The 55,587-nt window shown below is 60.5% G+C and carries 57 protein-coding genes (2 of these 57 only partly in view); 28 read left to right on the top strand and 29 right to left on the bottom strand.

The window, feature by feature from the left end:
• Positions 1–601 carry the 3' portion of an SDR family NAD(P)-dependent oxidoreductase gene (locus BMY54_RS27340; RefSeq protein ID WP_093441093.1) on the top strand. The gene continues 197 nt to the left of window position 1, outside the view, so only the last 601 of its 798 coding nucleotides appear in the window; its start codon lies off the left edge, out of view; its stop codon occupies positions 599–601.
• A 21-nt stretch (positions 602–622) separates the two neighbouring features.
• Positions 623–1,033 carry an SRPBCC family protein gene (locus BMY54_RS27335; RefSeq protein WP_093441088.1) on the top strand — a complete coding sequence of 137 codons (411 nt, stop codon included), beginning with the start codon at positions 623–625 and terminating at the stop codon, positions 1,031–1,033.
• Positions 1,034–1,162: 129 nt separating this feature from the next.
• Here the strand turns inward: BMY54_RS27335 and BMY54_RS27330 are convergent, their stop codons facing one another.
• Both BMY54_RS27330 and BMY54_RS27325 read right to left on the bottom strand, forming a co-directional pair.
• A complete protein-coding gene (locus BMY54_RS27330; protein WP_093441084.1) occupies positions 1,163–2,557 on the bottom strand; it encodes a sensor histidine kinase in 1,395 nt (464 codons plus the stop codon).
• The gene (locus BMY54_RS27325; RefSeq protein WP_007914996.1) at positions 2,535–3,218 is read right to left on the bottom strand and encodes a response regulator transcription factor; all 684 of its coding nucleotides are present in this window, start codon (positions 3,216–3,218) and stop codon (positions 2,535–2,537) included. Before BMY54_RS27325 ends, BMY54_RS27330 begins: the two co-directional genes overlap by 23 nt.
• A gap of 307 nt (positions 3,219–3,525) precedes the next feature.
• Between BMY54_RS27325 and BMY54_RS27320 the strand changes: the two genes are divergently transcribed.
• On the top strand, positions 3,526–4,455 hold the full coding sequence (locus tag BMY54_RS27320) for a hypothetical protein (protein ID WP_093441079.1): 930 nt from the start codon (positions 3,526–3,528) through the stop codon (positions 4,453–4,455).
• A gap of 24 nt (positions 4,456–4,479) precedes the next feature.
• Here BMY54_RS27320 and BMY54_RS30455 read toward each other — a convergent pair whose 3' ends face one another.
• Positions 4,480–4,689, bottom strand: coding sequence for a hypothetical protein (locus BMY54_RS30455; protein ID WP_139213447.1), 210 nt, complete (start codon positions 4,687–4,689; stop codon positions 4,480–4,482).
• Here BMY54_RS30455 and BMY54_RS27315 point away from each other — a divergent pair.
• The 4 genes from BMY54_RS27315 (at position 4,682) to hcnC (ending at position 8,437) form a co-directional block, all read left to right on the top strand.
• The gene (locus tag BMY54_RS27315) at positions 4,682–5,221 is read left to right on the top strand and encodes a hypothetical protein (protein WP_093441074.1); all 540 of its coding nucleotides are present in this window, start codon (positions 4,682–4,684) and stop codon (positions 5,219–5,221) included. The genes BMY54_RS30455 and BMY54_RS27315 overlap by 8 nt on opposite strands.
• 240 nt (positions 5,222–5,461) lie before the next feature.
• The gene (gene hcnA, locus BMY54_RS27310) at positions 5,462–5,779 is read left to right on the top strand and encodes a cyanide-forming glycine dehydrogenase subunit HcnA (RefSeq protein WP_093441069.1); all 318 of its coding nucleotides are present in this window, start codon (positions 5,462–5,464) and stop codon (positions 5,777–5,779) included.
• Positions 5,776–7,185: a cyanide-forming glycine dehydrogenase subunit HcnB gene (gene hcnB / locus BMY54_RS27305; RefSeq protein ID WP_093441066.1), complete on the top strand. Its 1,410-nt coding sequence runs from the start codon at positions 5,776–5,778 to the stop codon at positions 7,183–7,185. Before hcnA ends, hcnB begins: the two co-directional genes overlap by 4 nt.
• A complete protein-coding gene (gene hcnC, locus BMY54_RS27300; RefSeq protein WP_093441061.1) occupies positions 7,178–8,437 on the top strand; it encodes a cyanide-forming glycine dehydrogenase subunit HcnC in 1,260 nt (419 codons plus the stop codon). The genes hcnB and hcnC overlap by 8 nt, the downstream gene beginning before the upstream one ends.
• A 135-nt stretch (positions 8,438–8,572) precedes the next feature.
• Here the strand turns inward: hcnC and BMY54_RS27295 are convergent, their stop codons facing one another.
• Entirely contained in the window at positions 8,573–10,381 is a 1,809-nt protein-coding gene (locus BMY54_RS27295) for a monovalent cation:proton antiporter-2 (CPA2) family protein (RefSeq protein WP_093441057.1), read from the bottom strand.
• 251 nt (positions 10,382–10,632) lie between these two features.
• Here BMY54_RS27295 and BMY54_RS27290 point away from each other — a divergent pair, with 251 nt between their 5' ends.
• Positions 10,633–11,547 carry a LysR family transcriptional regulator gene (locus BMY54_RS27290; RefSeq protein WP_093441051.1) on the top strand — a complete coding sequence of 305 codons (915 nt, stop codon included), beginning with the start codon at positions 10,633–10,635 and terminating at the stop codon, positions 11,545–11,547.
• On the opposite strand, the gene BMY54_RS27285 is transcribed toward BMY54_RS27290, so the two are convergent.
• Positions 11,537–12,307 (bottom strand): substrate-binding domain-containing protein, encoded by a 771-nt coding sequence (locus tag BMY54_RS27285; protein WP_093441047.1) that lies wholly within the window; start codon positions 12,305–12,307, stop codon positions 11,537–11,539. The two genes, BMY54_RS27290 and BMY54_RS27285, sit on opposite strands and share 11 nt — an antisense overlap.
• A 12-nt stretch (positions 12,308–12,319) precedes the next feature.
• Complete coding sequence (locus BMY54_RS27280; RefSeq protein ID WP_093441043.1) at positions 12,320–13,612, bottom strand: MFS transporter; 1,293 nt, start codon at positions 13,610–13,612, stop codon at positions 12,320–12,322.
• Between the two features lie 428 nt (positions 13,613–14,040).
• Here BMY54_RS27280 and BMY54_RS27275 point away from each other — a divergent pair, with 428 nt between their 5' ends.
• Complete coding sequence (locus BMY54_RS27275) at positions 14,041–14,346, top strand: RcnB family protein (RefSeq protein ID WP_093441038.1); 306 nt, start codon at positions 14,041–14,043, stop codon at positions 14,344–14,346.
• 101 nt (positions 14,347–14,447) lie between these two features.
• Positions 14,448–14,912, top strand: coding sequence for a hypothetical protein (locus BMY54_RS27270; RefSeq protein WP_093441034.1), 465 nt, complete (start codon positions 14,448–14,450; stop codon positions 14,910–14,912).
• 5 nt (positions 14,913–14,917) lie between these two features.
• Here the strand turns inward: BMY54_RS27270 and BMY54_RS27265 are convergent, their stop codons facing one another.
• A complete protein-coding gene (locus BMY54_RS27265) occupies positions 14,918–15,994 on the bottom strand; it encodes a sensor domain-containing diguanylate cyclase (protein ID WP_093441029.1) in 1,077 nt (358 codons plus the stop codon).
• Positions 15,995–16,157: 163 nt separating this feature from the next.
• Here BMY54_RS27265 and BMY54_RS27260 point away from each other — a divergent pair, with 163 nt between their 5' ends.
• Complete coding sequence (locus tag BMY54_RS27260) at positions 16,158–16,496, top strand: FKBP-type peptidyl-prolyl cis-trans isomerase (protein WP_093441024.1); 339 nt, start codon at positions 16,158–16,160, stop codon at positions 16,494–16,496.
• Entirely contained in the window at positions 16,493–16,945 is a 453-nt protein-coding gene (locus tag BMY54_RS27255) for a hypothetical protein (RefSeq protein ID WP_256573982.1), read from the top strand. Before BMY54_RS27260 ends, BMY54_RS27255 begins: the two co-directional genes overlap by 4 nt.
• Before the next feature lie 139 nt (positions 16,946–17,084).
• On the opposite strand, the gene BMY54_RS27250 is transcribed toward BMY54_RS27255, so the two are convergent.
• From BMY54_RS27250 to ftrA, 3 genes are all read right to left on the bottom strand, one after another.
• Positions 17,085–17,354 (bottom strand): hypothetical protein, encoded by a 270-nt coding sequence (locus BMY54_RS27250; RefSeq protein ID WP_016984248.1) that lies wholly within the window; start codon positions 17,352–17,354, stop codon positions 17,085–17,087.
• A 2-nt stretch (positions 17,355–17,356) separates the two neighbouring features.
• On the bottom strand, positions 17,357–17,737 hold the full coding sequence (locus BMY54_RS27245; protein ID WP_093441014.1) for a DUF6124 family protein: 381 nt from the start codon (positions 17,735–17,737) through the stop codon (positions 17,357–17,359).
• Positions 17,738–18,172: 435 nt separating this feature from the next.
• The gene (gene ftrA / locus BMY54_RS27240) at positions 18,173–19,147 is read right to left on the bottom strand and encodes a transcriptional regulator FtrA (protein ID WP_093441009.1); all 975 of its coding nucleotides are present in this window, start codon (positions 19,145–19,147) and stop codon (positions 18,173–18,175) included.
• 101 nt (positions 19,148–19,248) lie between these two features.
• Here ftrA and BMY54_RS27235 point away from each other — a divergent pair, with 101 nt between their 5' ends.
• The 4 genes from BMY54_RS27235 (at position 19,249) to BMY54_RS27220 (ending at position 22,924) form a co-directional block, all read left to right on the top strand.
• Positions 19,249–19,677 (top strand): rhodanese-like domain-containing protein, encoded by a 429-nt coding sequence (locus tag BMY54_RS27235; protein WP_093441005.1) that lies wholly within the window; start codon positions 19,249–19,251, stop codon positions 19,675–19,677.
• Between the two features lie 247 nt (positions 19,678–19,924).
• Positions 19,925–20,704, top strand: coding sequence for an ABC transporter substrate-binding protein (locus tag BMY54_RS27230; RefSeq protein ID WP_016984244.1), 780 nt, complete (start codon positions 19,925–19,927; stop codon positions 20,702–20,704).
• A gap of 210 nt (positions 20,705–20,914) precedes the next feature.
• Positions 20,915–22,027 (top strand): M14 family metallopeptidase, encoded by a 1,113-nt coding sequence (locus BMY54_RS27225; protein ID WP_093441000.1) that lies wholly within the window; start codon positions 20,915–20,917, stop codon positions 22,025–22,027.
• A 180-nt stretch (positions 22,028–22,207) separates the two neighbouring features.
• Positions 22,208–22,924 carry an alpha/beta hydrolase gene (locus BMY54_RS27220; protein WP_093440996.1) on the top strand — a complete coding sequence of 239 codons (717 nt, stop codon included), beginning with the start codon at positions 22,208–22,210 and terminating at the stop codon, positions 22,922–22,924.
• Here BMY54_RS27220 and BMY54_RS27215 read toward each other — a convergent pair.
• Positions 22,914–23,471 (bottom strand): DcrB/PsbP domain-containing protein, encoded by a 558-nt coding sequence (locus BMY54_RS27215; RefSeq protein ID WP_093440992.1) that lies wholly within the window; start codon positions 23,469–23,471, stop codon positions 22,914–22,916. The genes BMY54_RS27220 and BMY54_RS27215 overlap by 11 nt on opposite strands.
• A gap of 84 nt (positions 23,472–23,555) precedes the next feature.
• Entirely contained in the window at positions 23,556–24,329 is a 774-nt protein-coding gene (locus BMY54_RS27210) for a hypothetical protein (protein ID WP_093440988.1), read from the bottom strand.
• A gap of 147 nt (positions 24,330–24,476) precedes the next feature.
• Between BMY54_RS27210 and BMY54_RS27205 the strand changes: the two genes are divergently transcribed.
• Positions 24,477–25,013 carry a chalcone isomerase family protein gene (locus tag BMY54_RS27205; protein ID WP_093440984.1) on the top strand — a complete coding sequence of 179 codons (537 nt, stop codon included), beginning with the start codon at positions 24,477–24,479 and terminating at the stop codon, positions 25,011–25,013.
• A gap of 72 nt (positions 25,014–25,085) precedes the next feature.
• The gene (locus tag BMY54_RS27200) at positions 25,086–26,405 is read left to right on the top strand and encodes an Nramp family divalent metal transporter (RefSeq protein WP_093441251.1); all 1,320 of its coding nucleotides are present in this window, start codon (positions 25,086–25,088) and stop codon (positions 26,403–26,405) included.
• Between the two features lie 130 nt (positions 26,406–26,535).
• Here BMY54_RS27200 and BMY54_RS27195 read toward each other — a convergent pair whose 3' ends face one another.
• On the bottom strand, positions 26,536–27,639 hold the full coding sequence (locus BMY54_RS27195; RefSeq protein ID WP_093440981.1) for a cytochrome P450: 1,104 nt from the start codon (positions 27,637–27,639) through the stop codon (positions 26,536–26,538).
• A gap of 79 nt (positions 27,640–27,718) precedes the next feature.
• Between BMY54_RS27195 and BMY54_RS27190 the strand changes: the two genes are divergently transcribed.
• From BMY54_RS27190 to BMY54_RS27180, 3 genes are all read left to right on the top strand, one after another.
• Positions 27,719–28,477, top strand: a complete 759-nt coding sequence (locus BMY54_RS27190; RefSeq protein WP_093440977.1) for an ArsR/SmtB family transcription factor — start codon at positions 27,719–27,721, stop codon at positions 28,475–28,477.
• 145 nt (positions 28,478–28,622) lie between these two features.
• Positions 28,623–29,843: a putative DNA modification/repair radical SAM protein gene (locus BMY54_RS27185; RefSeq protein ID WP_093440974.1), complete on the top strand. Its 1,221-nt coding sequence runs from the start codon at positions 28,623–28,625 to the stop codon at positions 29,841–29,843.
• Complete coding sequence (locus BMY54_RS27180; RefSeq protein ID WP_093440970.1) at positions 29,840–30,673, top strand: TIGR03915 family putative DNA repair protein; 834 nt, start codon at positions 29,840–29,842, stop codon at positions 30,671–30,673. The genes BMY54_RS27185 and BMY54_RS27180 overlap by 4 nt, the downstream gene beginning before the upstream one ends.
• Positions 30,674–30,923: 250 nt before the next feature.
• Here BMY54_RS27180 and BMY54_RS27175 read toward each other — a convergent pair whose 3' ends face one another.
• The 5 genes from BMY54_RS27175 to BMY54_RS27155 all read right to left on the bottom strand — a co-directional run bounded on the left by BMY54_RS27175 (position 30,924) and on the right by BMY54_RS27155 (position 37,103).
• Entirely contained in the window at positions 30,924–31,943 is a 1,020-nt protein-coding gene (locus BMY54_RS27175; RefSeq protein WP_007915073.1) for a branched-chain amino acid aminotransferase, read from the bottom strand.
• A 214-nt stretch (positions 31,944–32,157) separates the two neighbouring features.
• A complete protein-coding gene (lpdA, locus tag BMY54_RS27170; RefSeq protein WP_093440965.1) occupies positions 32,158–33,531 on the bottom strand; it encodes a dihydrolipoyl dehydrogenase in 1,374 nt (457 codons plus the stop codon).
• A gap of 7 nt (positions 33,532–33,538) precedes the next feature.
• Positions 33,539–34,807 carry a dihydrolipoamide acetyltransferase family protein gene (locus BMY54_RS27165; RefSeq protein ID WP_093440961.1) on the bottom strand — a complete coding sequence of 423 codons (1,269 nt, stop codon included), beginning with the start codon at positions 34,805–34,807 and terminating at the stop codon, positions 33,539–33,541.
• Positions 34,808–35,866 (bottom strand): alpha-ketoacid dehydrogenase subunit beta, encoded by a 1,059-nt coding sequence (locus BMY54_RS27160; RefSeq protein ID WP_003224000.1) that lies wholly within the window; start codon positions 35,864–35,866, stop codon positions 34,808–34,810.
• A gap of 1 nt (position 35,867) precedes the next feature.
• Entirely contained in the window at positions 35,868–37,103 is a 1,236-nt protein-coding gene (locus BMY54_RS27155; RefSeq protein ID WP_093440956.1) for a 3-methyl-2-oxobutanoate dehydrogenase (2-methylpropanoyl-transferring) subunit alpha, read from the bottom strand.
• A gap of 185 nt (positions 37,104–37,288) precedes the next feature.
• Between BMY54_RS27155 and bkdR the strand changes: the two genes are divergently transcribed.
• Entirely contained in the window at positions 37,289–37,777 is a 489-nt protein-coding gene (gene bkdR / locus BMY54_RS27150) for a Bkd operon transcriptional regulator BkdR (protein ID WP_025111414.1), read from the top strand.
• A 96-nt stretch (positions 37,778–37,873) separates the two neighbouring features.
• Here bkdR and BMY54_RS27145 read toward each other — a convergent pair whose 3' ends face one another.
• Positions 37,874–38,737 carry an MBL fold metallo-hydrolase gene (locus tag BMY54_RS27145; RefSeq protein ID WP_093440952.1) on the bottom strand — a complete coding sequence of 288 codons (864 nt, stop codon included), beginning with the start codon at positions 38,735–38,737 and terminating at the stop codon, positions 37,874–37,876.
• Between the two features lie 91 nt (positions 38,738–38,828).
• Between BMY54_RS27145 and BMY54_RS27140 the strand changes: the two genes are divergently transcribed.
• From BMY54_RS27140 to BMY54_RS27130, 3 genes are all read left to right on the top strand, one after another.
• Positions 38,829–39,170, top strand: a complete 342-nt coding sequence (locus tag BMY54_RS27140; protein ID WP_007915092.1) for an ArsR/SmtB family transcription factor — start codon at positions 38,829–38,831, stop codon at positions 39,168–39,170.
• Between the two features lie 167 nt (positions 39,171–39,337).
• Positions 39,338–40,582, top strand: coding sequence for an NAD(P)/FAD-dependent oxidoreductase (locus BMY54_RS27135; RefSeq protein ID WP_093440947.1), 1,245 nt, complete (start codon positions 39,338–39,340; stop codon positions 40,580–40,582).
• A 9-nt stretch (positions 40,583–40,591) separates the two neighbouring features.
• Complete coding sequence (locus BMY54_RS27130) at positions 40,592–41,392, top strand: sulfite exporter TauE/SafE family protein (protein WP_093440943.1); 801 nt, start codon at positions 40,592–40,594, stop codon at positions 41,390–41,392.
• A gap of 43 nt (positions 41,393–41,435) precedes the next feature.
• Here the strand turns inward: BMY54_RS27130 and BMY54_RS27125 are convergent, their stop codons facing one another.
• From BMY54_RS27125 to BMY54_RS27100, 6 genes are all read right to left on the bottom strand, one after another.
• Positions 41,436–42,716, bottom strand: a complete 1,281-nt coding sequence (locus tag BMY54_RS27125) for a TRAP transporter large permease (protein ID WP_016986826.1) — start codon at positions 42,714–42,716, stop codon at positions 41,436–41,438.
• Positions 42,716–43,243: a TRAP transporter small permease gene (locus tag BMY54_RS27120; protein WP_093440938.1), complete on the bottom strand. Its 528-nt coding sequence runs from the start codon at positions 43,241–43,243 to the stop codon at positions 42,716–42,718. The genes BMY54_RS27125 and BMY54_RS27120 overlap by 1 nt, the downstream gene beginning before the upstream one ends.
• A gap of 76 nt (positions 43,244–43,319) precedes the next feature.
• On the bottom strand, positions 43,320–44,291 hold the full coding sequence (locus BMY54_RS27115; protein ID WP_093440933.1) for a TRAP transporter substrate-binding protein: 972 nt from the start codon (positions 44,289–44,291) through the stop codon (positions 43,320–43,322).
• Positions 44,292–44,352: 61 nt separating this feature from the next.
• Positions 44,353–45,246 (bottom strand): SMP-30/gluconolactonase/LRE family protein, encoded by an 894-nt coding sequence (locus tag BMY54_RS27110; protein ID WP_093440929.1) that lies wholly within the window; start codon positions 45,244–45,246, stop codon positions 44,353–44,355.
• A gap of 30 nt (positions 45,247–45,276) precedes the next feature.
• Entirely contained in the window at positions 45,277–46,101 is an 825-nt protein-coding gene (locus BMY54_RS27105; protein ID WP_093440924.1) for an NAD-dependent epimerase/dehydratase family protein, read from the bottom strand.
• Positions 46,102–46,377: 276 nt separating this feature from the next.
• Entirely contained in the window at positions 46,378–47,673 is a 1,296-nt protein-coding gene (locus tag BMY54_RS27100) for an OprD family porin (RefSeq protein ID WP_093440919.1), read from the bottom strand.
• A gap of 293 nt (positions 47,674–47,966) precedes the next feature.
• Here BMY54_RS27100 and BMY54_RS27095 point away from each other — a divergent pair, with 293 nt between their 5' ends.
• The gene (locus tag BMY54_RS27095) at positions 47,967–49,622 is read left to right on the top strand and encodes an MFS transporter (protein ID WP_093440914.1); all 1,656 of its coding nucleotides are present in this window, start codon (positions 47,967–47,969) and stop codon (positions 49,620–49,622) included.
• A complete protein-coding gene (locus tag BMY54_RS27090) occupies positions 49,619–50,761 on the top strand; it encodes an HlyD family secretion protein (RefSeq protein ID WP_093440910.1) in 1,143 nt (380 codons plus the stop codon). The genes BMY54_RS27095 and BMY54_RS27090 overlap by 4 nt, the downstream gene beginning before the upstream one ends.
• Positions 50,762–50,876: 115 nt before the next feature.
• Here BMY54_RS27090 and copD read toward each other — a convergent pair whose 3' ends face one another.
• Positions 50,877–51,734 carry a copper homeostasis membrane protein CopD gene (gene copD / locus BMY54_RS27085; protein ID WP_093440905.1) on the bottom strand — a complete coding sequence of 286 codons (858 nt, stop codon included), beginning with the start codon at positions 51,732–51,734 and terminating at the stop codon, positions 50,877–50,879.
• Between the two features lie 3 nt (positions 51,735–51,737).
• On the bottom strand, positions 51,738–52,100 hold the full coding sequence (copC, locus tag BMY54_RS27080) for a copper homeostasis periplasmic binding protein CopC (RefSeq protein WP_093440901.1): 363 nt from the start codon (positions 52,098–52,100) through the stop codon (positions 51,738–51,740).
• Between the two features lie 139 nt (positions 52,101–52,239).
• Here copC and BMY54_RS27075 point away from each other — a divergent pair, with 139 nt between their 5' ends.
• Entirely contained in the window at positions 52,240–52,860 is a 621-nt protein-coding gene (locus BMY54_RS27075; protein ID WP_007919317.1) for a TetR/AcrR family transcriptional regulator, read from the top strand.
• A 211-nt stretch (positions 52,861–53,071) separates the two neighbouring features.
• Here BMY54_RS27075 and preA read toward each other — a convergent pair whose 3' ends face one another.
• Together preA and BMY54_RS27065 are read right to left on the bottom strand one after the other, a co-directional pair.
• Complete coding sequence (preA, locus tag BMY54_RS27070; protein WP_093440896.1) at positions 53,072–54,346, bottom strand: NAD-dependent dihydropyrimidine dehydrogenase subunit PreA; 1,275 nt, start codon at positions 54,344–54,346, stop codon at positions 53,072–53,074.
• Positions 54,347–55,587, bottom strand: partial view of an NAD(P)-dependent oxidoreductase gene (locus tag BMY54_RS27065; protein ID WP_093440892.1) — the 3' portion only. 127 nt of this gene lie beyond the right edge of the window; only the last 1,241 of its 1,368 coding nucleotides appear in the window; the start codon falls outside the window, past its right edge — the gene reads right to left on this strand; its stop codon occupies positions 54,347–54,349.

Below are 55,587 nucleotides of genomic sequence, written 5' to 3'. Positions count from 1 at the left end.
TCTGGGCACCGCGGAGGGCGCGCAGAAGCTGTTCGCCGCTGAACCGCGTGCGGACATTCTGGTGAACAATCTCGGCATCTTCGACGCCGTGGATTTCTTCGAAGCGCCGGACAGCGAGTGGACGCGTTTCTATGAGGTCAACGTGATTTCCGGCGTGCGCCTGGCGCGGCACTACGTGCCGGGGATGGTCGAGCAGGGCTGGGGCCGGGTGATCTTCCTGTCCTCGGAATCCGGCGTGGCCACGCCAGCGGACATGATCAACTACGGCGTGACCAAAAGCGCCAATCTGGCGGTGTCCCACGGTCTGGCCAAACGTCTGGCTGGCACCGGGGTGACGGTCAATGCGATCCTGCCGGGGCCGACCTTCACCGACGGCCTGCAAGACATGCTCAAAGAGGCTGCCGCCGAATCCGGGCGCAACCTGCGCGATGAGGCCGATGCCTTTGTGCTCAAGGCCCGCCCGACCTCGATCATCCAGCGCGTGGCGGATGTCGAAGAAGTCGCGCACCTGGTGACCTACATTGCTTCGCCGCTGTCCTCGGCCACCACCGGCGCCGCGTTGCGCGTCGATGGCGGCGTGGTCGACAGCCTGACGATCTGAATTCTGGAGAGACGTTTATCTATGCCAACAGCATCCGCAACCATCGACATTCCGGCCTCGGCCGATCAGGTCTGGCAATTGATCGGCGGCTTCAACACGCTGCCCGATTGGCTGCCCTTTATTCCCAACAGTGAACTGAGCGACGGTGGCCGTGTGCGCACCTTGCAAACCGCTGACGGCGCTGTGGTAATCGAGCGCCTGCAAGCGTTCGACAACGCCGCGAAGACCTACAGCTATTCGATCGAACAGGCACCGTTCCCGGCGACTGATTACCTGGCGACGATCAAGGTCGAAGCCCAGGGGCAGGGCGCCCGCGTGACGTGGTCGGGGCGTTTCAACGCCAAAGGCGTGAGTGATGAGGAAGTGGTGGCGCTGTTCAGTGGCATCTATCAGGGTGGCCTCGCGGCACTGCGAGCCAATTACCCAACCTGAGTTGATGATCGTTCCCACGCTCTGCGTGGGAATGCAGCCCGGGACGCTCCGCGTCCCTTTCGCAAGCTGGAACGCGGAGCGTCCCTTGAGGCATTCCCACGCAGAGCGTGGGAACGATCATGTCGGGAATCAGGAGTTTTCGATCAGGCTCTGCCGGCAATCGAGCGCCAGTTTCGCCCCGCCCAGATCACTGCTGCCGACTTCAAGACTGAAGCCATGCAAGCTGACAATCGCCGCCACAATCGACAATCCGAGACCAAAGCCACCCTGCGGCTGCCCACCCTCGGCGCGATAGAAGCGCTGGAACACCGCCTCACGCTCAGACTCGGGAATCCCCGGTCCGGAATCGTGCACCTCAATCCGCGTCTGCCCACCCGCGTTCACCCCACGCAGCATCACCGTGCCGCCCGGTGGTGTGAACTTGATCGAGTTACTCAGCAGATTGGCCAAGGCCTCGAACAGCAATGCCCGATCACCATTGAGCGGCGGCAGGGTCTCCGGCATGTTCAGCTCGAAACGCAGCTCGCCTTCCTCGGCCAACGGCAGGTAAAACTCGTGCAGTTCTTCCAGCAGTTGCACCGGATCGAGTTCGACAAAACCTGAACGGCGCTGGCGATCCTCAAGCTCGGAAATCCGCAACAACCCGCGAAACCGCGCCATCAGCGTGTCCGCTTCGGCGAGCACCAGATCCAGTTGCGCTGCTTCCTGCGAACCTTCGCCAGCCTGCTGCTGCATGCGATACAACTGCGCGCGCAGGCGCGTCAGTGGCGTGCGCAGATCATGGGCGATGTTGTCGCAGACGCCTTTGACTTCATTCATCAAGCGCTCGATGCGCTCCAGCATCGCGTTGACGATGGCCGCGAGCATGTCCAGTTCATCGCGGCGATTGGACAGCGGCAGGCGCCGGGTCAGGTCGCCGGCAACAATCGCCTGAGCGCTGGCCTGAATCGCCCGGATGCGCCGCAACGGCCGACGCCGCAGTAAATGCCAACCGGCAATGCCCGGCAGAATCGTTAGTGAGACGCCCCAGAACAACGCATGCAAAATGATCCGCGTGACGGCGAACAGCGAGCCGTTATCGCGCAGCAATACCAGCCAGCGCCCATCGCGGGTTTGCGTGGCCACCGCGTCGCAGCTGTCATTGGGCAGGGTCGGGTCATCGGAGTCGGCGCAGTCGGCGAGCATGTGGATCTTGCCGTCCAGCGGCAGGCCTTCGGGGATCTGCTGCAACGCGCCACTGAGGTAAACGCCGTTGGCGTCGAACAGGCCATAGGCGTCGATGCCGCGAATGTCGAAGGTCATGCTGGCGGCGAGGGCGTCTTCGAGTTGTTCGCCGCGAAAGTGCGAAAACAGGTGCTGACGTTGCATCAGCGAATGTTTGGCGAGGTTGTCGAGGTAGCCGGAGACCTCGTAATACATGACCCCCATGAGGATCGCGCTCCAGGCCACGAACAGCGAACTGTACAGCGCCAGCAAGCGGCTGCTGGAGGAGCGCCAGCCGTCAGACGGGTTCGGCAATGACATAACCCGAGCCCCGTACCGTGCGGATCAGCGGCACATGGCCGGCGGCGTCGATCTTCTTGCGCAGACGGCCGATGTGCACGTCGATCAGGTTGGTGCCGGGGTCGAAGTGATAGCCCCAGACCTCTTCGAAAATCATCATCCGCGAAAGGATCTGGCCACTGTTGCGCATGAGGAATTCGAGCAGCTTGTATTCGGTCGGCAGCAGCGTCAGCACTTGTTCGGCGCGGCGCGCTTCATGGCTGATCAAATCAAGTTCGAGGTCGGCCACCTGCAACGTCGTTGCCTGAGTGGCGCCGCTGTTCTGCCGACGCAGCAACACTTCCACCCGCGCGGCCATTTCATCGGTGGCGAACGGTTTGGTCAGGTAATCATCGCCGCCGGCGCGCAAGCCGCGTACGCGTTCGTCGACATCGGAGAGGGCGCTGATCATCAGGATCGGCGTGGCCACGCCCATGGTGCGCAGCGTGGTGACGATGGCCAGGCCATCGAGTTCGGGCAGCATGCGGTCGAGGGTGATCAGGTCGTAGTTGCCGCTCACGGCGCGGTCGAGGCCTTCGCGGCCATTGTCGACCCAGTCGACTTCCAGCCCGTGGCTGCTCAGTTCGGCGACGATTTCCCGAGCGGTCACGGCGTCGTCTTCGATGGTCAAGATACGAGTCATAGGCAGGCCTGCTGATCGGTTCAAACGGAATGGCAGCATTTTGCCAAGAAATTGCGCTGGCGCTTTAAATTAACTTTCATGTTGACCTGTCACAAACGCAGATTTGGAGCGCTATTGATACTTGAGGCCAATGCATAAAACCCGCTGTTATCCGGCAATTATTGCAATTTGCAAGGTTTGCGTAAGTTCACTCTTTCTAACTGATTGAAATTGATAGATTTATCTAATTTCCGCGACTGGCACGGTCACTGCAATTCCTCTGCTGACGAGTTGTAACACCATTTTTCATGCCTGGAGCAGAACAACAATGAATAGATCCTCTGATGGGTTTTATCCTGCCGTTGAAGAGTCGAGCAGCGTTTCGGGCGTGTCCTGGGGCGCGATCTTCGCCGGTGCCGCGGCTGCCGCTGCACTGTCGATGATTTTGGTGTTGCTCGGTTTCGGTTTGGGTTTCTCTGCCGTTTCACCGTGGGCCGGAGAGGGCGTCAGCGCCAAGGGCCTGGGCATTTCCACGATAGTCTGGCTGGCGGCGACGCAAATAATCGCTTCCGGCATGGGTGGCTACATCGCCGGTCGCCTGCGGGTGAAGTGGGCGAACATGCACGGTGACGAAGTGTATTTCCGCGACACCGCGCACGGCTTCCTGGCCTGGTGCGTGGCTACATTGGTTACCGCAGTGCTGGTGGTCGGTTCGGTCAGCAGCGTCATCAGTGGTGGTGTGCAGGCCGGTGCCAGTGTGGCTGGCGGTGCTGCCAGCGCCATGACTCAAGCAGCCGGTTCTGCGGCGGCCAACACCGACAGCAACCAGTACGGCTACTACATCGACAGCCTGTTCCGCGATGACCGTCCGGCCTCCGTCAGCGATGACGCCGCTCATGGCGCTGTGGCACGGATCTTCGCGCAGAGCCTGGCCAACGGTCAGCTGAGTGCTGAAGACCGTACTTACCTCGCACAACTGGTCGCGCAACGGACCAACCTGACTCAGGCCGATGCCGAACGTCGCGTTGACGAGATTTATGCGCGCACTCAGAAAGCCCTCGCCGACGCCAAAGTCAAAGCTCAACAAGCCGCCGACACCGCTGCGAAGGTCGCTGCCTGGACCTCGCTGTGGATGTTCATCTCGCTGTTGGCCGGTGCGTTCTTCGCCAGCCTCGCGGCTACTTACGGCGGTCGTCGTCGTGATGCCGTCGAGTACGTAGAAGTCGACACCTACACCACGACCACTCCAGTCCGTTAAACAAGGAGCATCACCATGCGCTCATTACTGCTGTTTTTCCTCGGCGTGCCAATCCCGATCATCATCCTGATCGCCCTGTTCGTGCACTGATTGCTTGATTGAGGCGCATGCCTCGGCCGCTTCCACCTTCGGGTGGAAGCGGCTTTTTGCTTTCTGACGGGCAACAAGGGGAGAATCCGCATCGGCAACGGGGCGGCCGTTGCGCGCACGTTTAAGGATGAATACGTTGAACAAGCAAGCAATCAAACGAAAAGTCGTCGAAATGCTCGATAGCGGGCATTCCAGGGCCGCAACCTTCAAGGCGCTTTCGGGTGGCAAGGTCAAGGATCGAGTGCTGGCGGGCTGGATCGGGGCGCATCCAGATCCCGCCCTGAGAAAACGACACGCCGTTAAAGTCAACATTCTGGTCGCACTGATGGGTATCTGGGGACTTCTCGGGGCGATAGCCGGGCTGCTTCAAATCAATGACGGTGGCACCGCTATGGCATTGACCATGGTCTTGATTATTGGCGTGATTCCGCTCTTGTTTGCGTGGGGCTTTTACAAGGGCATCGCGGTGGTTTACACAATCTATGTCACCTTCACGATCAGCCAGATTCCTCGTGAATTCTACGGCTTCAGTGAAGAACCCGTGTCGACTCTGCTCGGCGTGGCGTTCATTCTGGCCATGGTGTTCTACGCCGCCTGGGTCAAATGGCTGTTGTTTCCGGACCTCGCTTTGGTCGGTACAAGGAAGATCAAAGGGCAGTACGTCTTCTCCAACTGATCGTTCGACAATCCAGCCGCTTTCACTGGCCTGGATCAATATTTCGCCGGGCGATATCGCCTAACGTAAATGATCCAGGCCTTTGCTGAGGCATGAACTACAGTGCTTCACGCGCACCTTGTTGCGCTGACGAAGTAGCTGCGTCGACGCCCCTCACAGCCACAATAAACGCGTCGACCCGGTGTAGTGCAGCAAGGAGCTGACACCACCTCAACCGAACTCTCACGGATGAACATAGCAATGCACTGCCAAGAAAGAACCTTCGATATTCAGCCGTTGGCGCAGGCGGATATGACCGTCCACATCAACGGTCAAGCGGTCACCGCCGCCATCGGCGAAACCGTCCTCAGCGTTATTCAATCACTCGGCCTACGCCAGATCGCGCGCAACGATCACGACCAGATCACCGGCGCCTATTGCGGCATGGGCGTGTGCCAGTGCTGCCTGGTGAAAATCAATGGCCGGCACAAACGCCGTGCCTGTCAGACCGTGGTGCGCGACGGCATGGAGATTGAAACCCAGGTCAACCGCATCACCACGCAAGAGGTGATCGTATGAGCCAGCAACCGGTCATCGTCGGCGGCGGCCCGGCGGGGATGGCGGCGGCCATCGAACTGGCGCGCCACGGCGTGCGCTGCACCTTGCTCGAAGAAGCTTCGCGACTCGGCGGCGTGGTCTATCGCGGGCCGTTGCGTGACGGCGTGCAATTGGATTATCTCGGCCCGCGTTACTCCGAAGCACTGGGCAAACTGCACGGTGATTTTCAGGAGCAGGCCGGGCTGATCGACGTGCGCCTCAACCATCGCGTGGTCGGCGCCGAAGGCACCCGCGCGCTGGTGGTGCTCGATGGCGACGAGCAGTTACACGAGATCGAGTATCCGCAATTGCTCCTGGCTGCCGGTTGTCATGAACGCAGCGTGCCGTTTCCCGGCTGGACCTTGCCGGGGGTGATCATGCTCGGCGGTCTGCAACTGCAAATCAAAAGCGGCGTGGTCAAGCCGCAAGGGCCGGTGATCATCGCCGGCACCGGGCCGTTGCTGCCGCTGGTGGCGACGCAGTTGCATGCGTCGGGCGTCAGCGTCGCGGGCGTGTATGAGGCGTGCGCGTTCGGCAAGATTGCCCGCGAAAGTCTGGCGCTGCTGAACAAACCGCAATTGTTTCTCGATGGTTTGAGCATGCTCGCCTACCTGAAACTGCACGGCATCCCGATGAACTACGGCTGGGGCGTGGTCGAGGCGCATGGCGAGGGCGAGCTGAAAAGCGTCAGCGTCGCGCCTTACTCGGCCACGTGGGAACCGGACATGAGCCGCGTCGAGCGCTTCGAAGCCAAGACCCTCGCGGTCGGTTATGGCTTTATTCCGCGCACCCAACTGAGTCAGCAGATGGGCCTGGATCACGGCTTCAGCGATGACGGTTATCTGCGCGCCAACGCGAACGTCTGGCAGCAAAGCAATGAGCCGCACGTGCATCTGGCCGGTGACATGGGCGGGATTCGCGGTGGAGAAGCGGCGATGCTCGCCGGCAAGATCGCCGCAACCTCGATTCTGCTGCAACGCGGCGTGCTCGAAGAGGAGCTGGCGCGTGTGCGTCGCGACCGCTACTTGAGCAAACTCAAAGCCATCGTGCGCTTTCGCGCTGCCGTCGATCGTTACACCGAACGCGGCGTCGGCCAGACCGCATTGCCTGCCGCTGACACGGTGATCTGCCGTTGCGAGCACGCCACCCGCGCCGACATCGACCTGGCGCTGGAGCAAGGCGTGCAAGACATCGCCAGCCTGAAAATGCGCACCCGCGTGAGCATGGGCGATTGCCAGGGGCGCATGTGCGTCGGCTACTGCAGCGATCGCTTGCGTCAGGCTACCGGGCGCAAGGACGTCGGTTGGTTGCGCCCGCGTTTTCCGATTGATCCGATTCCTTTTTCCGCGTTCCAGTCCGTTGGCACGGAGGCCGCTGCCCATGAGTAAGTTCTACGACGTGATCATTGCCGGCGGCGGCGTGATCGGGGCGTCCTGCGCCTATCAATTGTCCAAGCGCAAAAACCTCAAAGTGGCGCTGATCGATGCCAAGCGCCCGGGCAACGCTACCCGTGCTTCGGCCGGAGGTTTGTGGGCGATCGGTGAGTCGGTCGGCCTCGGTTGCGGGGTGATTTTCTTCCGCATGATGTCGGCCAACCGCAAGCGCGAAACCCAAGGCGCGGCGGTGGCGGTGGACGCGAGCACGCCGCACATTCTGCCGGAGTCGTTCTTCGATTTTGCCCTGCAGTCCAACGCGCTGTACCCGGCATTGCACCGAGAGCTGAAAGACAACCACGGGATGGATTTCAAGTTCGAAAAGACCGGGTTGAAATTCGTCATTTACGACGATGAAGACCGGCTCTACGCCGAGCACATCGTCGGCTGCATTCCGCACCTGGCCGATCAGGTGCGCTGGCTCGATCAGGCGGCGCTACGCGAGTCTGAACCGAGCGTCAGCCATGAAGCACGCGGGGCGCTGGAGTTTCTCTGCGACCACCAGGTCAGCCCGTTCCGCCTCGCCGATGCCTACATGGAAGGCGCGCGGCAGAACGGCGTCGACATCTTCGTCAACACCAACGTCACCGGTGTGTTGCATCACGGCAGTCGCGTCACCGGTGTGCAGACGGCCGAGGAGGGCGTGTTCCACTGCAAGACGCTGATCAACGCCGGCGGTGCCTGGGCGGCAGATCTGAGTGAATGGGCGACGGGTATTCGCATCCCGGTGAAACCGGTGAAGGGCCAGATTCTGCTCACCGAGCGCATGCCGAAGATTCTCAACGGCTGCCTGACCACCAGCGACTGCTACGTGGCGCAGAAGGACAACGGCGAGATCCTGATTGGCAGCACCACCGAAGACAAAGGCTTCGACGTCACCACCACCTACCCGGAAATCGCCGGGCTGGTGCAGGGCGCAGTGCGCTGCCTGCCGGAACTCAAGGACGTCAATCTGAAACGCACCTGGGCGGGTTTGCGTCCGGGTTCGCCGGATGAGTTGCCGATTCTCGGGCCCATGCGTGGGGTGGAAGGGTATTTGAATGCCTGCGGCCACTTCCGTACCGGCATTCTGACCTCGGCGATTACCGGTGTGTTGCTGGACAAACTGGTCAACGATGAGCCGTTGCCGTTGGATATCACCCCGTTTCTGGCGGACCGGTTTGAGGTGGCGCCGGTCAAGCAAGTGCTGGAACTGGAACTGGTCTGACCTTGGCAAGATGATCGTTCCCACGCTCCGCGTGGGAATGCCTCAAGGGACGCTCCGCGTTCCAGCTCGCGAATTGGAACGCAGAGCGTCCCGGGCTGTATTCCCACGCGGAGCGTGGGAACAATCGGGTGTGGCTCAGGTGTTGCGGGATTCTTCTTCCAGCTGGTCGGATTCAAACAACCGCGCCAGTTCCGCCCGGGCTTCCTGGGCGGTTTGCAGGACTTTCGCCGCGTCGTCGTAGACCGCGTGTTGCGCCTCCAGCACTTGTTCGTCGTGATGCTTGAAGCGCTTGATCCGCGCATCGGCCTGGGCTTGGGTCAAACCAAGTCCCACCAAGGTGCGCCGGCTCATTTCCAGACTCGAATAATAGGTCTCTCGAATCGCCTCCGCGCCAACATCCACCAAACGGTGCACATGCTGACGGTTACGCGCCCGGGCGATGATCTTCATGTGCGGATACAGCTTGCGCACCACCTCGGCGGTCTTGATGTTGGTCTCCGGATCATCCGTGGCAATCACGAAATATTCCGCCTCGCCCACCTTGGCCGCATTGAGAATTTCCGGGCGCATCGGGTCGCCGTAGAACACCGGCACACCGCCGAAGCTGCGCGACAGTTCAATGGTCTCCACCGAGGTGTCCAGCGCAACGAACTTGATGTTCTGCGCCCGCAGAATCCGCGCGACGATCTGGCCCATCCGGCCCATGCCGGCGATCACCACACGCGGAGTGTCGGTGTCGATCTCGCGGTATTTTTCCGGCACTTCCACCGGCTGCACTTTCGGGCTGACCAGCCGCGCGCAGATCAACAGCAACAATGGCGTGACCGCCATCGACAAGGTGATGGTCAGCACCAGCAGGTCATACAGGCGCGGCTCAAACAGGCCCTGATCGCGACCGATCTTGAACACCACAAAAGCGAACTCACCACCGGCCGCCAGCACGATGCCAAGGCGAATCGCACTGACCTTGTTCAAGCCCCCGGCCAGGCGTCCGACGATGAACAGCAGCGGTAATTTCAGCCCGATCAACAGCAGCGTCAGCCCCAACACGGTGATCGGCGCGCTGAGCAGCAAGCTGAGGTTGGCACCCATGCCGACGCTGATGAAAAACAGCCCGAGCAGCAACCCTTTGAACGGCTCGATCTGCGCTTCCAGCTCATGGCGATATTCCGAATCCGCCAACAGCAAACCGGCGAGAAACGCCCCCAGCGCCATCGACACACCGACCAGATCCATCAACCACGCCGTGCCGATCACCACCAGCAACGCCGTGGCCGTCGACACTTCCGGCAGACCGGTTTTCGCCACCACGCGGAACACCGGACGCAACAGATAACGCCCACCGACCACGACCACCGCGATGCCGCCGAGCACCTGCAACGCATGGTTCAGACTCTCGGCGTTGCTGGTGTCGTGAGCACCACCCGCCAGCATCGGCACCAGTGCGATCAACGGGATCGCGGCGATGTCCTGGAACAACAGAATCGCAAACGCCAGTCGCCCATGGGGGCTGGTCAGTTCCTTGCGCTCGGCCAGACTTTGCAGACCGAATGCCGTCGAGGAAAGGGCCAGACCGAGGCCGAGCACAATCGCACTGTTCAGTGGTTGACCAAACACCGACAGCGCCAGCACGCCGATCACTGAAGCGGTCAGCAGCACCTGCGCCAGACCAACGCCGAACACCGATTTACGCATCACCCACAAACGTCGCGGCGACAGCTCAAGGCCGATGATGAACAACAGCAACACCACGCCCAGTTCGGAAATATGCGCGACGCTTTGCGGGTTGCCGATCAGGCCCAGCACCGAAGGACCGATGATCACCCCGGCAAACAGATAACCGAGCACGGCGCCCAGTTGCAGACGTTTGGCCAAAGGCACGGTGAGCACGGCCGCGAACAGAAAGACGACAGCGGCTTGCAACAGATTGCCTTCATGGGGCATGGGGGGTTACTCCTGACAACGGTACGGCGGGGGTGACAAGGATAAGGGTTACCAAGACCTATAGGCCACTGGAGATCCAATGTGGGAGCGAGCTTGCTCGCGAAAGCGAAGTGTCAGTCAACAGGTTTGTCACTGGTAGATCGCATTCGCGAGCAAGCTCGCTCCCACAGGGGATTTTCATCGTTTCTATAATAATTGGCATCAATTGGTTACATTCATAACCTCTACGAATCAATCCCCCGAGTCCCGCCATGGCCATCAACTTCGACCTCAACGACCTGCAAGCCTTTCGCGCCGTGGTCGAGCAGGGCAGTTTTCGCAAGGCCGCCGACACCGTGCGCCTGTCGCAACCGGCGCTAAGCCGGCGCATTGAAAAGCTTGAAGACGCCCTCGGCGTCAAACTTTTCGAACGCACCACACGCAAGGTCAGCCTGACCCAGGCCGGACGCGGCTTCATGCCCAGCGTCGAGCGTTTGCTGGATGATCTCGACGTGGCGTTATTGGGCATCAGCGAAGTCGCATCGACCCGTTTGGGCCATGTCACCGTCGCCTGCGTGCCTTCGGCGGCGTACTACTTCATGCCCCGCGTGGTTGCGCGCTATCACCAGCAATTCCCACGCATCAAAGTCAAAGTGCTCGACTCCAGTGCGCACGATGTCTTGAGTGCGGTGGTCAACGGCGAGGCGGATTTCGGCTTGAGTTTCCTTGGCACGCAGGATGCCAAAGTCGAGTTCGAACCGCTTGTGCAGGAGTGCTACGTCGTCGCTTGTCGCCGCGATCACCCGTTGGCCGGGCGCAGCAGCGTGACCTGGGACGAGTTCTATCAGCAGGATTACATCTCGCTCGACAAGACCTCCGGCAACCGCTTTCTGCTCGATCAGGCGTTGAGCACGGTGGTGCCGCAGCGCCCGAGTATCTGCGAAACCCGGCATGTGACGACGATGATCGGTCTGGTGGAGGCGGGGTTGGGGGTGGCGGCGGTGCCGCTGATGGCTATGCCGGGGCCGGATCATCCGATCCTGACGCGGGTGCCGCTGACCGACCCGCAAGTGATGCGCAGTGTCGGCATCATCAAGCGCCGGGGTCGCACGCTGACCCCGGCGGCATTGGAACTGGAGCGGCTGGTGGTGGAAATGAAAGTCCAGCCGCCAATTGTCAACGCTTGACCGAATCCAGTCCGGTGGCTTGCACGTCAGCTTGTGCGGACGGCGCGGCGAGGTAGGCGAGCAGGGCTTTGGCTTCTTCAGGATGCTGTGCGCCGACCGGAATCCCAGCGGCAAAACGCGTCACCGACTGTACCGATTCCGGAATCTTCGCCACGAAACTCACGCCCGGCACCGGCAGCAATTCGCTGACCTGCTGGAAGCCCAGTTGATAGTCGCCAGTGGCAACCACCGAGCCGACCGGAATTTTCGCAATCATCTTGGCCTTCGGTTTCAGTTGATCTTCGATCCCCAGTTTCTTGAACAACTGCTGCTCGATGTAGACGCCGCTGGCGCTGTCGGAGTAGGCCACCGATTGTGCGTCGAGCAGGGTTTTCTTCAGGCCGTCGACACTGCTGATGTCCGGTTTCGGCGCGCCTTCACGCACCACCAGGCCGATCCGCGAATCGGCCAGCTCAACGCGCGAGGCTGGGTCGACCTTGCCTTGCTTGATCAAGTCATCGAGGGCATAGCCGACCATGATCACCACGTCGGCGTGTTCACCGCGCGCGAGGCGATTAGGGATCGCTTCGGGGGCTTTGCCCATCGATGGGCCGAGGCTGGTGGTCAGGGTGTTGCCGCTGGCGGCGGCGAATTTCGGCCCGAGAATCTTGTAGGCGGCGGTGAAGCCGCCGGAGGTCATCACGCTCAATTCTTCGGCCTGGGCCGCGAGGTTGAACGCGAGACCGGCGAGCAGGGCGGAGACAGTAAACAGTTTTTTCATGGCGAGTTTTCCTCAGGCCGCGACAGGTTGCAGACGACCACCGGCACGGCGGTACAGATAAAGAGTGGCGCACAAGGCACATAGCGCACCGATGCTCATCCAGTAACCCGGCGCGGCTTTGTCGCCGGTGTACTGAATCAGGAAGGTCGACATCGCCGGGGTGAAACCGCCGAAAATGGCGGTGGCCAGGCTGTAGGCGAGGGAGAAACCGGCAACCCGCACTTCGACCGGCATGATCTCGGTCAGCGCCGGAATCATCGCGCCGTTGTACAAGCCGTAGATAAACGACAGCCACAACAGCGACAGCAACATGTGGCTGAAGCTCGGCGCCTGCACCAGGTACGACAGCGCCGGATAGGTCGTGGCCAGGGCCAGCAGCGACATGGCGATCAGCACCGGACGCCGGCCGATACGATCCGACAACAGGCCGCCAATCGGCAACCAGAAGAAGTTCGACACACCGACCAGCAGCGTCACCAACAGTGCATCGGAGGTGCTCAGGTGCAGCACGGTTTTGCCGAAAGTCGGCGCGTACACGGTGATCAGGTAAAACGCGGTGGTGGTCAACGCGACCATCAACATGCCGCCGAGTACCACGCCCCAGTTCTGGCCGAGGGTGCGGAACACTTCGCCCATGCTCGGGCGGTGTTTGCGTGCGGCGAACTCTTCGGTTTCCGCCAGGTTACGGCGCAGGAAAAAGATAAACGGCACGATCATGCAACCGACGAAAAACGGAATCCGCCAGCCCCAATCGGCCACCACATCCGGCGCCATCCACGCGTTCAGCGCATAGCCCAAAGCGGCGGCGACGATGATCGCCACTTGCTGACTGGCCGACTGCCAAGCGGTGAAGAAACCTTTGCGGCCCGGCGTGGCGATCTCGGCGAGATACACCGACACACCGCCCAATTCCGCACCGGCCGAGAAGCCTTGCAACAAGCGCCCGATCAACACCAGTGCCGGCGCAAATAGGCCGATGCTTTCGTAACCGGGCACCAGCACGATCAATATCGTGCCGCTGGCCATGATCGACAGGGTGACGATCAAACCTTTACGCCGACCGACATCATCGATGTACGCACCGAGCACGATGGCGCCCAGCGGACGCATCAAAAAGCCTGCGCCGAACACCGCAAAGGTCATCATCAGGGAGGCGAACTCACTGCTCGCCGGAAAGAACACCGCCGCGATCTGCGTGGCATAGAAGCCGAACAGGAAGAAATCGAACTGTTCGAGGAAGTTGCCCGAGGTCACCCGGAAAATGGCACCGGCCCGCGAGCCGCTGTGAGGGATTGAGGCTGTCATAGAAAAGTACTCCACCGCTTTTATGACGTGCGCGACGGGAGGGCGGCGCACGGTTTTTATTGAGGTGGATGGTGGCGCAGGTGTAACAGGATGTTAATTGCATTATTGGCATGGATTGATGTGTAAAGTGGATCAATCCAGAGTCGCCCTGAATAAACCTGTGGGAGCGAGCCTGCTCGCGAAAGCGGTGGCCCAAGCAATGAAGATGTCGAATGTGCCGGCCCCTTCGCGAGCAGGCTCGCTCCCACAGGTTTTCGTGGCAACTGAACATTCTGCTTACACCACGGAATCTGTAGGCCTGCGCCTGCTCGCGATAGCGGCCCAACTGACAACTACAATCCTCCAGTCTGCCCCGGCAAAAAAACAAGGAATGATTCCCGGACCCGGCAGTCCGAGTTCAGGTAGCACACATCTCTGGAGGTTCACCGATGAACAGCAAAACCCTAATCGCCAGCCTGGCCCTCGTCGCCGGCATTGCCGGGATCAGCCCACTTGTTCAAGCGGCGCAAACCTCAAATGAACAAGCCGTGCAATCGCCGACCAGCGACCGCGAATTGAAGGTCAACGACCGCGCCCCGGATATTTATCAGCGCAGTGAAAAAGCCATCGATTGGAAAACCAAGGGCCTGAAAAAACCTGTTGAGCAGGCGCAGTGGGTACAGATCAATGACCAGTACGTCATGGTGATGATCACCAACGGGACGATTGTCGAGATGAAACCGGTCCCGCGTTAAACCTCCGGCAACAATCAGCCAAGGACGGTTGATTGCAATCGAGCGCCGTTCGGGTAAAACCCTTGGGGCGTTTCGAGTGAAGGGAAGTCAGGAGCAACAGGTTGGAAAAGAAACCGCTGTATCGCAAAGAAAACACCACCGCCCACAATGTCTGGCGCAACAACCCCGGCGGGCACTACCGTGATCAACGAAACACCAAAGCGCAAAGCCGCAGCGAGGCCACGCGCGGCTCGATGCATGGCATCAAACACCACGGCTACGACTACACGCCGTTGTTTCGTTTTCTGTTATCTCGCGTCGGCGGTCATTGGGATGAGATTTTCAGCGAAGCGGTATCTCGCCTTGATCGGCCAGAGCCGGTGTTCTGGATGGTTGCCATCCACGAAGACGATCGCAAGGACATTGTGCGACTGGGCGAGTCGGCCTACTTCAACGGCCTGTTCGTCGATGAGCAAAAGCAGCTGCAAATCGTCAATCCGCAGCTGAGTGTCGAAGAGATGAAGCCTCATTGCCGTTGCTGCACGCATACCTTCAATGGCGTTCCGTTTGGCCTGCCTGCGGACTGATCGAGCTACTCGACCCGAACGTGATTCATCACCTGCCCACCCCCCAACCGATACTGATTATTGCCACTGCGCTTGGCCTCATACATCGCCAGATCGGCAATGTGCAGCAAGCGATCCATAGCCGTCGCATGATCCGGAAACACCGCCACGCCAAGGCTGGTGCCGATGTGGCGCTGGTCGTTGCCGATGCTGATCGGGGGCGACAGTTCGATGAAGATTTTCTGGCAAATGCTGCGCGCTTCGTCCTGCAAACTCAGGCTCGGCGCCAGGTCTTGCAGGATCACCACAAACTCATCGCCGCCAATGCGCGCGACCGTATCGGTGGCGCGCAGGATGCGTTTCAGCCGCGTGGCCGTGGTGATCAGCACGCGGTCGCCGGCGGCATGGCCATAGCGGTCGTTGATGGTTTTGAAACCGTTGAGGTCGACGAATACCAGCGCTACGCGAGTTTCGGTCTGCCGCGCGTGATCCAGTGCTTCGGACAAGCGTTGTTCCAGCACCAGACGATTGGGCAGGCCGGTCAGCGGATCGAAGTGAGCGAGGTGTTGCAGGTAGCTGGCCGAGGCTTTTTCTTCGGTGATGTCGCGCACCACACCCATCATTTTCACCACAGCGTCGTGGTCGTTGTGCACCACGTTGCCGGTTTCCCGCAGCCAGCGAATCGTGCCGTCGGGCCAGACCACGCGGTATTCCTCATCGTGATTTTCGCCGGTCTCCAGGCAGCGAAGTTCGCCTTCGCGCACCTTGGTGCGATCGTCCGGATGGACGCAGGAACAGAACAGCGCATAGGACGGCGTAATCTCGCCGATCTTGAAGCCGAACATGCCGTAAATCGCGTCCGACCAGTACAGCCGATCCGTGTCGACTTCCCAGTCCCAGGTGCCGATGCGCGCAAAGTACTGGCTGCGTTTGAAACGCTCGACGTCGCCGTCCTGCTGAATGCTCCGGCCATCGGCGGCCCGAGTCAGCAGATCCCGATACTGCGCGAGCTGCCGGCGCAAATCGCGTTCGCGCCACAGCAGCAGGGCGATGATGGCCAGCATGATCGCGCCCACGGCAAGGCTGATCCAGAACAGAGTCATTCGGGCGCTGCCAGCATGGCGGGTCGATCCGTAGAGTAGTGGCGGTTGGCTATGTTAATGCTTCATTACTCGGTTCGGATACCATGTTGATCTGCGCTGCCAGGTTGCCAATCCCCGGCATTTCTGGGAAAACGGCGGCCGGCTGAACAATAGAGTGAATGTTATGAATGATGAACTGCAGGTAATCGATCTTCAGATCGGCGAAGGCAAAGCCGCCATCAAAGGCGCGCTGATCACCACCCAATACACCGGATGGCTGGAAGACGGCAGCGAGTTCGATTCTTCCTACAGCCGTGGCAAACCTTTTCAGTGCGTGATTGGCACCGGGCGCGTGATCAAGGGGTGGGATCAGGGTTTGATGGGGATGCAGGTGGGGGGCAAACGTAAATTGCTGGTGCCGGCGCATCTGGGGTATGGCGAACGGACGATGGGCAAGATCCCGCCGAATTCGAATCTGGTGTTTGAGATTGAGTTGTTGGAAGTGTTGACGCGGGAGGATTGAAACCGGGTCGTTTTTTACGCTTGGGAATAAATGCGATGGATGTGTGGCAGTGGGTTTCACAAGTTGCCGATTGGCTGGTGGAGAGGCATGCCTCGCGCAGAGGATCGACTTACAACTACATGTATTTCGTTTCCGCTGCCGCTGCGGTTGGCAGTTGGGTAGCCGCGAAAGAACTGCTCGCCAAACGCAAGGCCCTCAAAGCAGACGTGTCTGAAGCTCTGCAAAATGAAACGTTACGTGCGATGTCCTTTGCTCAGGAGGATGGGCGGCCGGTCAAACGCACTGCGACGTTGGTCCGACAGGCAGAAACCTTTTTCGTCACGGTCATTCGTCATGACGATGAAGAACGCGTGGAGTCATCCAGTGAAGCGTTGCACTCGCTGGACGATGTCGACGTTTACTTGCGTGAGCACACACCCTTTATCCTCGCGGATTTTCGAGCTTCGTGACTCACGCGTCCGATGCAGAAAGAACGCCATCGCGAGCAGGCTCGCTCCCACATTGGGCCGGCGGTGTACTCAAATACCGCGAGTAACCGCGAACAACTGTGGGAGCGAGCCTGCTCGCGAAGAACGATCACGCGGTCAATCAGGCTGCGTGTGCCATCTCGGCCAGTGTGTCGGCCACGGTTTTTTGCAGTGAGGGGAACCGGCGGGTTACGCGGCGCAGTGCGGGTAGCACGGCGTCGATTTCCAGTTCATCGAGTTGGGGAAGCACGGTGACGGCGGAGGCGACGATGGTTTCGCGTTCGCTTTCGAAGAGCACCAGGCAGGCGTTCTGCGCCCAGCGTCCGTCCCGCTCGTTGAAGCCCATGGCCACCAGTGCCGCGACGACTTGTGCATCGGTTTTGATGGACATGTTTATTGCCTCAGGGCGGGTTCGATTTTGTCGAGGGCGCGGTTGACCGCGAGTTCGCCGAGCATGACCACTTGCTGGATGCCGAGCACGGTGTTGCGGTAGGGCGAGTCGAGCAGGGCGGCGAAGTCGCTGAGCATGACGCTGGCCGAAGCCATGGATTCGCAGGCGTGGGCCATGAGGTCTTCGGCGCCGGTGTTGGGGTCGACGAGGAACATGGTGCTGGGTTTGCGTGGTGGCGCTGGGGGAGTGGGTTTCAGGTAGTGGTCGAGGGCGCGTTCGGCGGCTTCGTGGAGTTTTCTGGAGCCCGGTTCGGAGTAGGGGGACGTTGGATTTGGATCGACTTCCGCGTCTGTTTCGGGCGGATTCGGCGTTATTTTGAACATATGCTAGGAAACCTCAATGAGGCTGACACCGTTTGCGACTAAACATTGGGTGGCAGCTATACGCAGGTTAGTCGACCGGCCTCCTAGCTAAACCGGCGCGCTCGAAAGCGCCCTGCGCATAGCCGCCATTGAGTGCAGGCATGGAGATGCCAGACTGAATAACTGCTTGCAAGCTAGAGATGAAACCGAGCGACTAAACCCGATCACTGAACATTCAGTGACGCGAACCAAGTTACCGGCAGCCCCCAAGCCGCACAAGCCGGCGGATTCTGGCGTAGTTGTAGGCAAAGGCGCAAGGCGCTGTAGCCTTGTGGCTGATGTCTAAATGATGCTGCGTTTGACTGGGCGCCTTCGCGAGCAGGCTCGCTCCCACAGGGGGAACGCATTCCAAACTGTGGGAGCGAGCTTGCTCGCGAAGGCGCCTTCAAAACCACCTCAGGATTCAACCCTCACGCCGCGCCCAAACCGCTCCCGATACACCGAAGGCGGAACCCCCACCACGCCGCGAAACGCCACGCGAAAACTCTCCACCGACCGATAACCGCAACGCTCGGCAATCTGCTCGGTATTGTCCGGCGTGCTCTCCAGCAACTCCCGCGCCCGCGCTAACCGTTCATGCTGCAACCAAGCCTTGGGCGACTGCCCACTGGCCTCGGTAAATCGCCGCAGAAACGTACGCTCACTCATCGCCGCTTCACTGGCCAGATCACGTACCTCCAGCGGTTCATGCAAACGCTCACGCGCCCACTGCATCACCCGCGACAGATCATTGCGCGGCGTCGGGCTGACCGGGGTTGGAATAAACTGCGCCTGACCGCCAGTACGCTGCGGCGACATCACCAGGCGCCGCGCCACCGAGTTGGCGACTTGCGTGCCGAAGTCCCGCGCCACCAGATGCAGGCAGGCATCGATCCCGGCCGCGCTGCCCGCCGAAGTGATCAATTGCCCGGAGTCGACATAAAGCACGTCCGGATCGACGGCAATCGCCGGGAAGCGCTGCGCCAGTTCCGTCGTGTAACGCCAATGGGTGGTGGCGCCGTGGCCGTCGAGCAAACCGGTGGCCGCCAGCACAAATACACCGGAGCAGATCGATAGCAACCGCGCGCCCCGGGCATGGGCCTGACGCAACGCGTCGATCAATGCTGGAGGCACCGCCGCGTTACGGTCGCGCCAGCCGGGAATGATGATGGTGCGCGCCTCGGCCAACAATTCCAGACCGCCATCGGCCAGCACCTGAATGCCGCCCAAGGCGCGCATCGGGCCTTGATCGACCGCCGCAATGGCGTGGGTGTACCACGGGAAATCGAACTCCGGCCGGGTCAGGCCGAAGACCTCCACGGCGATGCCAAACTCGAATGTGCAGAGGCCGTCGTAGGCCAGAATCGCAACCAGACCTGGTGATGTCGGCATTTGGCGGAAAATTCCCGGTGAGTGTCTTGTGCGCCACTGTAGCCGCAAGCGACCGCTCGATAAAGTCTGTTCACACCCGTTCAGATAAAGGAGCAACACCCATGGTCAGCCTGGTTCGCGACATTCCTGCGGCGCCGTCGGCGATCGCCCTGATGCACTTCAGCAATCGTCTGACTTTCGAAACCGATTGTTCCGACGTATTCAGTAGCCAAGAGGCCGGCGAGATTGATTTTGTCCTGGTCGATGTACGCGGGCCGCTGGCCTATGAGCGCGGGCATGTGCCGGGCGCGATCAATATCCCGAACCGTTTGCTCACGGCGGCGGAACTGGCGAGTTACCCGAAAACCACGCTGTTCGTGGTCTATTGCGCCGGCCCGCATTGCAACGGCGCGAACAAGGCGGCGGTGAAGCTGGCGGCGCTGGGGTATCCGGTCAAGGAGATGATCGGCGGGGTTAGCGGATGGCTGGATGAAGGCTTTCAACTCAGCGTTGAGCAAGTCGGCAAAACCGCCATCGGCTGCGAATGCTGACGTTCTTTTAAGAGAAATCCTGAGCAAAAAAAGCGCTTGTCCTACAGCTCTTGCTCCACGACGGCGCACCCGTTGACCCCGGTCAATCGGTGCGCCGATCTTTCATAAGTATTTGTCGCTTAAACACAATTTACCCTGTGCGCGCCGCCATAGACTGCCGGCCACTTCGGTGTTTGTAGCCAATTGGCCATGACCGAACGCTGAATCGAAAGCTGCCAATAAAAGCCTCCGCACACAGGAGTTATAAATGAAGAAGCTAGTGATGTTCGGTGCCCTGGCACTGTCGATGTTGTCCCTGACCGCCGTGGCCGAAGACGCCAAGCCGATCCGCATCGGTATCGAAGCCGGTTACCCGCCATTCTCGATGAAAACCCCTGACGGCAAACTCGCCGGTTTCGACGTCGATATCGGCGATGCGCTGTGCGCGCAGATGAAAGTCAAATGCACCTGGGTTGAGCAGGAATTCGATGGCCTGATCCCGGCGCTGAAAGTGAAGAAGATCGACGCGATTCTGTCGTCGATGACCATCACCGACGACCGCAAGAAGAACGTCGATTTCACCATCAAGTACTACCACACCCCGGCGCGCTTCGTGATGAAGGAAGGCTCCGGTGTCAAAGACCCGCTGACCGAGCTCAAGGGCAAGAAAGTCGGCGTGCTGCGTGCCAGCACCCACGACCGTTACGCCACCGAAGTGCTGGTGCCGGCCGGGATCGACCTGGTGCGTTACGGCTCGCAGCAGGAAGCCAACCTCGACATGGTTTCCGGGCGTATCGACGCGATGCTGGCTGACTCGGTCAACCTGAGCGACGGTTTCCTGAAAACCGACGCGGGTAAAGGTTTTGAATTCGTTGGCCCAACCTACGAAGACGCCAAGTACTTCGGCGGCGGCGCCGGCATTGCGGTGCGCAAGGGCGATACCGCGCTGGCCGAGCAATTCAACAAAGCCATCACCGAAATCCGCGCCAATGGCGAGTACAAGAAAGTCCAGGACAAGTACTTCGACTTTGACGTGTACGGCCATTAATACGCCGTAGAAAAAAGTGGCCCCGTTTGCGCGGTGGCCACTTTTTTTATGCTTTCTTTCTACAGATGGAGATCCCTGTGGGAGCGAGCTTGCTCGCGAATACGGTTTAACATTCAACATCTTTATTGACTGTCAAATTGCATTCGCGAGCAAGCTCGCTCCCACAGGGATCTCATTGATCCAGATCTACCAGACTGCAGGAGTCTTCCCATGCAACGCATCGACCATGTTCTGCCCTGGAGCCACTTGGGCAGCGAGCGCTCGCTCAGCGTGTTTCGCTATGGCGCGGGCACCCGCAAGGTGTACATCCAGGCCAGCCTGCACGCCGATGAACTGCCGGGCATGCGCACCGCGTGGGAACTCAAGCAACGCCTCAATGAACTGGAACAGCAAGGCCGTTTGCAGGGCGTGATCGAGCTGGTGCCGGTGGCCAACCCGATCGGCCTCGATCAACATGTGCAAGGCGCGCACATGGGCCGCTTCGAACTGGGCAGCGGCAAGAATTTCAACCGCGCCTTCGTCGAACTCAGTGCGCCGGTCGGGGCGTTGATCGGTGAGCGTCTGGGCACTGATGCCGAGGCCAACGTGGCACTGATCCGCCAAACCATGGGCCAGGTATTCGATGAACTGCCGGCGCCGGCCTCGCAACTGGAAGCCTTGCATCGCCTGTTGCTGCGCCATGCCTGCGATGCCGACATCACCCTCGATCTGCATTGCGATTTCGACGCGGCGATTCACCTGTACGCGCTGCCACAGCACTGGCCACAGTGGCAATCGCTGGCCGCACGTTTGAAGGCTGGCGTGGCATTGCTGTGTGAGGATTCCGGCGGCAGCTCGTTCGATGAGTCCTGCTCGACGCCGTGGCTGCGTCTGGCGCGGGCGTTCCCTAACGCTGCGATTCCGGCGGCGAATCTGGCGACCACGCTGGAACTGGGCAGCATGGGCGATACCCGGGTCGATCAGGCGCAGGCCAATTGTGAGGCGATCCTCGGCTTTCTTGCCGAGCAGGGTTTCATCGGCGGCGAGTGGCCGGCAGCGCCAAGTGAGTGCTGCGAAGGTCTGCCGTTCGAGGGCACCGAATACCTATTCGCACCGCACCATGGCGTGGTGAGTTTTCTGCGCAATGCTGGCGAGTGGGTGGAGCAGGGCGATGCGTTGTTCGAGGTGGTCGATCCGTTGCAGGATCGCGTGACCACCGTGCGCGCCGGCACCAGTGGCGTGCTGTTTGCGCTGGATCGTGGGCGTTATACCGAGCCGGGGATCTGGCAGGCGAAAGTGGCGGGGCGGGTGGCGTTTCGTACCGGGAAACTGACTAACGACTGACGGGATCTCCGTTGGGGCTAATGGCCTCATCGCGAGCAGGCTCACTCCTACAGGGGAATGTATTTCCAATGTGGGAGCGAGCTTGCTCGCGAAGGGGCCATCAGCAGCCCCCAACATGTTGATCCTCGCCGCAGGATGTTAGGCTCCCCCCGAACCCGACTCTCCGTGAAGGAAGGCTCTATGTTGAAGGTCTTTGCTCTCTTGACCCTGCTGGCGTCCAGCGCCGTGCAGGCGCAAACCACGCTGCAATCCGATCTGCCGCTCAAGTACATCGAACAGGTGCACGCCGACGCCGAGACGCGTCCGTTGGTGATTTTCCTGCACGGCTACGGCAGTAACGAAGCCGATCTGATCGGCATGAAATTCCAACTGCCGGCGCAATACAACTACCTGTCGGTGCAGGCACCGTTGTCATTGGGTGAAGGACGTTTCCAGTGGTTTCGCAAGAAAGGCGAAGGTGCCTACAACGGCGAGACCGATGATCTGAAGGTCAGTGGGCAGAAGCTGCGCGACTTTGTCGCGCAAGCGGCGCAGAAATATCACACCACCCCGAGCAAGGTGTACCTGATCGGCTTCAGCCAGGGCGCGATGATGACCTACGAGGTGGGGCTGCGGCCGCCAGTCGCTGTCGGCGGGATCGCTGCGTTGAGCGGGCGTTTATTGCCAGTGTTGAAAGCTGAACTCAAAGGCCAGCAGCAGCCGTTGCCGCTGAATATCTTTATCGGCCACGGCACCGCCGATGATCGGGTGCCCTACCACGACGGCACCGAGGCCAATGCGCAGCTACAGAAGCTGGGCTACAAACCGCAGTTTCATGCCTATCCCGGCGTCGGCCACAGTATCAGTGCGGCCGAGCTGCGCGACTTGAATGGCTGGCTGCAGCAGCTCAATCCTTGAGGATGGTTTTCACCAAAGCATCGTGACCTTTCTTGTCGCTGGCGCGGGAGATCACCTGCACCAGCGCCATTTTCGTCCCGGAGCCGGCCATCAGCGTGGTGTTGAGGGTCTGGCCACCGCCCTGGGTCGCGGTGCTGTCGACCTGGCGCAGGCCAAGGCCGGTGCCTTTCTGGGTCAGACTTTTTTCGCTGAGTTTGTTGAAGTCCGGCAGGGCCTTGCGCTGGTCGTCGATGAAACTCGAGACGGTGCTGTCGAGGAACTGCCCGTCGTTATCCTTGACGTGCTGGCCTTCGGGAATCTGGTTTTCAGCGGTAATGACCACGGTCTTCGTCGCTTCATTGGTGTACATCGTGCCTTTGGTTCCGCTCGGGCTGGTCGGCAGCGGGTCGGCGACGAAACCTTTAGGCAACACAAAGGTGAACTTGCCCTCGAGCATCGAAACTTTCTCGGTGCCGGCATTTTTCTTGGCCGCTTGCGCGTGGAGGGCGCCGAAACCGGCGAGGGCCGCCACCAGCAGGACGACGGCTTTTTTGCTCAACAATGACATGTGAATCTCCGGTGGATGGTCGCGCGAGGCGGGCGATCATCCCACGGAGGGGGGCGGGCGTTCCAGCGCGAATCGTCTGACCGGTTACTGCGCCTGCGCTTTCGCCAGCGGACGGGCCAACAGGCGTTTGGTCACGCCGAGCATCGCCACCGACACCGCGACACCGACGGCGAATCCACTCAGTCCCATGCTCGGCAAGGTCAGTGCCGAGACCAGACAAAACGCGGAGAACGAATACATGCCGGTCGCCGTCGCCCGTAACAATGCGGCGGTAAATGCCGGGCCGCGCGTCTGTTGCGAGAACACCGCCATTACACTGCCGAGCACCGGGAACACCGCGAGCAAACCGCTCCAGCGCTCGCCGACGGTGCTGGCCAGCATCGTCACCAGCAGGGTCAACGCGGCACCGGCGATCATTCGCCAGATCAGTTTGTCCGACTTCGGCGCCGGACCGTTGAGCACCGGTTGTACCGCAGGAAACAGATACGGCGATGCCAACAACGCAACCGCCGCCGCTGCCACCGAAAACGGCAGCGACGCCGGGATCAGCGACAACACCCAAGCAATCACGGCCCACACCGACAGCGACGCCGCCAACGCCAGCGGCCAGTTCGCCCGTTGCGCGACCTGTGCGTAGATGATGCAGAACGCAATCATCGCGAACATCGCCGATAACGCCGCCACCGCTGACTGTGCGGCAAACGCCGGACCCTGCTCGATGGCGAGGAAAAACAGAATCGGCCCGACCACCACCGGCAATCCCGACAGCCACCCGGCCACGCTCGGCCCCCAGCGTTTGCCCGCCAGGGATATCAGCAGCAGAAAACCGGGAATCAGCAGCAGTTTGAGGATCAGCACGCAGGTGTCTCCGTCCGTTGAGGGTAGGCCACGGTAGCATTGTCGATCGGCGATTGCTGCCTATGTGCGCAGTTTTTGTATACAAAGTAACGGGGGCGATACCCGGCTATGCTGTGTGTATCAGGGTTTACCGGAGTCGATGCCGCGATGAGAAGAACACCGAAGCTGGTGCGAGGATGCTGCGGCATCGGCTTGTGGGCGTTGTTGCTGACGCCGACCTGGGCCAATTGGCAGGACGCCGTGCCCGGCGCGCAGATCATTGGCACCGGCGATTACAGCGTGTTCGGTTTCGATGTCTACAACGCGCGATTGTGGAGTGCCGCGCGGCCCTTGGTCGACGGTCAGCCATTTGCGCTGGAGTTGATCTACCGCCGCAACATCTCCCGCGATGATCTGGTCAAGGCCAGCGTCGACGAAATCAAACGGCTGGCCGGTGCCCGCGTCAGCCCGGCGCAATTGGCCGGGTGGCAGGTACAGATGCAGCAATCGTTTGTCGATGTGCAGGCCGGCACGCGGATTACCGGGGTGTATCTGCCGGGGCAGGGCGCGCGGTTTTTTGTCGGTCAGCAGTTGCAGCATGAGATCAATGACCCGCTGTTTGCCCGGGCATTTTTTGATATCTGGCTGGATCCGCGCACGCGCAGTCCGGAGTTGCGTGAACAGTTGTTGGGGGTGAGTCGATAGATTCTTTTGCACTTCAAGGCTCCGGCTGAAACCTCTAAGCTGCGCCTTTCCGACTTGTTTCTGGATGTGTGCGTGAAATTCAGTTTGCCCAAAATCGCCACCGCGCCGTTTTGCCCGCCGGAAGTGGCCGGCAGTGTTGCGGTGGATCCCAGCGCCTCGTTCTTCAAGCGCGTGCTGCGTTTCGCCGGCCCCGGCTTGCTGGTGTCGATTGGCTACATGGACCCGGGCAACTGGGCCACCGCCATCGAGGCCGGTTCACGCTTCGGTTACAGCCTGTTGTTTGTGGTGTTGCTGGCGAGTCTGGCGGGCATGGTCGTGCAGTGCCTGTGCTCGCGGCTGGGCATCGCCACCGGGCGCGACCTGGCGCAATTGTCCCGCGAGCGCTACAGCACGCCGACCGCACGGCTGCAGTGGGTGTTGGCGGAAATCTCGATCATCGCCACCGATCTGGCTGAAGTGCTGGGTTGTGCGCTGGCGTTTCATTTGTTGCTCGGCTGTTCGCTGACCTTCGGCATCGCCCTGACCGCGTTCGACACCTTGCTGGTGCTGGCCCTGCAAAATCGCGGTTTCCGCCGTCTGGAAGCAATCATGCTGGTATTGGTCGCGACCATCGGCGTGTGTTTCTTCGTTGAACTGCTGCTGATCAAACCCTACTGGCCGGACGTCGCCCAAGGTTTCAAACCGTCGCTGGCGGCGATTGGCGAAGCGGCTCCGTTGTACCTGGCCATCGGTATTCTCGGTGCGACAGTGATGCCGCATAACCTCTACCTGCACACCTCGATCGTGCAGACGCGGATGATCGGCAAGGACCTCGCCAGCAAGCAGGACGCGGTGAAACTGGCGCGCATCGACACCATCGGTTCGCTGGCCCTGGCGTTGCTGGTCAACGCGGCGATTCTGATTCTCGCGGCGGCAGCGTTCCACCAGTCCGGGCACACCGACGTGGTGGACATTCAGGACGCCTACCACTTGCTCGATCCGCTGGTCGGTGGGGCGCTGGCCAGCGTGTTGTTCGGCGTTGCGCTGCTGGCATCGGGGCAGAGTTCGACCTTCACCGGCACCATCGCCGGCCAGGTGATCATGGAGGGTTATCTGAACCTGCGGATCCCGTGCTGGCAGCGGCGCTTGATTACTCGCGGACTGGCGTTGATTCCGGCATTCGTCGGCGTGTGGCTGATGGGCGATAACGCGATCGGCAAATTGCTGGTGTTGAGTCAGGTGGTGTTGAGTCTGCAGTTGCCGTTTGCCTTGTATCCACTCATTCGAATGACTAACGACAAACAACTGATGGGGCCGTTTGTGAATCGCTGGCCTACCCGGGTGCTGGCCTGGGGGTTGTTTGTGGTGATCAGCGGCGCTAACAGCTGGCTGATTTTGCAGTGGGCGGCTTGAGCCAGCATTTTCAGTGACTGGGCTGGCCTCTTCGCGAGCAAGCTCGCTCCCACAGGGTTATCGGGTGTGCACACTATTGCGATCACCCGATAACTCATGTGGGAGCGAGCTTGCTCGCGAAGACGGACTGTCAGGCGCCCACATCGCTGAACACTGGAATGCGCCCGTTGAGCGAAGGCTTGTAGTGCCAGTTCAGACGATTCAGGTCGATGTCATGCCTGATTATTTCCCTCACCGTCGCCCCGGCAATACTCATCGCCAGCGCTTGCCCCGGACACTGATGCCGACCACTGCCAAAACTGAAACTGCGGCGGTTGGCGCGCTGTGGCAGAAACTGCTCCGGCTGTTCGTTGAGCGCCGGATCTCGATTGGCCGAGGCCAGCAGCACTAGAATCACATCGCCCGTTTCGACACGTACTCCAGCGATCTCACAGGACGCGGCGACAAAGCGCCGGGTGTTCTGCACGGGCGGGTCGAAGCGCTGGACTTCGTTGAGCAGTGCTTCGATGGATTCGCCGCGCAACGCTGGCTGCCGACGTAGCGCTAGCAGCGTATTGCCGATCAGGCCGGCGCAGGCTTCGAACGTCTGTGAACAGAGGCCGATCAGGTTGGCGATCAAGGTTTCCTCATCGCCAGTGAAGCGCTGTTGGATTGCACTGAGCAACGGGCTGGCCGGCTCGGCGAGCAATTCGATGAAGTCACCGCGCAGTTGTTCAGCCGCCGCCTCTGCTGCGGCCAGTTGCAGGTCATTGCTCAACGGCGACAGGCAGGCAACGAAATCCGCCGTCAATTCACTGATCGCCCGCGCTTGCGCCGGGGTGAACCCCAGCAGCGCCGCGACCACGCACACCGGGCCACGAAGCATTGCCTTGTACACCCCGTCGGCGTCCGCTGTGATCAGCCGCGCGGCGACCAATCTGTCGACGGCCTCGAGGTCGAGCGAGGCCAACTCAGGCTCAATGGCAGCGCGCGGGCAGCGCTGGCGTTCACCGTCATTCATCCGCATCAGTTGGCCGAAGACTTTGCCGGCCATGCCTTTTGTAATCGCTTTGGGCACTGGCTCCTGCGCCGGACGCACCCGGCAATCCGCGTGGGCCAACACCGCACACACCGCCCGGGCACTGCTGGCGACCCACAGTTTCAGCTCTGGATGAAACGTCAGTCCACCTGCTGCGCGCAGTTCGGCGTAGTAGGGATAAGGATCGGCGTGCGTTGCGGCGCTGATCGGGTTCATGGTTTGCATCCTTGTCGGCGGGGAAAGTGTTGCTACTATCTCCACTGCGCAACGACGATGATTCGTCCGGGAGCGAACTATGCACGCAGAACATCAAGACATCGGCGTTTCCCAAGTGGCCGCCGCCATCGCCGAGCCGGCGCGAACGAAAATCCTCTGTTCGCTGATGGACGGCCACGCCCGCACCAGCACTGAATTGGCGACGATCGCCGAAGTCAGCGCCTCGACCGCCAGCGTGCACCTGGCGAAACTCAAGGACCTGGCACTGCTGCGCCTGCATGTGCAGGGCCGTCATCGCTATTACAGCCTAGCCGATCAGCGCGTGGCGCAGGCGCTGGAAGCGTTGATGGTGATTGGCCAGAACGCCGCGCCAACGTTCAAGGCGCACACCCCGGATCGCCTGCAATTTGCGCGCACCTGCTATGACCACATGGCCGGGACGCTGGCGGTGATGCTGCATGACCGTTTGCTCGAGGGCGGTTGGTTGGTGGCAACCGACGAGCAGGCGTATCGCTTGAGTGAAAGCGGGGAGGCGCTGTTTCTCGGGCTGGGTATCGATGTGCATGATTTGACCACCCTGCGCCGCAAGTTTGCCTGCCCGTGCCTGGACTGGAGCATGCGCCGGCCGCATCTCGGTGGTTCGCTGGGGGCGGCGCTGTTGCAGACCGCGTTGAAGCGCAAGTGGGTGACCCAGGATCTGGACAGTCGGGCGCTGGCGTTGACGGCGCTGGGGCGCAAGGAGATCGGTGCGCGGTTTGGCGTTGAGTGGCCGGTAGACGGGCAGATCAAAAGATCGCAGCCTGCGGCAACTCCTACAGGAATCGCGTACACCCGATAAATCTCGACCGTACCCAATCCATGTGGAGCTGCCGAAGGCTGCGATCTTTGATCTTGACCTTCTGGCCGACGAGGGGTGCATCTGCCACCTTGTATCACCGCTGTCGGCCCTATACTGTATATGCAAACAGTATAGGGCCCGCGCCATGCAAATCATCGACAAGCTGAGCATCCTCGCCGACGCCGCCAAGTACGACGCCTCCTGCGCGAGCAGCGGCGCGCCCAAGCGCAGCTCCGAGGGCAAGAGCGGCCTGGGCTCGACCGATGGCATGGGCATCTGCCACAGCTACACGCCGGACGGGCGCTGCGTGTCGTTGTTGAAGATTCTGCTGACCAATTTCTGCCTTTACGATTGCCAGTATTGCGTCAACCGCCGCTCCAGCGATGTTCCGCGCGCTCGCTTCACCCCCGAGGAAGTCGTGGCGCTGACCATGGATTTCTACCGGCGTAACTGCGTCAGCGGGCTGTTTCTCAGTTCCGGCATCATTCGCTCGGCGGACTACACCATGGAGCAACTGGTGCGGGTGGCGAAGCTGCTGCGTGAAGAGCATGAGTTTCGCGGGTACATCCATCTCAAGACCATTCCCGAAGCCGATCCGGCATTGATTGAAGAGGCGGGCCGCTACGCCGATCGCCTGAGCGTCAATATCGAACTGCCCACCGATGCCAGCCTGCAAGTGCTGGCACCGGAGAAGGACATCACTTCGATCAAACAGGCGATGAACACCATCTACACCGGCGTGCAGACCGTGCTGAACGAACCGCGCTCGGCGAAATTCGCCCCGGCCGGGCAGAGCACGCAACTGATTGTCGGCGCCGATGACACCGATGACAGCACCATCCTCCACAGCGCCCAGGCCTTGTACGGCAACTTCCGTTTGCGCCGGGTCTACTATTCGGCCTTCAGCCCGATCCCCGACAGCCCGAAAAGCGTGCCACTGGCCGCGCCGCCGCTGATGCGCGAACACCGTTTGTATCAGGCCGATTTTCTCCTGCGCAGCTACGGCTACAGTGCTGATGAATTGCTCAAGGGGCCGGGTAATCTTGCGCTGGACATCGACCCGAAACTGGCCTGGGCGTTGCAGAACCGCGAAGTGTTTCCGCTCGATCTGAACCGTGCCGAAGCGTCCCTGATTGCGCGTATTCCCGGTATCGGCTTGCGCACCACCGAACGACTGGTCGAGCTGCGCCGCCAGCGGCGCATCCGTTACGAAGACGTCGCGCGTATGCGCTGCGTGCTGGCCAAGGCCAAGCCGTTCATCATCACCAGCGACTATCACCCGCAGCAGGCCGAGGTCACCAGCCATATGCTTTATCAGCAATTGCGTGACCGGCCGATGCCGCAACAGATGGGGTTGTGGGGATGATCAATCTCGATTGCGACGACCTGTTCGACACCTGGCGCCAGCAGGCGCGCTGGCTGCTGAGCCATGAAGTCGATCCGAGTCTGGTGAGCTGGGCCTCGCAAGGTGTGGGTGATCTGTTTGCCAGTGATGAGCCGGTGCCCGAAGGGCAGGGGCCATTTCAGGCACGTATTCCGCGAGCGCTGCTCGACACTCTGGAACAGGCCTCGCGTTATCGCGGTGATCAACGCTGGAGTTTGCTGTATGAAGTGCTGTGGCGCGTCAGCCACGGCGACCGTACCGCGATGATGGCCGGGGACAAACTCGGCAGCGAGTTGCAGCGACGGATCAAACAAGTGCATCGGGAGGCCCATCACCTGCACGCATTTGTACGTTTCATCGAGCGGCCTTCATCCAGCGCGGGTCCGCAATATGTGGCTTGGCATGAGCCGGCCCACGACATTCTGCACAGCGCCAGTGAGCATTTCATCGGGCGGATGGGTCGCCATCGCTGGTTGATCGCCACCCCGCGTGACGGGGTCTATTACGATGGCGAGCAACTGATCCATCAACGGCAATGCCCGCTGGAATGGCAGCAGTTGGCGCAGAACGTCGATGATCCTCATGGTGATCTTTGGCTGACCTATTACAGCCACATCTTTAATCCAGCGCGGTTGAACGAGAAGGTTATGCAGGGGCATTTGCCGGCGCGGTTCTGGAAGAATCTGCCGGAGGGGGAGTTGATTCCCGGGTTGATTACGCAGGCGCGGATGGGTAAGCAGCAGAATGGGCAGGCGAGTGGGATTGCTGATCGACTTGGTAAACGGATAACGCTCAAAAGCCCCTCACCCTAACCCTCTCCCAAAGGGAGAGGGGACTGACCGAGGTGCTCGGACTTGATCCATCGACCTGAAAGCTCGAGTCGAACTTCAGTCTTGAGAACAACCGAGATCGGCTCCCTTTCCCCCTCGCCCCCCTGGGGGAGAGGGCTGGGGTGAGGGGGAAAAGATCTCAAGCCCTACACAACAATCCCCGCCAAACGCCATAAAAAAGCCCCCCACCAATCACTCGGTGGAGGGCTTTTCTACATCAATCGCCGTCAGATCAAACCTTGACGATCCAGCCCGCTGGCGCTTCGATGTCGCCGGTCTGCACGCCAGTCAGCTCTTTGTAGAGCTTCTGGGTCACAGGACCCACTTCGGTCTCGCTATGGAACACATGCAGATGGTCGTTGTAGCTGATGCCACCGATCGGGGTGATCACCGCAGCAGTACCGCAAGCGCCGGCTTCCTTGAAGTCCGACAGCTTGTCGATCAGCACATCACCTTCAACCACTTCCAGGCCCAGACGGGTCTTGGCCAGTTCGATCAACGACAGGCGGGTGATGCCTGGCAGAACCGACGGCGAGTTCGGGGTGATGAACTTGTTGTCGTGGGTGATCCCGAAGAAGTTGGCCGAACCGACTTCTTCGATCTTGGTGTGGGTCATCGGATCCAGATAGATCGCGTCGGCGAAGTTGGCTTTCTTCGCTTTCGAGCCCGGCATCAGGCTGGCCGCGTAGTTGCCGCCGACCTTGGCTGCGCCGGTGCCTTGTGGGGCGGCGCGGTCGTAGCTGGAGATCTGGAAGTTGTGTGGGGTCAGGCCGCCCTTGAAGTAGGCGCCGACCGGGATGCAGAAGATCGAGAAAATGAACTCGGGCGCAGTGCGCACGCCGATGTTGTCACCGACGCCGATCACGAACGGACGCAGGTACAGCGCGCCGCCGGTGCCGTAGGGCGGAATGAAGCGCTCGTTGGCGCGAACCACGGCTTTGCAGGCTTCGATGAACTGCTCGGTGTCGACCGTCGGCATCAGCAGACGCGCGCAGCTGCGTTGCATGCGCAGGGCGTTCTGGTCCGGGCGGAACAGGTTGATCGAGCCGTCCTTGCAACGATAGGCCTTCATGCCTTCGAAGCACTGCTGGCCATAGTGAAGGGCCGTCGAGCCTTCGCTGATGTGCAGCACGTTATCTTCGGTCAGGGTGCCTTTGTCCCACTCGCCATCGCGAAAGTACGACAGATAGCGTTTGTCGGTCTTGATGTAGTCAAAACCCAGCTTGTCCCAATTGATGCTTTCGTTACCCATGACACCCTCTATCACTGAACAACCGCCGAAACGGTTCAAGGCTTCTGACGTTTTTTGGATGGGCACAACAATACTTCATTCTTGAGCGGTTTCGCAGCCCGGACTATCGGATGGCACACAGATAAATCGTGTTGCCCCTGAGAATTCGCGAGCAAGCTCGCTCCCACAGGGGAATGCATTCCAAATGTGGGAGCGAGCTTGCTCGCGAAGGGGCCTACAGGTGCAACGCATGCCCCAAAGCACGCAACGCCGCTTCCTGCACCGCTTCACCCAGGGTCGGATGCGCGTGAATGGTGCCGCCGATGTCTTCCAGCCGCGCGCCCATTTCCAGGCTTTGCGCAAACGCTGTCGACAATTCGGAAACCCCGACGCCCACAGCCTGCCAGCCAACAATCACATGGTTATCCCGACGAGCGACCACCCGCACGAAGCCGCTTTTTGACTCCAGCGTCATCGCCCGGCCATTGGCGGCGAACGGGAAACTGGAAACAATGCAGTCCACACCTGCAGCCTTGGCCTCGTCCGGGGTCTTGCCGACCACTACCAGTTCCGGGTCGGTGAAGCACACCGCAGCAATCGCAGTCGGGTTGAATTCACGGGTTTTGCCGCTGATCAACTCGGCAACCATCTCGCCCTGAGCCATGGCGCGGTGGGCCAGCATCGGCTCGCCGCTCAGATCGCCGATGGCGTAGACGTTGCGCATGCTGGTCTGGCAGCGGCTGTCGATCTTGATCGCCGAGCCGTTCATATCCAGATTCAGCGCTTCGAGGTTCCAGCCCTGGGTATTCGGTTTGCGGCCGACAGCGACCAACACCTGATCGGTTTCCAGGTTCAGGGTTTCGCCTTCTGGATCGCGCACCTGCAACGTGCCATCGAAACCCAGCACGCTGTGTTTCAGATACAGCTTAACGCCCAGTTGCTTCAAAGCTTCATGCACCGGTTGCGTCAGCTCCGCATCGTAGGCCGGCAAGATACGATCCTGCGCCTCGACCACGCTGACCTCGGCGCCGAGCTTGCGATAAGCAATGCCCAGTTCCAGACCAATGTAACCACCGCCCACCACCACCAGACGTTTCGGCACGGATTTCGGCGCCAGCGCTTCGGTGGAGGAGATGATCGGCCCGCCAATCGGCAGGATCGGCAGATTGACGCTGGTCGAACCGGTGGCCAGCACCAAATGTTCGCAGTGGATGCGCGTTTCGCCGACGTCAACAGTCTTGCCGTCGATGACTTTGGCCCAGCCATTGATGACCTGAACCTTGTTCTTCTTCAGCAGCGCCGCCACGCCAGTGGTCAGGCGATCAACGATGCCGTCCTTCCACTCGACGCTTTTCGTGATGTCGAGGCTCGGTGCGGCAACGCTGATGCCCAGCGCCGAATGCTGGCTGTGATGCCGGGTCTGGTGAAACTGCTCAGCCACATGAATCAGCGCTTTCGACGGGATGCAGCCGATGTTCAGGCAGGTGCCGCCCAGCGATTGGCCTTCGACCAGAATCGTCGGGATGCCCAGTTGCCCGGCGCGAATCGCCGTTACATAACCGCCGGGGCCGCCGCCGATGATCAGCAGCGTAGTGTTCAGAGATTGCATGCGCGCCTTACTCCACAAACAAAGTGGCAGGTTGTTCGATCAAGCCACGAATCGCCTGGATGAAGAGTGCCGCATCCATGCCGTCGACCACGCGGTGATCGAAGGAGCTGGAGAGGTTCATCATCTTGCGGATCACCACCTGGCCTTTGACGACCATAGGCCGTTCGACGATTTTGTTGACGCCGACGATCGCTACTTCCGGCAGATTCAGAACCGGCGTGCTGACGATGCCGCCCAGTGCACCGAGGCTGGTCAGGGTGATGGTCGAGCCGGACAGTTCATCACGGCTGGCCTTGCCATTACGCGCGGCGTTGGCCAAACGCGAGATTTCTGTAGCACTGTCCCACAGGCTGCGCGCCTCGGCGTGACGCACCACCGGCACCATCAGGCCGACATCGCTTTGCGTGGCGACGCCGACATGCACCGCGCCGAGGCGAGTGATGACCTGGGCTTCGTCGTCATAACGGGCGTTCATCTGCGGGAAGTCGCGCAGGGCCACAACCAGAGCGCGGACGAGGAACGGCAGCAAGGTCAACTTGCCACGGCTGGCGCCGTGTTTTTCATTGAGATGCGCGCGCAGTTCTTCAATCGCGGTAACGTCGATTTCTTCGACGTAGCTGAAATGCGCGGCACGCTGAGTGGCGTCCTGCATGCGTTGGGCGATCTTGCGGCGCATGCCGATGACTTGAATCTGTTCTTCGTCGTTACGCTGTGCGTAAGCAGCGGCAACCGGCGCCGAAGCATTTGACTGACCTTGCGCCAGATAGGCCTCGAGGTCTTCGTGCAACACACGACCGGCCGGGCCGGAACCGCGTACCAGACGCAATTGAATCCCCAGATCCAGTGCATGTTTGCGCACGGCCGGCGAGGCCAGTGGGCGCTCATCCGCTTCGCGGGCAACCATCGGGCCTTGGCAAACCGCAGCTGGACGTGGTGCGGCAGCAGGTCTGCTTTCCACCACGGTTTCAGCTTTCGGTGCAGCAGGTGCTTCTTTGACGGGAGCAGGCGCGGCCGATTCTTTCAGATTGCCGGCCCCTTCCACCTCAATGCTGATCAACACACTGCCAACCGCCATCACTTCACCTGGCTGACCACCGAGCGCAATCACTTTCCCGTGTACCGGCGATGGAATATCGACCATCGCCTTGTCGGTCATCACGTCCGCCAGCACCTGATCCTCAACGACCAGATCGCCAACCTTGACGTGCCACTGCGACAGTTCGACTTCTGCGATGCCTTCGCCGATGTCCGGCATCTTGATAACGTGCGTGCCCATTCAGACCTCCATAACCCGTTTCAACGCCGCGCCCACTCGGGACGGCCCAGGGAAATACGCCCACTCTTGCGCGTGCGGGTAGGGGGTGTCCCAACCGGTGACGCGTTCGATCGGCGCTTCCAGGTGATGGAAGCAATGCTCTTGCACCAGCGACACCAGTTCGGCGCCGAAACCGCAAGTGCGGGTGGCTTCGTGAACCACCACGCAACGGCCAGTCTTCTTCACCGACTTGACGATGGTCTCCAGGTCCAGCGGCCACAGGCTGCGCAGGTCGATGACTTCGGCATCCACGCCGGATTCTTCGGCCGCGACTTGCGAAACGTAGACGGTGGTGCCGTAGGTCAGCACGGTCACGTCCTTGCCCGGACGGGTGATCGCCGCGACGTCCAGCGGCACGGTGTAGTAACCGTCCGGCACCTGGGCTTGCGGGTGTTTCGACCACGGCGTTACCGGGCGATCGTGGTGGCCGTCGAACGGGCCGTTGTACAGGCGTTTCGGCTCAAGGAAGATCACCGGATCATCGTTTTCGATGGAGGCGATCAGCAAGCCTTTGGCGTCATACGGGTTGGACGGCATGACCGTGCGCAGACCGCAAACCTGAGTGAACATCGCCTCGATGCTCTGGCTGTGGGTCTGGCCGCCGTAGATGCCGCCGCCGCAGGGCATGCGCAGGGTCATCGGCGCGGTGAACTCGCCGGCCGAGCGATAACGCAGGCGCGCCGCTTCGGAAATGATCTGGTCGGAGGCCGGGTAAACGTAGTCGGCGAACTGAATCTCGGCGACCGGACGCAGACCGTAAGCGCCCATGCCCACGGCAACACCGACGATGCCGCTTTCCGAGATCGGTGCGTCGAATACGCGCGAGGTGCCGTACTTGGTCTGCAGGCCTTCAGTGCAACGGAACACGCCGCCGAAGTAACCGACGTCCTGACCGAACACCACCACATTGTCGTCACGCTCAAGCATCACATCCATGGCCGAGCGCAGGGCCTGGATCATGGTCATGGTGGTCGTGGTCATGGCGGTTTCCAACTGAATATTGTTGTTGTGATCGTTCATGTCAGATCCCCAACTGCTGACGCTGGCGCTTCAAGTGCTCCGGCATCTCTTTGTAAACGTCTTCGAACATGGTCGCGGCGCTTGGAATCTGGCCGCCGGCGAGGGTGCCGTACTGTTCGGCCTGTTTCTGCGCGGCAATCACTTCGGCTTCGAGCTCGGCGCTGACGGCGGCGTGCTCTTCTTCTGACCAGTGACCGACCTTGATCAGATGCTGTTTGAGACGGGCGATCGGGTCGCCGAGCGGGAAGTGGCTCCAGTCATCGGCCGGACGGTATTTCGACGGATCGTCGGAGGTCGAGTGCGGACCGGCGCGGTAGGTGACCCATTCGATCATGGTCGGGCCGAGGTTGCGGCGGGCGCGTTCGGCAGCCCAGGCAGATGCCGCATACACCGCGTAGAAGTCGTTGCCATCCACGCGCAGCGAAGCGATGCCGCAACCGACGCCACGTCCGGCGAAGGTGGTGGCTTCACCACCGGCGATGGCCTGGAAGGTCGAGATCGCCCACTGATTATTCACCACGTTGAGGATCACTGGCGCGCGATAAACGTGGGCGAAGGTGAGGGCGGTGTGGAAGTCCGATTCGGCGGTAGCGCCGTCGCCGATCCATGCCGAGGCGATTTTCGTGTCGCCTTTGATCGCTGAGGCCATGCCCCAGCCGACGGCCTGAATGAACTGGGTGGCGAGGTTGCCGGAGATAGTGAAGAAGCCCGCTTCCTTGACCGAGTACATGATCGGCAACTGACGGCCCTTGAGCGGATCGCGCTCGTTGGACAGCAACTGGCAGATCAGGTCGACCAGCGGCACTTCGCGGGCCATCAGGATGCTTTGCTGGCGATAAGTCGGGAAGCACATGTCGTCGATGTTCAAGGCCAGAGCCTGAGCACTGCCGATGGCTTCTTCGCCGAGGCTCTGCATGTAGAACGACATTTTTTTCTGACGCTGGGCGACCACCATGCGGTTGTCGTAGATCCGCGTCTTGAGCATGGCGCGCATGCCCTTGCGAAGGATCTCGACCGGGACGTTTTCGGCCCAGGGGCCGAAGGCGTTGCCCTGATCGTCGAGCACACGGATCAGGCCACGCGCCAGGTCGGCGGTGTCGGCAGGTTCGACATCAATGGAAGGTTTGCGCACCGTACCGGCATCGGTCAGATGCAGGTAGGAAAAATCGGTTTTGCAGCCTGGACGGCCCGAGGGTTCAGGGACGTGCAGACGCAGCGGTTCATACGCTTGGGTCATGGCTTCTACGCTCGATCTTGTGAATTTCTTGTAGTGAGCTGGCAGTCATTCTTCGGTAGAAGAAATCTTGTCCTACAACAATCATAGGCCCGGGCAAGAAGAATATTTATCTCTGTTTCGTTGCGCTGGAGATGATTTGCAGATAGAAATTCTGCATAAACATAAAAAACAGGTGGTTTTGTCTCATGCGCAAACTGGACCGTACCGACATCGGCATTCTCAACAGCCTTCAGGAGAATGCGCGCATCACCAACGCCGACCTCGCACGCTCGGTCAATCTGTCGCCGACACCATGCTTCAACCGGGTCAAGGCAATGGAGGAATTGGGGCTGATCCGCGAGCAGGTCACGTTGCTGGATGCCGACCTGCTGGGGCTGCATGTGAACGTGTTCATCCATGTCAGCCTGGAGAAACAGGTGGAGGAGGCGTTGCAGCATTTTGAGGAGGCGATTTCTGATCGCCCCGAGGTGATGGAGTGTTATCTGATGGCTGGCGATCCGGATTATCTGATTCGGGTGTTGGTGCCGACGATTCAGTCACTGGAGCGGTTCATGATGGACTTCCTGACCAAAGTGCCGGGTGTGGCAAATATCCGGTCAAGCTTTGCGCTCAAGCAGGTGCGCTACAAAACCGCGTTGCCGTTGCCGGCGAATGGGTTGACGTTAGGCGCCTGACCCGAAGCGGAACGCGGAGCGTCCCCGGCAGCATTCCCACGCAGAGCGTGGGGAACGATCGATGTAGGAGCTGCCGCAGGCTGCGATCTTGTGCTGTTAAAGCTTATTGATCGGGATCTTCAGATAAACCACGCCGTTGTCTTCCGCCGCCGGCAGATTCCCCGCCCGCACATTGACCTGAATCGCCGGCAGCAACAGCGTCGGCATGCCCAGCCCGGCATCACGCTGTGTGCGCATCTCGACAAATGCCGCCTCATCAATCCCGTCATGCACATGAATGTTGCTTTTGCGCTGCTCCCCGACGGTGGTTTGGCACTGCGCGGTGCGGCCCTCGGGCGGGTAATCGTGGCAAACGTAGAGTTTCACGCTGGCCGGAAAGGCCAGCAGTTTATGAATCGAGTTGAACAACTGATGGGCGTTTCCGCCGGGAAAGTCGCAGCGCGCGGTGCCGACGTCGGGCATGAACAGCGTGTCGCCCACCAGAATCTGTTCGCCGTCGATCAAGTAGGCCATGTCCGCCGGGGTATGCCCAGGCACATGCAGGGCAGTGGCTTTGAGATTGCCGATCCTGAATGACTCGTTCGGCGCAAACAGGTGATCGAACTGCGAGCCATCGACGCAGAACTCCGGCTCCAGATTGAACAGTGCCTTGAACACGTTTTGCACTTTGCTGATCGATTCACCAATGGCGATTTTCCCGCCCAGCTCCCGGCGCAGATAAGGCGCGGCGGACAGGTGATCGGCGTGGGCATGGGTTTCCAGCAGCCACTGCACTTGCAGATTGTGCGCGCGGACGAAGGCGATGATTTTGTCGGCCTGGGCGGTGCAGGTGCGTCCGGCGGCGCCGTCGTAATCGAGCACCGGATCGACGATCGCACATTGCCCGCCGTCGGTTTCATAGACCACGTAGCTGTAGGTCGAAGAGGCGGGGTCGAGGAAAGCTTCAATCTGCGCGGGCATGGACACCAACCTGAACAAGGAAAATGGGTTGCAACACTTTATCTAAAAACATAATGTTCGCAGCTTAAGTGACCTTGAAGGCCTCGTGCAAATGCAATCCAGTCTGACCGAATGTGAAGTCGCCCAACTGCGTGCCTCGGCCTCCAAGGCCTGCGCGTTGCTCAAGGCCATGGCCAATGAGGATCGCCTGTTGATCCTGTGTCAACTGACCCAGGGCGAGCGCAACGTTGGCGAACTGGAAAAGATGACCGGCGTGCGCCAGCCGACGCTGTCCCAGCAACTGGGCATCCTGCGGGATGAAGGCCTGGTCGCGACTCGGCGTGAAGGCAAGTACATTTTCTACGGCCTCGCCAGTCCGGAAGTCATTCAGGTCATGAAGACCCTCTCCGGGTTGTATTGCGGGGCCGTGCTGAAAAGCCTGGGCCATCAATAAATGCCAGCCATGACACTGGTTCAATGTGGGAGCGAGCCTGCTCGCGAAAGCGTTAGGTCAGGCAATACTTGCATCGACTGACACGCCGCCTTCGCGAGCAGGCTCGCTCCCACATTCGGATTTGTGTTGGCTAGAAAACTCCTTGCGTGCAGCAAAAGGAACAAGCAATGAACGATCAACACTGGGGCCCATCCATCAGTGCAGACATCGTGGTCATCGGCGGCGGTACGGCCGGTATCGGTTTTGTCGCCAGCCTGCTCAAGCGTGACCCTGCGCTGAAAATTACCGTGATCGAACCGAGCGCCCAGCATTACTACCAACCGGCGTGGACGCTGGTCGGCGGTGGCGCCTACGACGTCAAAGACAGCACACGGCCGATGAACAAGGTCATGCCCCGGCAAGCGAACTGGCTGCAAGCGGCGGTCACCGCAATCGACCCGGACAAACGCCAACTCACCCTCAACGATCAACGCACGGTCAGCTATCAGAACCTGATCGTCTGCCCCGGCCTGCGTCTGGCCTGGGAGAAGATCGAAGGCTTGCAAGAGAGCCTCGGCCAGCACGGCGTCACCTCCAATTACAGCTATCAGCACGCGCAGTACACCTGGGATCAGGTGCAGAAACTGCGCGGCGGCAAAGCGCTGTTCACCCAGCCGGCGATGCCGATCAAATGCGCCGGAGCGCCGCAAAAAGCGCTGTACCTGTCCTGCGATCACTGGCGCAAAACCGCCGTGTTGAACAACATCCATGTCGAATTCAATCTTGCGGGTGCGGCGCTGTTCGGCGTGGCGACGTTTGTGCCGCCGTTGATGAAGTACATCGAGAAATACAACGCGCAATTGGCCTTTAACTCGAACCTGGTCAAGGTCGATGGTCCGGCGAAAACCGCCTGGTTCGAGATCAAGGACGCCGACGGCAACGTCAGCCGCGTAGCGAAAGCCTTCGATCTGTTGCACGTGGTACCGCCGCAGGTGTCGCCGGATTTCATCGCGCAAAGTCCCTTGGCCGACGCAGCCGGCTGGTGTGAAGTCAATCCGCACAGCCTGCAGCACCCGCGTTATCCCGAGGTGTTTGCACTCGGTGACATCTGCGGCACCAGCAATGCGAAAACCGCCGCAGCAGTGCGTAAACAAGTGGTGGTGGTCGCGGAAAACCTGCTCGCCCAGCGCAAGCAACAACCGCTGCCGCTGAAGTACGACGGTTACGGTTCCTGCCCGCTGACGGTGGAGAAGGGCAAGGTGATTCTTGCCGAGTTCGGTTATGCCGGTAAGTTGCTGCCGACCTTCCCGATGGACCCGACCGTGGCGCGGCGCTCGGCGTGGTTGCTCAAGGCGACGCTGCTGCCGTGGTTCTACTGGAACGGCATGCTCAAAGGGCGCGAGTGGCTGACCGGCCTGTCCAAAGTCGACTGAGAACATCCTATGTTGCTGGCAAGCCTGTTTGGTGTGGTGATGGGGTTGGTGCTCGGTTTGACCGGGGCCGGCGGCGGGATTCTCGCGGTGCCGGCGCTGGTCCTCGGCCTCGGCTGGACGATGACTCAGGCAGCGCCGGTGGCGTTGTTTGCGGTGGGCAGTGCGGCGGCGGTCGGGGCTATTGACGGTTTGCGTCATGGCCTGGTGCGCTATCGTGCGGCGTTGTTGATTGCCGCGCTCGGCGCGGTGTTTTCGCCATTGGGCATTTACTTCGCGCACCAGTTGCCGGAGAAAATCCTGATGATCCTGTTCAGTCTGCTGATGGTCATGGTCGCTTGGCGCATGCTGCGCCGCGAGCATCAGCAGGAAGGGCCGAGTGATCATGGTCACGCCAGTTGGGGCCAGAAGAATTGCATGCTCAATGCCGAAACCGGGCGCTTTGACTGGACCGCGAAATGCACCGCAACGCTGGCAGCGTTGGGCGCGATTACCGGGGTGGTGTCCGGTTTGCTCGGCGTCGGTGGCGGCTTCTTGATCGTGCCGGCGTTCAAGCAACTGACTGACGTGCAGATGCGCGGGATTGTCGCGACGTCGTTGATGGTGATCAGTCTGATTTCGGCAATCGGGGTGATCGGATCGTTTCACGCCGGTGTGCGGATTGACGGGCAGGGTGCGGCATTTATCGTTGCCAGCATCGTCGGCATGATCATCGGCCGTAAGCTCTGTGCGCGGGTGCCGGCGCGGGCGTTGCAGGTGGGATTTGCCAGTGTCTGTCTGGTGGTGGCGGGGTATATGTTGTTGCGGGCTTAAAGCAAAAAATCGCAGCCCGTGAGGGCTGCGATCCATTAACCGCTTACAACACCAGATGCGGCAACCACAGCGAAATCGCCGGCACGTAGGTCACCAGAAGCAACACCAGAAACAGCACCGCATAAAACGGCAGCAGCGCTTTCACAGTGCTCTCGATACTGACCTTGCCCACCGCCGAACCGACAAACAACACTGCGCCCACCGGCGGCGTTATCAGCCCGATCCCGAGGTTGACCAGCATGATCATGCCGAACTGCACCGGATCCACACCGATACCGAGAATCACCGGCATCAGGATCGGCGTCAGGATCAGGATCAGCGGCGCCATGTCCATCACCGTGCCGAGCAACAGCAGCATGACGTTGATGCACATCAGGATCACGTAGCGGTTGTCCGACAGGGTCAGGAACAGCGTGGTGATCTTTGCCGGGATCTGCATCAGGGTCATGATGTAGCCGAAGCTCGCAGCGAAACCGATCAGGATCATCACGATCGAAATCGTCCGCACGGTGCGGTGCATCAGTTTCGGCAGTTCACTCCATTTGTAGTCGCGGTAAATGAACATGGTGACGAAGAATGACCACAGCACGGCAATCGCCGCCGATTCGGTCGCGGTGAAGATCCCCGAGAGGATGCCGCCGAGGATGATCACCATCGCCATCATGCCCCAGAGGGCCTCGCCGACGATTTTCAACGCCTGGCGCATCGGGATGACTTCACCTTTGGGGTAGTTGCGCTTTTTCGCGAAGATCAGGCACAGCACCATCAGGCAGGCGCTCATCATCAAGCCCGGCACGATGCCGGCCATGAACAGCGAGGCAATCGAAACAGTACCGCCGGCGGCCAGGGAGTAGAGCACGGAGTTATGGCTTGGCGGAGTCAGCAGGGCTTGCACCGAGCCGCTGACGGTCACGGCAGTGGAGAAATCCCGTGGATAGCCCTTGCGTTCCATTTCCGGAATCAGCACCGAACCCACCGACGCGGTGTCGGCCACTGACGACCCGGAGATCGCGCCGAAAAAGGTCGAGGCGACAATGTTGACCAGTGACAGGCCACCGCGGACAAAACCCACCAGTACCCCGGCACACGCCACCAACCGGCGAGACATGCCGCCCTCGGCCATGATCGCACCGGCCAGCACGAAGAAAGGAATGGCCAGTAGCGAGAATTTGTTCACGCCTGACGCGACCTGGATCATCACCGCCTGGAACGGGATGTCGATCCACCATGCACCGATCAGCGCGGCGGCGCCCAGCGCGTAGGCGACGGGCATGCCGATCAGGATCAATACGATAAAACTGCCCAGCAGTATCAAAGCGTCCATTAAGCGGCACCTTCACTTTCTTCCACCAGGTCGAACTGCACGACCCGCCGTTTGCTCTGATCACCGAGCAAGAGTTTTTCCAGCACGAAAACCAGCGTCAGCAAGCCGCCCACGGGAATGGGCAAGTAGGTCACGCCAACCCGCAGATCGGGCAGGGCTGCCATGAACTGGTTCCAGGTGGACATGCACAGCTTGGCGCCCCAGATCGTCATGAAAATGCAGATCGACGCCATGAGCAGTTGGGAAAAAATTGACGCCGCGTTTCTCAACTGCGGCGGCATGCGGTCGGTGAGCATGGCCACGGCCATGTGCGCACCGGCGCGGTAACTGGCGGCAGCGCCGATGAAGGTAAACACCATCATCAACAGAATCGCCGTAGGCTCGGGCCAGCTCGAGCCGGTGCCCAGCACGTAGCGGGCGAACACGCCCCAGGGAATCATCAGGGAGATCGCCAGAACGGAAAGGCCGGCGACCCAGATGCACGTCATGTAGATCTTGTCGTTGATACGCAGCAGTAGATTCTTCATCGGGTTCCACCGTAACCCGGCGTGCCTGAGCCATCAGGCATGCCGGGCCTTTTTCAAAATTACGGAGCGGGAGGCGTTACTGAACGGCTTCGATTTTCTTGATCAGGTCGGCGTACTTCGCGCCGTACTTTTCCCGCACCGGTGCGGTGGCGTCGTAGAAGGGTTTCTTGTCGACCTCGATGAACTCGACGCCGGCGGCCTTGAGTTTTTCTTCACTGGCAGCGGACTTCTTGTCCCACAGCACGCGCTCTTCGGCCTGGGCAGCCTTGGCGGCGGTCTTGACCAGCGCCTGTTGATCCGGGGTCAGTTTTTCCCAGGTGATTTTCGACATCACGATCGGCTCTGGCAGGATCAGGTGTCCGGTGAGGCTGTAGTACTTCGCGTTCTGGAAGTGGTTGTGTTCGAGCAGGGTTGGCGGGTTGTTCTCCGCACCGTCGATGACGCCGGTCTGCAAGGCGCTGAAGATCTCGCCAGTGTCCATGGCGATGCCGTTACCGCCCATGGCGTTCATCATGTCGATGAACATCGGGTTGCCTTGCACGCGGATTTTCATGCCCTTGAGGTCTTCGAGCTTGCGCACCGGTTTCTTGGTGTAGATGTTGCGCGTGCCGCCGTCCATCCAGGCCAGGGCCACCAAGCCGAATTCTGAGTTGGTGATTTTGTCGAGGATTTCGTCGCCCACCGGGCCATCAATGACCTTACGCATGTGTTGCTGGTCGCGGAAGATGAACGGCATGTTGAATACGTTCACATCCGGCACGACAGGGCCGACGATACCCAGACTGACGCGTGACATCTGCACCGCGCCGACTTGCATCTGCTCGATGACTTCCTTTTCGGAGCCCAGTACGCCGCCCGGGAAGTATTGGAAGGTCAGCTCGCCGTTGGTTTCCTTGGTCAGGGACTTGCCCATGGTTTCTTCGGCTTCCACGGTTGGATAGCCTTTGGGATGGATGTCGGCGAATTTGAGTTGCAGGGCCTGAGCGGCGCCAGTGAAGGTAAACATCAGCGGGATTGCAGCGGCCAGCAAGGTGCGTTTGAAGTACATGGGGGTGAGTCTCCAGTCTTGTTATTGTTGTGTTCAAGGCGCAGCGGTGCAGCAGAGGGGTTTAAAGCAAATCGTTGAACAAGGGTTCCGCAAGGCCTTTGACGTTGGGGTTCAGGGCGAATACGCCACCGGCCAGAGAGTGCGGATCGTGGTCGTCGCCGGGACGAATCGAGGTGACGAACAAAGTGTCCATGCGGCTGCCGCCGAAGGCACACATGGTCGGTTTTTTCACCGGCACCTCCAGTGAGAAATCAAGACGACCGTCCGGCGCGAAGCGGTGAATCTGGCCGGCGTCGTTGGCGCAGATCCAGTAGAAACCTTCAGCATCCACGGCAGCGCCATCGGGCCGCCCGGGAAAGTGGTTCATGTCGACGAACACACGACGGTTCGATGGCGTGCCGGTATTGGTGTCGTAATCGAACGCCCAGATCAGTTGCACGTCGGGGTGCGAATCGGACAGGTACATCGTCGTGCCGTCAGGGCTGAAACCGAGGCCGTTGGGCACGATGAAACCGTCGAGCTGCGCTGCGATCACGCCAGACTGCCCGGCGCTGTAGCGATAGAGCCGGCCTTCGGGCGCACTCAGGCCCATGTTCAGCACCATGCTGCCGGCCCAGAAACGGCCCTGTCGGTCGCAGCGACCATCGTTGAGGCGCATGTCTGCGCGACTGTGCGCGACGGTGGCGAGCAACTCGCTGTCGAGGCTGCCGTCGCTGTGTGGGTGCAGATGAAAAAAGCCGCTCTCCATGCCGGCAACCCAGCCGCCACCGCTATGGCGGGCGATGCAGGCGAGCATTTCCGGGGTTTTCCAGGCATGCACGTGGCCGGTATCGGCGCTCCAGCGTTGCAGCCCGCCGTTGGCAATATCCACCCAATACAACGCGTTTTCCTGCGGCACCCAGACTGGGCTTTCGCCCACGGCGTTGCGGGCATCGACGATCAATTCGGCTTGCATACTCATTCCTTCGCGTCGTTGTCAGGGTGATCAGTCGCCGAACGGACCTGCGGCAACAAACGCGCCGCCCTGATAGATCCGTGCCGGGTCATCGGCAGCCGGCATTGGCTGTGCCTCGACTTTTTCACGAAAGACTTCGGAGCTGTCCTTCGCCTCGAAGCCGAGGTGGCTGGCGAATTTGTTGTCCCACCAGACGTCCTTGTTGGCGGACATGCCGTAGACCACGGTGTGGCCAACGTTCGGCGTGTACAGCGCGCGTTCGAGCAATTGCGTGAGGTCGTCGAAACTCAGCCAGGTGTGCATCATTCGGCGGTTTTGCGGCTCGGGAAACGAGGAGCCGATGCGGATGCTGACGGTCTCGATGCCGTAGCGATCGAAGTAGAAACTGGCCATGTCTTCGCCGTAGGACTTGGACAATCCGTAGTAACCGTCGGGGCGGCGCGCGGAGCTGGCGTCGAGCGGCTCGTCCTGTTTGTAGAAGCCGATGACGTGGTTGGAGCTGGCGAAGATCACCCGCTTCACGCCATGCCGGCGCGCTGCTTCGTAGATGTGAAACACGCCGCAGATGTTGGCGCCGAGGATTTCTTCGAAGGGCCGCTCGACGGAGACGCCGCCGAAATGCAGGATCGCATCGACGCCTTCGACCAGTTGATGCACGGCGTGTTTGTCGGCCAGATCGCAAGGGACGATTTCTTCGCGATCATCGACGGCCGGGGCGATGGCGGCAATGTCCGACAGGCGCAGGACATTGGCATAAGGGCGCATACGTTCGCGCAGAACTTTGCCCAGGCCCCCGGCAGCGCCGGTCAGCAGCAGACGGTTGAACGGGGCGCGGGGAGTGGAGGTAGACGTCATGGCAAGCCCTTACACGTTGTTATTAGGTTTGTTGTAGGTTGTCGTATGACTGCGCTGAAGTATCGGTAGGGTTTCCGGAACTTGTCAACGCGACTTTTGGTGTAAATGACGGAAGGCCCGGTTCCTATCCCTTCAGCACAATTCCCTTCTTGCAATGCAATCCCCTGTAGGAGTGAGCCTGCTCGCGATAGTGGTGTGTCGGTTGAGGAAGAGGCGGCTGACACACCGCTATCGCGAGCAGGCTCACTCCTACAGGGGGATTGCGGCGCCCGCTGGTTACAACAACGAAATCGGATAACTGATAAAGATCCGGTTCTCGTCAAATTCGTTGGTGCTGAAGTCCCGGCGTATCGTTGCGTTGCGCCATTTCACGTTGAGGTTTTTCAGCGGGCCGCTCTGCACCGTGTAGGCCAGTTCCGACTCGCGCCCCCATTCCTTGCCGTCATTGGTGCTGGCGGTGTGCACGTTGTCGCCGCTGATGTAGCGGTTCATCAGGGTCAGGCCGGGGATGCCGAGGGCGACGAAGTTGTAGTCGTGGCGCAACTGCCAGGAACGTTCCTTGGCGTTGTCATAACTGGCGTTGTAACTATCGTTGGCGAGGGTGCCGCCGCTGGTGCCGTTGACCCGCATCCACGCGTCGTCGCCGCTGAGTTTTTGCAGGCCGACGTAGAAGGTGTTGCCACCGTATTTGGCCGAAAGCAGGGCGAACGCAGTCTTGTTGTCGAGGTCGCCGGCTTGGGCGCTGCCGTCCTCCTTGCCGGTGAAGAAACCGAGGTTGGCGCCCAGGGTCCAGTCGCCCAACGGCTGGCTGTGGCTGAGGTTGAAATACTGCTGCTGGTAGATGTCGCTGAGTTCGGCGTACCACACGCCGACCAGGGTGCGTTTGTCGTTGAAGGTGTATTCGCCGCCGCCGAAGTTGAAGCGGTCGGAAGTGAACGCGCCACGGCCGTTCATTGACATGTCTTCCATGCTCGCGTCGTTGCGCGGGCTGTTGCCACGGAACTGGCCACCGTAAACGGTCAGGCCGTTGATCTCGGTGGACGTGATCTGCCCGCCGCGAAAGGTTTGCGGCAGCGAGCGGCCATCGTCAGAGCGCAGGATCGGCAGCACCGGCATCCATTCGCCGACCTTCAATTCAGTCTTCGAGACTTTGGCCTTCAACGCCACGCCGAGCCGTCCGAAATTGTCGGCCGGACGCCCGTCATCGTGGATCGGCAACAGTTGCGTACCGCCCGTACCTTTGCCGCCATCGAGCTTCTGCGAATACATCCCCAGCACATCGAGGCCGAAGCCGACGGTGCCCTGAGTGAAGCCGGATTTGGCATCGAGAATGAAGTTCTGCGTCCATTCCTCAGCCTTGCCTTGTGGGTAGGCAGGGTTGACGAAGTTGCGGTTGAAGTAGGCATTGCGCAGGTTCAGCGTGGCTTTGCTGTCTTCGAGAAAGCCTTCGGCATCGGCGCTCATCGGCAAGGCCAAGGCCAGGCTGCTGCAACCGATCAGGCCAAGGGTGGTGTGCGGGCGCAGCGTGGCAAAGCGGGAAGGGCGGACGAAATTACGGGCGAGTGTGCTCACTGTGACGCTCCCTGTTGCGTTTGTTGTTTTTATTATTTGTCATACGTCGTCGTACAACATGGTTGCGGATATTTCCTAGGTTTTCCGGGAATGTCAACAGCAAGTTATACGATGACCTCCTGCCATCACCCCGACCCCTTGTGGGAGCGAGCCTGCTCGCGAATGCGGATTTTCCTCCGACAATGTTGTCGACTGACACACCGCATTCGCGAGCAGGCTCGCTCCCACAGGGAAAAGTGTTTTAGCAATGAATTTGCGGCAAACTTCACCCACGTTCCGCACAAGGCTTCTCCATGGATCACTACGCCCCGCGCAACTGGCAGCCCCACGAAAAGCCCAGTCTGCCCGGTTCCCCCTCGACGCCGTTGCACTCCAACCCCAAGCGCCTGGCCTATGCGCTGGTCGGTGTACTGGTGGCGGTGACCGGTGGCTTGGGCAACTCGCTGGTGGTGGCCAACCTGCCTTATCTGCAAGGCGCACTCGGCGCGACCACGGCGGAAATGGCCTGGCTGCCGGCGGCGTATGTGATGACCAACGTGTCGATGAACCTGTTGCTGGTGAAGTTTCGTCAGCAGTTCGGTTTGCGTGCATTCACCGAAGTGTTTCTGGTGCTGTATGCGCTGGTGACTTTCGGCCATCTGTTTGTCAACGATCTGAATTCGGCGGTGGCGGTGCGCGCGGCCCACGGCATGGTGGGCGCGGCGCTGAGTTCGCTGGGCCTGTATTACATGGTCCAGGCGTTCCCGGCGAAGTGGCGGTTGAAGGCACTGGTACTCGGTCTCGGCACCTCGCAACTGGCCTTGCCATTGGCGCGTTTATTTTCCGAAGACTTGCTGCAGATCGCCGAATGGCGCGGCTTGTATCTGTTCGAACTGGGCATGGCACTGCTGTCGCTGGGCTGTGTATTGATGCTCAAGTTGCCGCCGGGCGACCGCTTCAAAACCTTCGAAAAACTCGACTTTCTCACCTTCGCCATTCTCGCCACTGGTGTGGCGCTACTGTGTGCGGTGTTGTCGCTGGGGCGGATTGACTGGTGGCTGGAGGCAAACTGGATCGGCTACGCGCTGGCTGCCTCGATTGCTTTGATCCTCGCCGGTCTGGCCATCGAACATAACCGTAGCAACCCGCTGCTGATGACCCGCTGGCTTGGCAGCGGGACGATGATCCGCCTGGCGCTGGCGGTGACCCTGATTCGCATGGTCACCTCGGAGCAGTCCACCGGTGCGGTCGGTTTCATGCAGAACCTGAACATGGGCTACGAGCAGTTGCACAGCCTCTACGTGGTGATGCTGATCGGCAGTGTCGCGGGGCTGTTGACCAGCGCGTTGACCATCGACCCGAAACACCTGCTGATGCCGCTGATTATCTCGCTGGCACTGATGGCCACCGGGTCGGTGATGGACAGCTTTTCCAACAACCTGACCCGCCCGGAAAACCTCTACTTCAGCCAGTTTCTGCTGGCGTTCGGCAGCACGTTTTTCCTCGGCCCGACCATGGTTTTCGGTACGCGCAACGTGCTGACCAATCCGCGCAATCTGGTGAGTTTTTCCGTGTTGTTCGGGATCTGCAACAACCTCGGCGGCCTGCTCGGTGCGGCGCTGCTGGGCACTTTTCAGATCGTCCGGGAAAAATTTCATTCCAGTCACATCGTTGAGCACCTGACGCTGTCTGACCCCTTGGTGGCCGCGCGCGTGCAGAGCGGCGGCTCGGCGTATGGCTCGTTGCTGGCCGACCCGAGTCTGCGCAACCTGGCGGGGATTCGCAGCCTGGCCAACGCCGCCACCCGTGAGGCCAATGTGCTGGCCTACAACGATGTGTTCATGTTGATCGCCGTGATTGCGGTGCTGACCATGATCTGGCTGTCCATTCGTGCGCTGTGGCTGATGAGCACCACCAAAGCCGTCGCCCCAGCGCCATCCACACCTTCGAGCGGTGCCACTTCTTCATGACCGAACCGACCACCACAACCACCAACGCCATTGCCGCCACGCCTGAGGGTGTGGCGCCGCCGTCATCGCCGAACACCGAGCCGCGCTCGCTGCGGGTGCGGATCATTTCTTCGCTGGGCTTTGCCGCGATTGCCATCGTCGGCGTGTTGATCGTTTTGTATGCCTGGCAATTGCCGCCGTTCAGCAGTGCGGTCGAAACCACCGAAAACGCCCTGATTCGTGGGCAGGTGACGATCATCGGCCCGCAACTCGCCGGTTATGTTTACGAGGTGCCGGTGCAGGATTTCCAGTACGTGAAAGCCGGGGATTTGCTGGTGCGTCTGGACGACCGCATCTATCAGCAGCGACTCGACCAGTCACTGGCGCAACTGGCGGTGCAGAAAGCCGCGTTGGCCAATGTGGTGCAGCAACGCAACAGCGCCGAAGCGACGATCAAATTGCGTCAGGCGGCGCAGGCCGACAGCGAAGCGCAGTTGCGCAAGAGTGAAGCGGATCTGCGCCGCAATCAGGAATTGGTGCGCGACGGTTCGGTGTCGAAGCGCGAGATGGACGTCGCACTGGCGGCGAATGCGCAAAGCATTGCGGCGGTCGCGCAAGCCAAGGCCAATCTGGAAATCGCCCGTCAGGATCTGCAAACAGTGATCGTCAATCGTGGCTCGCTGGAGGCGGCCGTGGCCAGCGCCGAAGCGGCGGTGCAACTGGCACGGATCGATCTGTCGAATACGCGCATCGTCGCCCCGCGTGATGGCCAGCTCGGGCAGATCGGCGTGCGCCTCGGTGCTTACGTCAACTCCGGAGCGCAGTTGATGGCGTTGGTGCCAAACCAGAAATGGGTGATCGCCAACATGAAAGAAACCCAGATGGATAACGTGCGCGTCGGGCAACCGGTGCGCTTCACCGTCGATGCGCTGAATCACCGCCGATTCACTGGGCATGTGCAGCATATTTCGCCGGGGACGGGCTCGGAATTTGCCCTGTTGCAGGCGGACAACGCCACCGGCAACTTCGTCAAAATTGCTCAGCGGGTGCCGGTGCGGATCACCATCGATCCGGATCAGCAGGAAGAGGAGCGGTTGCGGCCGGGGATGTCGGTGGTGGTCAGCATCGACACCGCAGCGGGCGACACCCAGCCCCACTGACACAATGCATAACCCTGTGGGAGCGAGCTTGCTCGCGAAAGCGTCGTATCAGTCACATTTTTTTATCTGATACACCGCTTTCGCGAGCAAGCTCGCTCCCACAGTTGAACGGTGTTTATCCTGTGATCATCGGGGGTAGGGTGCCGAGCAGCGAGACCGCCGCAACCGCGCCAATGCCGAGCAACCACTCCAGCAGCACACTGCGCTTGAGCGTGCCCATCCGCTGCTCGCAATCATCAATCCGCAAACGATTGAACAGCGCCAAGCCAAGCATGCCCAGCACGATCAGCGCCTTGATCAACAGAATCAACGCAAACCCGCTGAACAACGGCGTCGGCCACCACTGGCCGGTCAGCACGCGGACATTGATCAATCCCGTCAGCAGCAGCCCCGCGACCAGCGCATAACCGACGCCGCTGAAACGCCGCAACACTTCACGCATCGGTTCCGTCGGCTGACGCAGAATCATCACCAGCAACAACAAACCACCCAGCCACGCCGCCACGCAGGTCAGATGCACGATCTGGTTGAGAATCAGCAATTGCCCACTCAACCCGTCGAGCATGGCGCCGTGTCCGACCGGGGCCAGGGTCGCGAGCAACAATGCGCTCAACCCCAGTCGCATCGGCATGCTTGAGCGCCAAGGCGTGAACAACAGCGCCAACAGCGCGGCATTGATCAGCAAATGCCAACGCCATACCTGACCAAAAAACGTATTGCCCAGCACCAGCGCAACCGTGTCCGGGTCAAACGCCGCCGCTGCCGAACCGGCCATGCTCGCAGTAATCAACAGCGCCCAGGCAATCCCGCTGAGCAGTGCCACAGTCGCCAGCCAACGCGCCAGTCGCGCCAGGTGCCGATCCACTTGTGGCGCTTCATCCTTGAGCAGCAACGGCCTGAACAACCAGGCCCCAAACAGCATCAACACCACGATGAAATGCACAAAGCGGCACAGCACCAGCGCTTCACTCATGGGTTACTGGCCAACCTTGAACTGATAGGCGCCTTCGCTTTTGTGCGTGTCGACCGACACTGCGTGCCATTCGACTTTGTACTCGCCGGCGCTCAAAGGAGCTGCAGGGGTAACGATCAGGGTTTTCTTGTCGCCCTCGGTGGTCAGCGGTTTGACCGCGACCGGTGCGCCATCGCGAGTCAACGTGACTTTGGTGAAACTGGCCTCGACACCTTCGGAAAAGGTCAGGCGCAAATCGGCGGGAGCAGCGACGGTGCTATCGGCGGCCGGGGTCTGGCTTTTCAGGTGGGCGTGGGCAAATACGGCAGATGCCGCGAACAGCGAAGCGAGCAGGGCAGTGGTGGTCAGGACGTTCTTGAACAGCATCGCGGATACCTCTGAGGCAGGATCGAAGAAGCGTCAGTTTAGCCATCCGCTCACGCCAGTACGAAGTTTTGTTTGCAGCGGTCGCCCGCAGACCAGAGCGGATGCTAGTCTTGGGCAACGCTGTTGTCAGGGAGCCCTTATGGGCAATCACAAGATCGAGATTCGTCGCAACAACGTCGAGAAAATTCTTCTCGCGGCGGAAAAAGTCTTCGCCGAAAAAGGCTTCGGCGGCACGGCCATGGCCGATATCGCGGCTGAGGTGCAACTGCCGCGCTCCAACCTGCATTACTACTTCAGCACCAAGAGCGAGCTGTACAGCGCGGTGCTGTTCGATCTGCTGGAAGTATGGAAACAGGATGCGCTGTGCTTTGAGATGTTCGACGATCCGCGCGTGGTGCTGAGCAGCTACATCCGCGCCAAGATGAACCACTCGCGCAGCCGACCGTACGGCTCGAAAGTCTGGGCCAACGAGATCATCCACGGCGCGCCAACGTTGGGCGAGGCGCTGGATGTCAGCCTGTATGACTGGGCGAAGATGAAGGAAGCGAAGATTCGTCAGTGGGTCGAGGACAAGCGGATTCTGCCGGTGGAACCGTCGAGTTTGCTGTACATGATCTGGGCGTCGACACAGCACTATGCTGACTTTGATCATCAGGTGAATATTCTGAATGAGCATCAGCCGTTGTCGGATATGCAGTTTGAGCGGGCGGTGCAGACGGTGACGAGTGTGATCTTGCGTGGGATCGGGTTGGAACCCTAGAAGCAAAAGCCAACCCTCACCCCAGCCCTCTCCCGGAGGGAGAGGGGGCCGACCGAGGTGTCCTGCGAGATATATCGACCTGAAAAACCGAGTCGATTGCGGATTCAAAGCAAATCGTTCATGTCGGTGGATTTCTGAAGCATCCCCCAATCAGTCCCCTCTCCCTTTGGGAGAGGGTTAGGGTGAGGGGGCTGTTGGATCAGTCGGCGATCTAGACCGCAACGTGATACGGATTCCGCGGATCATGATTCCAGTCCAGAAACGGCTTCCCAGTCTCCATCGGCACCATCTCGATACAGTCCGCCACCGGACACGTGATCTGACACAGATTGCAGCCCACACACTCCTCATCAATCACTTCATATTTATGCGTCCCGTCCGCCTGCTTCAGACTGCTGATCGCCTGGTGTGAAGTGTCCTCGCAAGCAATGTGGCAACGCCCGCACCCAATGCACGCATCCTGATCAATCTTCGCGATCACCTGATAGTTGATGTCGAGGTATTTCCAGTCCGTGGTATTGCCCACCGCGCGCCCGGAAAACTCGGCGATGCTGGCGTAACCCTGACTGTCCATCCACCGCGACAACCCATCCTTCATCTCCTCGACAATGCGGAACCCATGCAGCATCGCCGCCGTGCACACCTGCACCGCGCCGCTGCCCAGCGCCATGAATTCTGCCGCATCGCGCCAACTGCCGATGCCGCCAATCCCGCAGATCGGCAAGCCCTGGGTCTGCGGGTCGCGGGCGATTTCGGCGACCATGTTCAGCGCAATCGGCTTCACTGCCGAGCCGCAATAACCACCGTGGGTGCTTTTGCTGCCGACGGTGGGCAGGGCGACCATGTGTTCCAGGTCGACGCTGGTGATCGAGTTGATCGTATTGATCAGCGACACCGCATCGGCGCCACCACGGTGGGCCGCGCGGGCAGCGACGCGGATGTCGGTGATGTTCGGCGTCAGTTTGACAATCACCGGCAGCGAGCAATAGGTCTTGCACCAGCGCGTGACCTGCTCGACGTACTCCGGCACCTGACCGACCGCCGCACCCATGCCACGTTCAGGCATGCCGTGCGGGCAGCCGAAATTCAGCTCGATACCGTCAGCGCCGGTGGCTTCCACCAGCGGCAGGATGTGTTTCCACGACTCTTCGACGCACGGCACCATCAGCGAAACGATCAGCGCGCGGTCCGGCCAGTCCTTCTTCACCTGAGTGATTTCGCGCAGGTTGATCTCCAGCGAACGGTCGGTGATCAACTCGATATTGTTAATGCCCAGCACTTCACGGTTATTGCCGTAGTGCGCCGAGTAACGCGACGACACGTTGACCGCCGCCGGATCCTCTCCGAGGGTTTTCCAGACCACGCCACCCCAGCCCGCTTCGAAGGCGCGGACCACGTTGTAAGCTTTGTCGGTCGGTGGCGCAGAGGCCAGCCAGAACGGATTCGGTGCTTTGATGCCAGCGAAGACAATCGACAGATCGGCCATTTACGCAGCCTCCACGTTAAGCATCAGTTGAGCATTGATCGCCTCGGCGGCGCGTTTGCCGTGCTGCACGGCTTGCACGGTGAGGTCCTGATCGAGGCTGGTGCAGTCGCCACCGGCATACACGCCGGGGATGCTGGTGCGCAGGTTTTCATCAACGTAGATGCGTTCGCCCTGACGCTTGAGTTCACGGGCCAACGGGTCGGCGAGGGCGCTGCCGTCGAAGGCCTGACCGATGGCTTTGAAGATCGCGTCGGCGGCCAGCTCGAAGGTCTCGCCGGTGGTTTGCAGGCGACCGTCGACCAGATCGGTGCGGGCGAAACGCATGCCGCGCACCTGGCCCTGAGCGTCGAGCAGCACCTCTTCCGGTTGTGCCCAGGTCAGCAGGCGCACCTGATTGGCTTTGGCGATGTCCTGTTCATGACCGGTGGCGCCCATGTCGGCAGCGCCACGGCGATACACCAGATTGACGTCGCGAGCCCCGAGGCGAGCCATTTGCACGGCCATGTCGATCGCGGTGTTGCCGGCACCGAGGACGATGCAGCGTTCGGCCAATGGCAATTGCGTGAGGTCATCGGCCTGGCGCAATTCGCGAATGTAGTCGGTGGCAGCGAGCAGGCCCGGCGCATCTTCGTGGGGCAGGCCGAGTTGTTTGCTGGCATTGAGGCCGAGGCCGAGGAACACCGCGTCGAACTGCTGATGCAGTTCGCTGAGGGTCAGATTCTCGCCGAGTTTCTGCCCGTGACGAATCTCGATGCCGCCGATCTGCAGAAGGAAATCCAGTTCCTTCTGCGCGTAGTCGTCGACCAGTTTGTACTTGGCGATTCCGTATTCATTGAGGCCGCCAGCCTTCTCCCGCGCTTCGAAAATCACCACGTCATGACCGTGCATGGCGCTGCGATGCGCACAGGACAAACCGGCCGGCCCGGCACCGACCACGGCGATGCGTTTGCCGGTCGCTGCGGCGCGCTGGAACGGATGTTCGCTGAAGTGCGCGTTGTCCACGGCGTAGCGTTGCAGCAGGCCGATCAGTACCGGCGCGCATTCCTGAGCGTTGTTGCGCACACAGGCTTGTTGGCAAAGGATCTCGGTTGGACAGACCCGCGCGCAACTGCCGCCAAGGATGTTCGCCGAGAGGATTTTCTGCGCCGCACCGGGGACGTTGTCCTGATGAATGTTGCGGATGAACGACGGGATGTCGATCTCGCTGGGGCACGCATTGACGCACGGCGCGTCGTAGCAAT

Source organism: Pseudomonas sp. ok266, assembly GCF_900110195.1.
In the GTDB taxonomy this organism is placed as follows: Bacteria; Pseudomonadota; Gammaproteobacteria; order Pseudomonadales; family Pseudomonadaceae; genus Aquipseudomonas; species Aquipseudomonas neuropathica.
Note: the sequence above shows the minus strand (reverse complement) of the source record. Positions and strands in the feature narration are given on the sequence as shown.

Excerpts from the sequence above, each read along its gene's own strand:
- BMY54_RS27235 (WP_093441005.1), top strand. The coding sequence starts at position 19,249 with ATGGTCAGCCTGGTTCGCGACATTCCTGCGGCGCCGTCGGCGATCGCC.
- BMY54_RS27195 (WP_093440981.1), bottom strand. The coding sequence starts at position 27,639 with ATGAACCCGATCAGCGCCGCAACGCACGCCGATCCTTATCCCTACTAC.
- BMY54_RS27230 (WP_016984244.1), top strand. The coding sequence starts at position 19,925 with ATGAAGAAGCTAGTGATGTTCGGTGCCCTGGCACTGTCGATGTTGTCC.
- BMY54_RS27220 (WP_093440996.1), top strand. The coding sequence starts at position 22,208 with ATGTTGAAGGTCTTTGCTCTCTTGACCCTGCTGGCGTCCAGCGCCGTG.
- BMY54_RS27125 (WP_016986826.1), bottom strand. The coding sequence starts at position 42,716 with ATGGACGCTTTGATACTGCTGGGCAGTTTTATCGTATTGATCCTGATC.
- BMY54_RS27175 (WP_007915073.1), bottom strand. The coding sequence starts at position 31,943 with ATGGGTAACGAAAGCATCAATTGGGACAAGCTGGGTTTTGACTACATC.
- BMY54_RS27190 (WP_093440977.1), top strand. The coding sequence starts at position 27,719 with ATGCACGCAGAACATCAAGACATCGGCGTTTCCCAAGTGGCCGCCGCC.
- BMY54_RS27265 (WP_093441029.1), bottom strand. The coding sequence starts at position 15,994 with ATGACTCTGTTCTGGATCAGCCTTGCCGTGGGCGCGATCATGCTGGCC.
- preA (WP_093440896.1), bottom strand. The coding sequence starts at position 54,346 with ATGGCCGATCTGTCGATTGTCTTCGCTGGCATCAAAGCACCGAATCCG.
- copD (WP_093440905.1), bottom strand. The coding sequence starts at position 51,734 with ATGAGTGAAGCGCTGGTGCTGTGCCGCTTTGTGCATTTCATCGTGGTG.
- BMY54_RS27130 (WP_093440943.1), top strand. The coding sequence starts at position 40,592 with ATGTTGCTGGCAAGCCTGTTTGGTGTGGTGATGGGGTTGGTGCTCGGT.
- BMY54_RS27095 (WP_093440914.1), top strand. The coding sequence starts at position 47,967 with ATGGATCACTACGCCCCGCGCAACTGGCAGCCCCACGAAAAGCCCAGT.
- BMY54_RS27320 (WP_093441079.1), top strand. The coding sequence starts at position 3,526 with ATGAATAGATCCTCTGATGGGTTTTATCCTGCCGTTGAAGAGTCGAGC.
- BMY54_RS27090 (WP_093440910.1), top strand. The coding sequence starts at position 49,619 with ATGACCGAACCGACCACCACAACCACCAACGCCATTGCCGCCACGCCT.
- lpdA (WP_093440965.1), bottom strand. The coding sequence starts at position 33,531 with ATGCAATCTCTGAACACTACGCTGCTGATCATCGGCGGCGGCCCCGGC.
- BMY54_RS27215 (WP_093440992.1), bottom strand. The coding sequence starts at position 23,471 with ATGTCATTGTTGAGCAAAAAAGCCGTCGTCCTGCTGGTGGCGGCCCTC.
- BMY54_RS27260 (WP_093441024.1), top strand. The coding sequence starts at position 16,158 with ATGAATGATGAACTGCAGGTAATCGATCTTCAGATCGGCGAAGGCAAA.
- BMY54_RS27160 (WP_003224000.1), bottom strand. The coding sequence starts at position 35,866 with ATGAACGATCACAACAACAATATTCAGTTGGAAACCGCCATGACCACG.
- hcnC (WP_093441061.1), top strand. The coding sequence starts at position 7,178 with ATGAGTAAGTTCTACGACGTGATCATTGCCGGCGGCGGCGTGATCGGG.
- BMY54_RS27285 (WP_093441047.1), bottom strand. The coding sequence starts at position 12,307 with ATGAAAAAACTGTTTACTGTCTCCGCCCTGCTCGCCGGTCTCGCGTTC.
- BMY54_RS27330 (WP_093441084.1), bottom strand. The coding sequence starts at position 2,557 with ATGTCATTGCCGAACCCGTCTGACGGCTGGCGCTCCTCCAGCAGCCGC.
- BMY54_RS27205 (WP_093440984.1), top strand. The coding sequence starts at position 24,477 with ATGAGAAGAACACCGAAGCTGGTGCGAGGATGCTGCGGCATCGGCTTG.
- BMY54_RS27105 (WP_093440924.1), bottom strand. The coding sequence starts at position 46,101 with ATGACGTCTACCTCCACTCCCCGCGCCCCGTTCAACCGTCTGCTGCTG.
- BMY54_RS27295 (WP_093441057.1), bottom strand. The coding sequence starts at position 10,381 with ATGCCCCATGAAGGCAATCTGTTGCAAGCCGCTGTCGTCTTTCTGTTC.
- BMY54_RS27115 (WP_093440933.1), bottom strand. The coding sequence starts at position 44,291 with ATGTACTTCAAACGCACCTTGCTGGCCGCTGCAATCCCGCTGATGTTT.
- BMY54_RS27155 (WP_093440956.1), bottom strand. The coding sequence starts at position 37,103 with ATGACCCAAGCGTATGAACCGCTGCGTCTGCACGTCCCTGAACCCTCG.
- BMY54_RS27250 (WP_016984248.1), bottom strand. The coding sequence starts at position 17,354 with ATGTCCATCAAAACCGATGCACAAGTCGTCGCGGCACTGGTGGCCATG.
- BMY54_RS27075 (WP_007919317.1), top strand. The coding sequence starts at position 52,240 with ATGGGCAATCACAAGATCGAGATTCGTCGCAACAACGTCGAGAAAATT.
- BMY54_RS27290 (WP_093441051.1), top strand. The coding sequence starts at position 10,633 with ATGGCCATCAACTTCGACCTCAACGACCTGCAAGCCTTTCGCGCCGTG.
- BMY54_RS27120 (WP_093440938.1), bottom strand. The coding sequence starts at position 43,243 with ATGAAGAATCTACTGCTGCGTATCAACGACAAGATCTACATGACGTGC.
- bkdR (WP_025111414.1), top strand. The coding sequence starts at position 37,289 with ATGCGCAAACTGGACCGTACCGACATCGGCATTCTCAACAGCCTTCAG.
- BMY54_RS27180 (WP_093440970.1), top strand. The coding sequence starts at position 29,840 with ATGATCAATCTCGATTGCGACGACCTGTTCGACACCTGGCGCCAGCAG.
- BMY54_RS27110 (WP_093440929.1), bottom strand. The coding sequence starts at position 45,246 with ATGCAAGCCGAATTGATCGTCGATGCCCGCAACGCCGTGGGCGAAAGC.
- BMY54_RS27135 (WP_093440947.1), top strand. The coding sequence starts at position 39,338 with ATGAACGATCAACACTGGGGCCCATCCATCAGTGCAGACATCGTGGTC.
- BMY54_RS27245 (WP_093441014.1), bottom strand. The coding sequence starts at position 17,737 with ATGTTCAAAATAACGCCGAATCCGCCCGAAACAGACGCGGAAGTCGAT.
- copC (WP_093440901.1), bottom strand. The coding sequence starts at position 52,100 with ATGCTGTTCAAGAACGTCCTGACCACCACTGCCCTGCTCGCTTCGCTG.
- hcnA (WP_093441069.1), top strand. The coding sequence starts at position 5,462 with ATGCACTGCCAAGAAAGAACCTTCGATATTCAGCCGTTGGCGCAGGCG.
- BMY54_RS27280 (WP_093441043.1), bottom strand. The coding sequence starts at position 13,612 with ATGACAGCCTCAATCCCTCACAGCGGCTCGCGGGCCGGTGCCATTTTC.
- BMY54_RS27185 (WP_093440974.1), top strand. The coding sequence starts at position 28,623 with ATGCAAATCATCGACAAGCTGAGCATCCTCGCCGACGCCGCCAAGTAC.
- ftrA (WP_093441009.1), bottom strand. The coding sequence starts at position 19,147 with ATGCCGACATCACCAGGTCTGGTTGCGATTCTGGCCTACGACGGCCTC.
- BMY54_RS27145 (WP_093440952.1), bottom strand. The coding sequence starts at position 38,737 with ATGCCCGCGCAGATTGAAGCTTTCCTCGACCCCGCCTCTTCGACCTAC.
- BMY54_RS27325 (WP_007914996.1), bottom strand. The coding sequence starts at position 3,218 with ATGACTCGTATCTTGACCATCGAAGACGACGCCGTGACCGCTCGGGAA.
- hcnB (WP_093441066.1), top strand. The coding sequence starts at position 5,776 with ATGAGCCAGCAACCGGTCATCGTCGGCGGCGGCCCGGCGGGGATGGCG.
- BMY54_RS27165 (WP_093440961.1), bottom strand. The coding sequence starts at position 34,807 with ATGGGCACGCACGTTATCAAGATGCCGGACATCGGCGAAGGCATCGCA.
- BMY54_RS27275 (WP_093441038.1), top strand. The coding sequence starts at position 14,041 with ATGAACAGCAAAACCCTAATCGCCAGCCTGGCCCTCGTCGCCGGCATT.
- BMY54_RS27140 (WP_007915092.1), top strand. The coding sequence starts at position 38,829 with ATGCAATCCAGTCTGACCGAATGTGAAGTCGCCCAACTGCGTGCCTCG.
- BMY54_RS27335 (WP_093441088.1), top strand. The coding sequence starts at position 623 with ATGCCAACAGCATCCGCAACCATCGACATTCCGGCCTCGGCCGATCAG.
- BMY54_RS27225 (WP_093441000.1), top strand. The coding sequence starts at position 20,915 with ATGCAACGCATCGACCATGTTCTGCCCTGGAGCCACTTGGGCAGCGAG.